55 protein-coding genes, 1 tRNA gene and 1 pseudogene (1 of these 57 running past the window's edge) are annotated in these 56,192 nt (G+C 68.9%); 35 read left to right on the top strand and 22 right to left on the bottom strand.

The window, feature by feature from the left end; genetic code table 11:
• The 5 genes from D1832_RS12775 to D1832_RS12755 all read left to right on the top strand — a co-directional run.
• A protein-coding gene (locus D1832_RS12775; RefSeq protein WP_118914535.1) for a transglycosylase domain-containing protein crosses the window boundary here: on the top strand, positions 1-111 show its 3' end. The gene continues 2,253 nt to the left of window position 1, outside the view; the window shows 111 of its 2,364 coding nt (coding positions 2,254-2,364); its start codon lies beyond the left edge, outside the window; the stop codon is at positions 109-111.
• Positions 112-195: 84 nt separating this feature from the next.
• Entirely contained in the window at positions 196-351 is a 156-nt protein-coding gene (locus D1832_RS12770; RefSeq protein WP_118914533.1) for a Sp36 family protein, read from the top strand.
• Positions 352-357: 6 nt separating this feature from the next.
• Complete coding sequence (locus D1832_RS12765; protein WP_118914531.1) at positions 358-822, top strand: RidA family protein; 465 nt, start codon at positions 358-360, stop codon at positions 820-822.
• Positions 822-1,682 carry an NUDIX hydrolase gene (locus tag D1832_RS12760; RefSeq protein ID WP_118914529.1) on the top strand — a complete coding sequence of 287 codons (861 nt, stop codon included), beginning with the start codon at positions 822-824 and terminating at the stop codon, positions 1,680-1,682. The genes D1832_RS12765 and D1832_RS12760 overlap by 1 nt, the downstream gene beginning before the upstream one ends.
• Positions 1,679-2,512 carry an MBL fold metallo-hydrolase gene (locus D1832_RS12755; RefSeq protein WP_118914527.1) on the top strand — a complete coding sequence of 278 codons (834 nt, stop codon included), beginning with the start codon at positions 1,679-1,681 and terminating at the stop codon, positions 2,510-2,512. Before D1832_RS12760 ends, D1832_RS12755 begins: the two co-directional genes overlap by 4 nt.
• Before the next feature lie 79 nt (positions 2,513-2,591).
• On the opposite strand, the gene D1832_RS12750 is transcribed toward D1832_RS12755, so the two are convergent.
• A complete protein-coding gene (locus D1832_RS12750; RefSeq protein WP_118914526.1) occupies positions 2,592-3,269 on the bottom strand; it encodes a Crp/Fnr family transcriptional regulator in 678 nt (225 codons plus the stop codon).
• A gap of 129 nt (positions 3,270-3,398) precedes the next feature.
• On the opposite strand from D1832_RS12750, the gene nth reads away from it, so the two are divergent.
• Together nth and D1832_RS12740 are read left to right on the top strand one after the other, a co-directional pair.
• On the top strand, positions 3,399-4,271 hold the full coding sequence (gene nth, locus D1832_RS12745; RefSeq protein ID WP_118914546.1) for an endonuclease III: 873 nt from the start codon (positions 3,399-3,401) through the stop codon (positions 4,269-4,271).
• Positions 4,268-4,924 carry an NUDIX hydrolase gene (locus D1832_RS12740; RefSeq protein WP_118914524.1) on the top strand — a complete coding sequence of 219 codons (657 nt, stop codon included), beginning with the start codon at positions 4,268-4,270 and terminating at the stop codon, positions 4,922-4,924. The genes nth and D1832_RS12740 overlap by 4 nt, the downstream gene beginning before the upstream one ends.
• 88 nt (positions 4,925-5,012) lie before the next feature.
• On the opposite strand, the gene D1832_RS12735 is transcribed toward D1832_RS12740, so the two are convergent.
• The 3 genes from D1832_RS12735 to acs all read right to left on the bottom strand — a co-directional run bounded on the left by D1832_RS12735 (position 5,013) and on the right by acs (position 9,045).
• The gene (locus tag D1832_RS12735) at positions 5,013-5,417 is read right to left on the bottom strand and encodes a phage holin family protein (protein ID WP_047312490.1); all 405 of its coding nucleotides are present in this window, start codon (positions 5,415-5,417) and stop codon (positions 5,013-5,015) included.
• A 135-nt stretch (positions 5,418-5,552) separates the two neighbouring features.
• On the bottom strand, positions 5,553-6,929 hold the full coding sequence (gene nhaA, locus D1832_RS12730; protein WP_118914522.1) for a Na+/H+ antiporter NhaA: 1,377 nt from the start codon (positions 6,927-6,929) through the stop codon (positions 5,553-5,555).
• Between the two features lie 169 nt (positions 6,930-7,098).
• Complete coding sequence (acs, locus tag D1832_RS12725) at positions 7,099-9,045, bottom strand: acetate--CoA ligase (protein WP_118914520.1); 1,947 nt, start codon at positions 9,043-9,045, stop codon at positions 7,099-7,101.
• A 154-nt stretch (positions 9,046-9,199) separates the two neighbouring features.
• Here acs and D1832_RS12720 point away from each other — a divergent pair, with 154 nt between their 5' ends.
• The 8 genes from D1832_RS12720 to D1832_RS12685 all read left to right on the top strand — a co-directional run bounded on the left by D1832_RS12720 (position 9,200) and on the right by D1832_RS12685 (position 14,779).
• Complete coding sequence (locus D1832_RS12720) at positions 9,200-10,042, top strand: Fic family protein (RefSeq protein WP_118914518.1); 843 nt, start codon at positions 9,200-9,202, stop codon at positions 10,040-10,042.
• A 381-nt stretch (positions 10,043-10,423) separates the two neighbouring features.
• Positions 10,424-11,230 carry a CpaE-like family protein gene (locus D1832_RS12715; RefSeq protein ID WP_118914511.1) on the top strand — a complete coding sequence of 269 codons (807 nt, stop codon included), beginning with the start codon at positions 10,424-10,426 and terminating at the stop codon, positions 11,228-11,230.
• Positions 11,221-12,345 carry a TadA family conjugal transfer-associated ATPase gene (locus D1832_RS12710; RefSeq protein WP_241511006.1) on the top strand — a complete coding sequence of 375 codons (1,125 nt, stop codon included), beginning with the start codon at positions 11,221-11,223 and terminating at the stop codon, positions 12,343-12,345. The genes D1832_RS12715 and D1832_RS12710 overlap by 10 nt, the downstream gene beginning before the upstream one ends.
• On the top strand, positions 12,342-13,043 hold the full coding sequence (locus D1832_RS12705) for a type II secretion system F family protein (protein WP_118914508.1): 702 nt from the start codon (positions 12,342-12,344) through the stop codon (positions 13,041-13,043). Before D1832_RS12710 ends, D1832_RS12705 begins: the two co-directional genes overlap by 4 nt.
• A 119-nt stretch (positions 13,044-13,162) precedes the next feature.
• Positions 13,163-13,582 carry a type II secretion system F family protein gene (locus tag D1832_RS12700; RefSeq protein ID WP_129664893.1) on the top strand — a complete coding sequence of 140 codons (420 nt, stop codon included), beginning with the start codon at positions 13,163-13,165 and terminating at the stop codon, positions 13,580-13,582.
• A gap of 96 nt (positions 13,583-13,678) precedes the next feature.
• Complete coding sequence (locus D1832_RS12695) at positions 13,679-13,891, top strand: DUF4244 domain-containing protein (protein WP_052947104.1); 213 nt, start codon at positions 13,679-13,681, stop codon at positions 13,889-13,891.
• Positions 13,892-13,952: 61 nt separating this feature from the next.
• Complete coding sequence (locus tag D1832_RS12690) at positions 13,953-14,309, top strand: TadE family type IV pilus minor pilin (protein WP_147362705.1); 357 nt, start codon at positions 13,953-13,955, stop codon at positions 14,307-14,309.
• Between the two features lie 71 nt (positions 14,310-14,380).
• Entirely contained in the window at positions 14,381-14,779 is a 399-nt protein-coding gene (locus D1832_RS12685; protein ID WP_147362704.1) for an Rv3654c family TadE-like protein, read from the top strand.
• 112 nt (positions 14,780-14,891) lie between these two features.
• On the opposite strand, the gene D1832_RS12680 is transcribed toward D1832_RS12685, so the two are convergent.
• A complete protein-coding gene (locus D1832_RS12680) occupies positions 14,892-17,309 on the bottom strand; it encodes a DEAD/DEAH box helicase (RefSeq protein ID WP_118914502.1) in 2,418 nt (805 codons plus the stop codon).
• Between the two features lie 138 nt (positions 17,310-17,447).
• Between D1832_RS12680 and D1832_RS12675 the strand changes: the two genes are divergently transcribed.
• Entirely contained in the window at positions 17,448-17,774 is a 327-nt protein-coding gene (locus tag D1832_RS12675; RefSeq protein ID WP_118914544.1) for an STAS domain-containing protein, read from the top strand.
• A 44-nt stretch (positions 17,775-17,818) separates the two neighbouring features.
• Positions 17,819-19,339, top strand: coding sequence for a DUF7059 domain-containing protein (locus D1832_RS12670; protein WP_118914500.1), 1,521 nt, complete (start codon positions 17,819-17,821; stop codon positions 19,337-19,339).
• Positions 19,340-19,423: 84 nt separating this feature from the next.
• Here D1832_RS12670 and D1832_RS12665 read toward each other — a convergent pair whose 3' ends face one another.
• Together D1832_RS12665 and D1832_RS12660 are read right to left on the bottom strand one after the other, a co-directional pair.
• Positions 19,424-20,068, bottom strand: coding sequence for a hypothetical protein (locus tag D1832_RS12665; protein WP_118914499.1), 645 nt, complete (start codon positions 20,066-20,068; stop codon positions 19,424-19,426).
• Positions 20,069-20,284: 216 nt separating this feature from the next.
• Entirely contained in the window at positions 20,285-21,100 is an 816-nt protein-coding gene (locus tag D1832_RS12660) for a dioxygenase family protein (RefSeq protein WP_118914497.1), read from the bottom strand.
• 175 nt (positions 21,101-21,275) lie between these two features.
• On the opposite strand from D1832_RS12660, the gene topA reads away from it, so the two are divergent.
• The gene (gene topA / locus D1832_RS12655) at positions 21,276-24,101 is read left to right on the top strand and encodes a type I DNA topoisomerase (RefSeq protein WP_118914495.1); all 2,826 of its coding nucleotides are present in this window, start codon (positions 21,276-21,278) and stop codon (positions 24,099-24,101) included.
• 72 nt (positions 24,102-24,173) lie between these two features.
• Here topA and D1832_RS12650 read toward each other — a convergent pair whose 3' ends face one another.
• A complete protein-coding gene (locus D1832_RS12650) occupies positions 24,174-24,734 on the bottom strand; it encodes a dienelactone hydrolase family protein (RefSeq protein ID WP_047312481.1) in 561 nt (186 codons plus the stop codon).
• Positions 24,735-25,037: 303 nt separating this feature from the next.
• Between D1832_RS12650 and D1832_RS12645 the strand changes: the two genes are divergently transcribed.
• The 7 genes and pseudogenes from D1832_RS12645 (at position 25,038) to D1832_RS12615 (ending at position 30,857) form a co-directional block, all read left to right on the top strand.
• Positions 25,038-25,361 (top strand): hypothetical protein, encoded by a 324-nt coding sequence (locus D1832_RS12645; protein WP_147362703.1) that lies wholly within the window; start codon positions 25,038-25,040, stop codon positions 25,359-25,361.
• Positions 25,362-25,549: 188 nt separating this feature from the next.
• Positions 25,550-26,155 carry a hypothetical protein gene (locus D1832_RS12640; protein ID WP_147362702.1) on the top strand — a complete coding sequence of 202 codons (606 nt, stop codon included), beginning with the start codon at positions 25,550-25,552 and terminating at the stop codon, positions 26,153-26,155.
• A gap of 53 nt (positions 26,156-26,208) precedes the next feature.
• Positions 26,209-27,000 carry a MerR family transcriptional regulator gene (locus D1832_RS12635; protein WP_118914490.1) on the top strand — a complete coding sequence of 264 codons (792 nt, stop codon included), beginning with the start codon at positions 26,209-26,211 and terminating at the stop codon, positions 26,998-27,000.
• A gap of 194 nt (positions 27,001-27,194) precedes the next feature.
• Positions 27,195-27,896 carry a dTMP kinase gene (gene tmk / locus D1832_RS12630; protein WP_118914488.1) on the top strand — a complete coding sequence of 234 codons (702 nt, stop codon included), beginning with the start codon at positions 27,195-27,197 and terminating at the stop codon, positions 27,894-27,896.
• A pseudogene (locus tag D1832_RS12625) lies at positions 27,893-29,076 on the top strand (DNA polymerase III subunit delta'). Before tmk ends, D1832_RS12625 begins: the two are co-directional and overlap by 4 nt.
• A 17-nt stretch (positions 29,077-29,093) precedes the next feature.
• A complete protein-coding gene (locus tag D1832_RS12620; RefSeq protein WP_118914487.1) occupies positions 29,094-30,647 on the top strand; it encodes an alpha/beta hydrolase in 1,554 nt (517 codons plus the stop codon).
• Between the two features lie 136 nt (positions 30,648-30,783).
• Positions 30,784-30,857: transfer RNA gene (locus tag D1832_RS12615), tRNA-Thr, on the top strand.
• A gap of 79 nt (positions 30,858-30,936) precedes the next feature.
• Here D1832_RS12615 and D1832_RS12610 read toward each other — a convergent pair.
• From D1832_RS12610 to D1832_RS12570, 9 genes are all read right to left on the bottom strand, one after another.
• Positions 30,937-31,590 (bottom strand): LysE family translocator, encoded by a 654-nt coding sequence (locus D1832_RS12610; RefSeq protein WP_118914485.1) that lies wholly within the window; start codon positions 31,588-31,590, stop codon positions 30,937-30,939.
• A 19-nt stretch (positions 31,591-31,609) separates the two neighbouring features.
• The gene (locus D1832_RS12605; protein ID WP_118914483.1) at positions 31,610-32,155 is read right to left on the bottom strand and encodes a helix-turn-helix domain-containing protein; all 546 of its coding nucleotides are present in this window, start codon (positions 32,153-32,155) and stop codon (positions 31,610-31,612) included.
• A 155-nt stretch (positions 32,156-32,310) separates the two neighbouring features.
• Positions 32,311-34,029, bottom strand: a complete 1,719-nt coding sequence (locus D1832_RS12600) for an AMP-binding protein (protein WP_118914481.1) — start codon at positions 34,027-34,029, stop codon at positions 32,311-32,313.
• An 80-nt stretch (positions 34,030-34,109) separates the two neighbouring features.
• Entirely contained in the window at positions 34,110-34,718 is a 609-nt protein-coding gene (locus D1832_RS12595) for a response regulator transcription factor (protein WP_118914479.1), read from the bottom strand.
• Complete coding sequence (locus D1832_RS12590) at positions 34,715-35,875, bottom strand: sensor histidine kinase (RefSeq protein ID WP_206609402.1); 1,161 nt, start codon at positions 35,873-35,875, stop codon at positions 34,715-34,717. The genes D1832_RS12595 and D1832_RS12590 overlap by 4 nt, the downstream gene beginning before the upstream one ends.
• Before the next feature lie 38 nt (positions 35,876-35,913).
• Positions 35,914-36,723, bottom strand: coding sequence for an ABC transporter permease (locus D1832_RS12585; protein WP_118914475.1), 810 nt, complete (start codon positions 36,721-36,723; stop codon positions 35,914-35,916).
• Positions 36,720-37,676 carry an ABC transporter ATP-binding protein gene (locus D1832_RS12580; protein WP_118914473.1) on the bottom strand — a complete coding sequence of 319 codons (957 nt, stop codon included), beginning with the start codon at positions 37,674-37,676 and terminating at the stop codon, positions 36,720-36,722. Before D1832_RS12580 ends, D1832_RS12585 begins: the two co-directional genes overlap by 4 nt.
• Before the next feature lie 146 nt (positions 37,677-37,822).
• The gene (locus D1832_RS12575; RefSeq protein WP_118914471.1) at positions 37,823-38,584 is read right to left on the bottom strand and encodes a YoaK family protein; all 762 of its coding nucleotides are present in this window, start codon (positions 38,582-38,584) and stop codon (positions 37,823-37,825) included.
• Between the two features lie 36 nt (positions 38,585-38,620).
• On the bottom strand, positions 38,621-39,628 hold the full coding sequence (locus D1832_RS12570) for a bile acid:sodium symporter family protein (RefSeq protein WP_241511005.1): 1,008 nt from the start codon (positions 39,626-39,628) through the stop codon (positions 38,621-38,623).
• Positions 39,629-39,756: 128 nt separating this feature from the next.
• Between D1832_RS12570 and D1832_RS12565 the strand changes: the two genes are divergently transcribed.
• Entirely contained in the window at positions 39,757-41,100 is a 1,344-nt protein-coding gene (locus tag D1832_RS12565) for an MFS transporter (RefSeq protein ID WP_118914469.1), read from the top strand.
• 37 nt (positions 41,101-41,137) lie between these two features.
• Here the strand turns inward: D1832_RS12565 and D1832_RS12560 are convergent, their stop codons facing one another.
• The 4 genes from D1832_RS12560 to D1832_RS12545 form a co-directional block, all read right to left on the bottom strand.
• Positions 41,138-41,506 carry an MFS transporter gene (locus D1832_RS12560; RefSeq protein ID WP_147362700.1) on the bottom strand — a complete coding sequence of 123 codons (369 nt, stop codon included), beginning with the start codon at positions 41,504-41,506 and terminating at the stop codon, positions 41,138-41,140.
• Positions 41,503-42,378, bottom strand: coding sequence for an MFS transporter (locus D1832_RS12555; protein ID WP_182434783.1), 876 nt, complete (start codon positions 42,376-42,378; stop codon positions 41,503-41,505). Before D1832_RS12555 ends, D1832_RS12560 begins: the two co-directional genes overlap by 4 nt.
• An 83-nt stretch (positions 42,379-42,461) precedes the next feature.
• A complete protein-coding gene (locus D1832_RS12550; RefSeq protein WP_118914464.1) occupies positions 42,462-43,649 on the bottom strand; it encodes a CapA family protein in 1,188 nt (395 codons plus the stop codon).
• 169 nt (positions 43,650-43,818) lie between these two features.
• Complete coding sequence (locus D1832_RS12545) at positions 43,819-44,409, bottom strand: inorganic diphosphatase (protein ID WP_118914462.1); 591 nt, start codon at positions 44,407-44,409, stop codon at positions 43,819-43,821.
• A gap of 83 nt (positions 44,410-44,492) precedes the next feature.
• On the opposite strand from D1832_RS12545, the gene dacB reads away from it, so the two are divergent.
• Positions 44,493-45,893, top strand: a complete 1,401-nt coding sequence (gene dacB, locus D1832_RS12540; protein WP_118914460.1) for a D-alanyl-D-alanine carboxypeptidase/D-alanyl-D-alanine endopeptidase — start codon at positions 44,493-44,495, stop codon at positions 45,891-45,893.
• 36 nt (positions 45,894-45,929) lie between these two features.
• Here the strand turns inward: dacB and D1832_RS12535 are convergent, their stop codons facing one another.
• Positions 45,930-47,006: a hypothetical protein gene (locus D1832_RS12535; RefSeq protein WP_118914459.1), complete on the bottom strand. Its 1,077-nt coding sequence runs from the start codon at positions 47,004-47,006 to the stop codon at positions 45,930-45,932.
• 172 nt (positions 47,007-47,178) lie between these two features.
• Here D1832_RS12535 and D1832_RS12530 point away from each other — a divergent pair, with 172 nt between their 5' ends.
• From D1832_RS12530 to D1832_RS12495, 8 genes are all read left to right on the top strand, one after another.
• The gene (locus tag D1832_RS12530; RefSeq protein WP_118914457.1) at positions 47,179-48,234 is read left to right on the top strand and encodes a zinc-dependent metalloprotease; all 1,056 of its coding nucleotides are present in this window, start codon (positions 47,179-47,181) and stop codon (positions 48,232-48,234) included.
• 10 nt (positions 48,235-48,244) lie between these two features.
• Entirely contained in the window at positions 48,245-49,312 is a 1,068-nt protein-coding gene (gene tilS, locus D1832_RS12525) for a tRNA lysidine(34) synthetase TilS (protein WP_118914456.1), read from the top strand.
• Positions 49,313-49,377: 65 nt separating this feature from the next.
• Entirely contained in the window at positions 49,378-49,929 is a 552-nt protein-coding gene (gene hpt / locus D1832_RS12520) for a hypoxanthine phosphoribosyltransferase (protein ID WP_118914540.1), read from the top strand.
• A gap of 129 nt (positions 49,930-50,058) precedes the next feature.
• Positions 50,059-52,101, top strand: coding sequence for an ATP-dependent zinc metalloprotease FtsH (gene ftsH / locus D1832_RS12515; RefSeq protein ID WP_118914454.1), 2,043 nt, complete (start codon positions 50,059-50,061; stop codon positions 52,099-52,101).
• The gene (gene folE / locus D1832_RS12510) at positions 52,094-52,687 is read left to right on the top strand and encodes a GTP cyclohydrolase I FolE (RefSeq protein ID WP_118914452.1); all 594 of its coding nucleotides are present in this window, start codon (positions 52,094-52,096) and stop codon (positions 52,685-52,687) included. The genes ftsH and folE overlap by 8 nt, the downstream gene beginning before the upstream one ends.
• A gap of 5 nt (positions 52,688-52,692) precedes the next feature.
• Complete coding sequence (gene folP / locus D1832_RS12505; protein WP_241511007.1) at positions 52,693-53,565, top strand: dihydropteroate synthase; 873 nt, start codon at positions 52,693-52,695, stop codon at positions 53,563-53,565.
• 250 nt (positions 53,566-53,815) lie between these two features.
• Positions 53,816-54,802 carry a peptidoglycan-binding protein gene (locus D1832_RS12500; RefSeq protein WP_118914451.1) on the top strand — a complete coding sequence of 329 codons (987 nt, stop codon included), beginning with the start codon at positions 53,816-53,818 and terminating at the stop codon, positions 54,800-54,802.
• An 847-nt stretch (positions 54,803-55,649) separates the two neighbouring features.
• The gene (locus D1832_RS12495; protein WP_147362699.1) at positions 55,650-56,117 is read left to right on the top strand and encodes a hypothetical protein; all 468 of its coding nucleotides are present in this window, start codon (positions 55,650-55,652) and stop codon (positions 56,115-56,117) included.
• The last annotated feature ends 75 nt before the right edge of the window (positions 56,118-56,192 follow it).

Here is a 56,192-nt window from a genome sequence, read left to right as displayed (position 1 = left end):
GTCAAGCAGGACTCGGGCGAGGTCTCCTCCGGCCAGGTCTGGAAGTCCGACCCCGCAGCTGGTCAGAAGATCGGCGAGGGCAAGAAGGTCACTCTGTACATCAAGCCCTGACCGGCACGAGCGAAGCCCGCTCCACACGAGATGTGGGGCGGGCTTCGTCGTCCCCGAACAGGGTCTGCGGGCTACGGTGGGAGCATGCAGAAATGGGAATACTTCACCGCGCCGATCATGATTCACGCGACGCAGCAGATCCTCAACAACTTCGGTGAGGACGGCTGGGAGCTCGTTCAGATCGTTCCCGGCCCCGACGGCAACGGCCTCGTCGGCTACTTCAAGCGTCCGAAGGCCTGATCGGCGATGGCTCAGGTCGAGCGGAACCTCGCGAAGCTCGGGCTGGAGGTGCCCGAGGTTGCCAAGCCGGTGGCTGCCTACGTCCCCGCGCTGCGTGAGGGCAACCTCGTCTACACCTCGGGTCAGCTGCCGATGGTGGCGGGCAACCTCGCCGCCACGGGCAAGGTCGGTGCCGACGTCACGCCCGAGCAGGCGGCCGAACTCGCGCGGACATGTGCCCTCAACGCCATCGCCGCCGTCAAGAGTGTCGTCGGTGACCTCGACACGGTGACGCGCGTCGTCAAGGTCGTCGGCTTCGTGGCCAGCGACCCCTCCTTCACCGGTCAGCCCGGTGTCATCAACGGCGCCTCCGAGCTGCTCGGTGCGGCCTTCGGTGACGCCGGTGTCCACGCCCGTTCGGCTGTTGGCGTCGCGGTGCTCCCGCTCGACGCTCCGGTCGAGGTCGAGATCACGGTCGCCGTCGCCGACTGATGAGCGACATCCCGAGGCAGCCTCGCGACTTCCCGATCGGTCCCTTCGCCAAGGCAGCCGAGCGCTGGTTCGACGACACGCAACCGCGCCCGGAGCCGACGGTTCCGGCGCAGGCCGCCACCGTCCTGTTGGTGCGCGGTGAGCCCGTCGAGGTCTTCATGATCGAACGCGCCGCGACGATGGATTTCGCGCCGTCCACCTGGGTCTTCCCGGGTGGACGCGTCGACCCCGCCGACCTCGGCGTCGACGACGCTCCGGCGCACCGCCTGCGCAGCCCCGCGGGTGGCGAGCAGGCGTGGGCCGATCGGCTCGGCGTCGGGCACGACGAGGCGCTCAGTGTGCTCGTGTGCGCGTTGCGCGAGCTGTTCGAGGAGGCCGGAGTGCTTCTCGCGTCCGAGGGGGACGGCGACGCGATCGTCGACGTCGCCACCGACGAGTGGAGGGCGCGCCGCACTCAGGTCGAGGCTCACGAGGTCTCGTTCACCGAGGCTGCTGCGGGCCTGACGCTGCGTGGAGACCTCGTCGAGGCCGTCGACCGGTGGATCACGCCCGCGTTCGAGAGCCGCCGCTTCGACACCTGGTTCCTCACGGCGCTGCTGCCGGACGGTGCCACTGCCGATGCCGTGTCGCGTGAGTCGCAGCGAGGTCAGTGGGTTCGGCCCGAAGCCATGCTGGCAGAAGCCGAGGCTGGGCGAGCCCGCCTCCTGCCCCCGACGCGCACGGCGCTCGAGCGCCTCTCCCGGGCATCGAGTGCCACCGAGGCGCTCGAGCAGGCACGCGGCTTCCACTTCCTCCCCACGCGCCCCGAACTGCTGAAGGGCCCCGACGGGCCCTACCTTCACGCGGAGGTGAACCTGTGACCGATCAACTCGACCGACTCCCCGGCGGCGTGCGACACCTGCGCTGCGACAACCCCGGCCCGATGACGCTCACCGGCACGAACACGTACGTCATCGCCCTGGAGGAAGCCTCGGGCGGGGACGGCTCGCTCGTCGCCGTCGTCGACCCGGGGCCCGAGGACGCCGGCCACCGTGACGCGATCATGGACGCCGTGCGGGGCGCCGAGGCCACGCGTGTCGTCGTGCTGCTCACCCATCACCACGACGACCACGAGGGCGGTGCGAGCGCGCTCGTCGAGGCGCTTCGTGGGCGCGGCCTCGCGGTCGCGTTGCGTGGCGGCTCGGGTGGCGACGCCTTCACCGACGGCGAGATGATCGGCGACCTCCAGGTGCTGCTCGCGCCGGGCCACACGCGCGATTCAGCCGCCTTCGTCCTCCAGCGCGACGGCGTCGACGTCCTCTTCAGCGGCGACACGATTCTCGGCGAGGGCAGCAGCTTCGTCGCCTACCCCGACGGCGATCTCACGGCCTATCTCGCGACGCTCGACGTCCTCATGGCGCTCGTCGCGCAGGCGGGGGAGCGAGTCGTCGTCCTGGCGCCGGGGCACGGACCTGTCGGAGCCAACGCCGCTCCCGTCGTCGAGCGTTACCGCGCCCACCGTCAGGAGCGCCTCGACGAGGTGCGGACCGTGCTGGCCGACGTCGACTCCGAGAATGGCGACTCGCCGGCGCAGGGTGACGAGCTCGTCGGCCCCGTCGTGGACGGCGCCTACAGCGACATCGGCCCGCAGCTGCGCCCGGCGGTGGAGGCCGTCGTCAAGGCGCAGCTGGCCCATCTCGGCCGCCTCTGAGAACAGCCCCACGACATAGCGAAGCGCCCGTCCCCCGCAGGGGACGGGCGCTTCGCTGTCAACCGAGGTGAGTGCGGCCTCAGCGGGCGCGGCGCTGAAGGCGCTCGACGTCGAGCAGCGTCACGGCGCGGGCCTCGAGCTTGAGCCAGCCGCGGCTGGCGAAGTCGGCGAGAGCCTTGTTCACGGTCTCGCGGGAGGCGCCGACGAGCTGAGCCAGCTCCTCCTGCGTGAGGTCGTGCGCGACGAGGACCCCGTCGTCGACCTGACGGCCGAAGCGGCTCGCGAGGTCGAGTAGAGCCTTGGCGACACGGCCGGGAACGTCGGTGAAGACGAGATCGCCGAGCGCTTCGTTCGTGCGACGCAGGCGGCGAGCGATGGAGCCGAGCATCTTGACGGCCACGTCGGGGCGCGACGAGACGAACTCGGTGAGTTCGGTGTGACCCAGCGCGACGAGGTCGGTGCCGGCGATGGCCGTGGCCGTGGTCGTGCGGGCGCCCGGGTCGAAGAGGCTGAGCTCGCCGAACATCTCACCGGGGCCGAGGATCGCGAGCAGGTTTTCGCGACCGTCGGGGGAGCGGCGGCCGAGCTTCACCTTGCCGGAGGTGATGATGTACAGGCGATCGCCCTCCTCCCCTTCTTCGAAGAGGATGTCGCCGCGCTCGATACGGGCGCGCGACATGCGCTGCAGAAGAGCCTGGGCGTCTGCGTCCGTCAGCGCGGCGAAAAGGGGAGCTTGACGCACTACTTCAATGTCCACGCCTCCATCTTGCCACGTTTCGGGTGACGCTCCACACAGTTCACTCCCAGGAAAGCGCGGAAAAAGGCGCTCGTTCGTCCAGCAGATGAGGTGCTCGGTGGTGTCGGTGGGGCGTTCTAGGGTGTGGGCATGACCTCCGAAGCCGAGACGCCGCCGAAGCGGGCCGCGCGCGTGCCCGAGACCGCCACGGGGCGGGTGCGTCAGGCACGCCGCATCTACCGCAGACTCGTGGAGCAGTACCCGTACGCGCGAGCCGAACTCGACTTCGAGTCGCCGCTCGAACTCCTCGTGGCCACCATCCTCTCGGCGCAGACCACAGACGTCGGGGTCAACAAGGTCACGCCGGTGCTCTTCCGTCGCTACCCGGACGCTGCGGCACTGGCGTCGGCGGAGCCAAGCGAGATGGAGGAGATCCTGCGTCCCACCGGGTTCTACCGGGCGAAGACGCGCTCGGTCATCAAGCTCGGTCAGGAACTCGTCGAACGTTTCGACGGCGAGGTGCCGGGCAAGCTCGCCGACCTCGTGACGCTGCCGGGCGTCGGACGCAAGACGGCCAACGTCGTGCTCGGCAACGCGTTCGGTGTTCCGGGCATCACGGTCGACACCCACTTCGGGCGCCTCGCGCGCCGCTTCGGCTGGACGACGTCGACCGACCCGGTCGCTGTCGAGGCCGAGGTGGGCGAGATGTTCCCGCGCAAGGACTGGACGATGCTCAGCCACGTCGTCGTCTTCCACGGCCGACGTATCTGCCACGCCCGCAAGCCCGCATGCGGCGTTTGCCCGGTGGCGCATTGGTGCCCGTCCTTCGGTGACGGCGAGACCGACCCGGACAAGGCGCGCGCCCTGCTCAAGTACGAACTCGCGGCCCCGAAGGGTGGTGAGGCGCCGGTGCCGCTGCTCGTCGACGGGGGAGTGCCCGACGCCTCCTTCTCGACCGGGCATCGAGGAACGCCGGTCGTGCCACGTCACTCCGGTGCAGGGGCGCAGGGCGAGGCCCGATGAGCGTGCCGGTGGGCGACGCCACGCCGCCTCCGCCCTGGCTGAACACGGTGCTCGAGGCCGGTCGCCGCGGCGACCTGTGCGCGGGATGGCCGCGTCCCGAGCAGGGCTCCAAGGCCTCTGCCATCCTCATGCTCTTCGGCCCGAACGACGACGGCGGGGAAGACGTGGTGCTCACCGAGCGAGCCACCAACCTGCGCAAGCACGCGGGGCAGGTGTCCTTTCCCGGTGGTGGGGTCGAACCGCAGGACGTCACGTTCACCGACACCGCGCTGCGTGAGGCCAACGAGGAGATCGGGCTCGTGCCCGAGGGCGTCCACGTCATGGGTGAACTGCAGCCGGTCGCGTTGCCCGTGACGAACTACGAGGTCTGCCCCGTGCTCGCCTGGTGGAACGTACCGTCCGACATCTCAGTGCTCGACCCCGTCGAGGTCGCTCGCGTCGCGCGCATCTCCGTCCGCGATCTCGTGGACCCGGCGAACCGCCACACGGTCACACACCCGCGCGGCTTCAAGGGGCCGGGGTTCGAGGTCGACGGTTTCTACATCTGGGGCTTCACGGCGTTCGTGCTCGACGCGGTCCTGACCACCGGGGGCGTCGCGCGCTCGTGGAACCGCGACGACGAGCGTCAGGTGCCCGATCGCTTCCTCAGCTGAACGCCCGGCCGGGAACATGAGGAAGGCGAACATGACGAAGGCGGCCCACCCTCGAGGGTGAGCCGCCTTCGTGCGGCAGGTCAGAACGTCACTTGGCGGGCTTGATGGCCGCGACGGTCTTCTGCGCGTTGTCGATCGTCTTGACCGGCTTGCCCTTGACCTTCTTGATCGACTTGATGCCGACGAGGGCGAGGATTCCGGCGACGAGCGCGAGGATGCCCGCGACGATGAGGAAGCCGGCCCAGTTCGGCCAGTCGAGAACCTCCGAGATGGCCCAGGCGAGGGCCGTCAGGAGGAAGCCGACGAAGAACAGGGCGACGACACCGGCGGCAGCGAGCATGCCGCCACCCTTGCCGGCCTTCTGCACGTCAGCCTTGATCTCGATCTTCGCCAGGTCGATCTCGCCCTTGACGATGTTCGAGAGGTCAGCGGAAGCGTCCGAAACGAGCTGACCGAGCGTGCGCTCGGAGCCCCGGGGGGTGTTGAGGGCCATGGTTATCTCCTGTTCAGCAGGCGGCGTCACCTCGTCGAGGTGACGGCCGTCCGTCGCATCACACGTTTTCTGTTCGATGGACACACTACCGATATCGGCCGATTCGCGCCTACCGGCTCCTCGGTTCGGTGCGGTTCAGGCCGGTTCGGGGCGCTGGTAGACGTCCGGCACACCGTCTTGGTCGGCGTCGCGCGTCTCCTCTTCCTCGATGCGGCGGTAGATGCGGTTGCGGCGTCCGAGCACGATGCTCGCGAGGAGCGCGGACAGGAGGCTGCCGAGCAGCACGCCGACCTTGACGTGGTCGTCCTTGACGCTTCCGGTGCCGAACGCGAGCTCGCCGATGAGGAGGCTGACGGTGAAGCCGATGCCACCGAGGAGGCTGAGGCCGAACACGTCGGCCCACGAGAGGTTCTCGTCGAGCTTGGCCTTCGTGAACTTGCTGATGAGGAACGTGCTGCCGAAGATGCCGACGACCTTGCCGAGCACGAGGCCGGCGATGACGCCGAGCGTGACGGCGTCCGCAAGCGTCTCGGTGATGCTCGTACCGACGACGGTGACGCCGGCGGAGAAGAACGCGAAGACCGGCACGGCGAACCCTGCCGAATAGGGGCGCAGACGGTGTTCGATGCGGTGGGCGAGGGCGTGCTTGCCCTTGACCGGAACGACGAGGCCGAGCAGCACGCCAGCGATCGTGGCGTGAACGCCGGACTTGTACATGAAGACCCACGCCACGATCGCGAGCGGCGCGAGGATCGCCCAGTGCTTGATGCCGCGCTGGGTGAGGAAGCCGAAGACTGCGACGACCGCGATCGAGGCGAGCAGCCAGCCGAGCGAGAAGCCCTTGCTGTAGAAGATCGCGATGATCGTGATGGCGATGAGGTCGTCGACGACGGCGAGCGTCAGGAGGAACGAACGCAGCGCCGTGGGCAGGTGCGAACCGATGACGGCGAGCACCGCGAGGGCGAACGCGATGTCCGTGGCGGCCGGGATGGCCCACCCCTTGAGCCCTTCGCCGCCGGCTGCGGCGTTGATCGCGACGTAGACGAGCGCAGGCGTTGCGACACCGCAGACGGCAGCGATGACGGGCACTGCGGCGGCTGCCGGGTTGCGCAGGTCGCCGGCGACGAACTCGTGCTTGAGTTCGAGCCCGACGACGAGGAAGAACACGGCGAGCAGGCCGTCGGCGGCCCAGTGCGCCACCGACATGTTGAGCCCGAGGGAGTCGGGGCCGATGTGCGCGTCCCGCAGGGCCTCATAACCGTCACGCCAGGGCGAGTTCGCCCAGACGATCGCGGCGACCGCAGCGGCGAGCAGGATGAGGCCGCCGATGGTCTCGGTGCGCAGCAGTTCCTTGACGCGCTGGGCCTCGGGCCACGTGCCGCGGGTGAAGAGGCGGCGGGTCAGCCGTCCTGCGACGGCGACGGGGGCGACGTGCGCGGCTTCCTTGAACTCTTCGAAGCTCGGCTGTTCGTCCTTCATCGGCGGAAGGCTGTTCTTGTGGCGCTTGGCCATGGTGAATCTCCTCGGGCAGGGGTGGTCGTCGTCATCCGCGCCTCACGCGAACGGCCGACCAGACTTCCCGGCACACCGCCCGCGATTTTACCGGCTGTCGTCGTTCTCGCGAAAAGATGCGCGGGCGGGGCGCCTGCCCCACCCGCGCATCGTCGGATCGCTCTGCTGCTTACTTCTTCAGACCTGCCTGGATCTTCTCCATGACGCTCGGGTCGGCGAGCGTTGTCGCGTCACCGGCCTCGCGGCCCTCGGCGACGTCCTTGAGCAGGCGACGCATGATCTTGCCCGAACGTGTCTTCGGCAGCTCGTCGACGACGAGGATCGTCTTCGGCTTCGCGATGGCGCCGATCTGCTTGCCGACGTGCGAGCGCATCGCCTGGACGAGCTCCTCGCGCTTGTCGTCGTCGGCGGCCTGGTCGCGAGCCTCCTCGCGCAGGATGACGAAGGCGCACACGGCCTGACCGGTCGTCTCGTCGGCGGCGCCGACGACTGCGGCCTCCGCGACGGCGTCGTGCGAGACGAGCGCCGACTCGATCTCCGACGTCGACAGGCGGTGGCCCGAGACGTTCATGACGTCGTCGACACGACCGAGCACCCAGATGTTGCCGTCCTCGTCACGCTTCGCGCCGTCACCGGCGAAGTACATGTCCTCGAAGCGCGACCAGTAGGTGTCCTTGTAGCGCTGCAGGTCGCCCCAGATGCCGCGCAGCATCGACGGCCACGGGTCGCGGATGACGAGGTAGCCGGTCTCGCCGTTGCCGACGGACTTGCCCTCCTCGTCGACGACGTCGGCCGTGATGCCGGGCACCGGCGCCTGGGCCGAACCGGGCACGAGCGACGTGACGCCGGGCAGGGCCGACATCATGATGGCGCCCGTCTCCGTCTGCCACCACGTGTCGACGATCGGCGCCGAACCCCCGCCGATGTTGTCGCGGAACCACATCCACGCTTCGGGGTTGATCGGCTCACCGACGCTGCCGAGCACACGGACCGACGACAGGTCGTACTCGGCGGGGATCTCCTTGCCCCACTTCATGCAGGTGCGGATGGCCGTGGGTGCCGTGTAGAAGATCGAGACCTTCTTGTTCTGCACGATCTCCCACCAGCGGCCCTGGTGCGGGCTGTCCGGCGTGCCTTCGTAGAGCACCTGCGTGACGCCGTTGGCCAGCGGGCCGTAGACGATGTAGCTGTGGCCGGTGACCCAGCCCACGTCGGCGGTGCACCAGTAGACGTCCTCGCCCGGGTGCACGTCGTGGACGACGGCGTTCGTGTACGCCGCCTGCGTGAGGTAGCCACCGGTCGTGTGGAAGATGCCCTTCGGCTTACCCGTGGTGCCGGAGGTGTAGAGGATGAAGAGCGGGTGTTCTGAATCGAAGGTGTCGAAGTCGACCGCGGGCTCGGCGGCCTCGAGGGCGTCGTCCCACCAGACGTCCTTGTCGGTCATCTCCGTCTCTTCGCCGGTGCGCTTGACGACGAGGACCTTCTGCACCGTCGTCTCGCCGCTGATGGCCTCGTCGACGGCGGGCTTGAGAGCGCTCGGCTTGCCGCGGCGGTAGCCACCGTCGGCCGTGATGACGACCTTGGCCTCCCCGTCGGCGATGCGCGTGCGCAGGGCGTCGGAGGAGAAGCCGCCGAAGACGACGGAGTGCACGGCGCCGAGACGGGCGCAGGCCAGCATCGAGATGATGGCCTCGGGGATCATCGGCAGGTAGAGGGCGACGCGGTCGCCCTTCTCGACACCCGCGGCCTTGAGCGCGCCGGCAGCCTTCTGCACGAGTTCGGTGAGTTCGGCGTACGTGATGTCGCGCTCGTCGCCGGGCTCACCGACGAAGTGCAATGCGACGCGGTCACCGTTGCCGGCCTCGACGTGACGGTCGGCGCAGTTGTAGGCCACGTTGAGCTCGCCGCCCACGAACCACTTGGCGACGGGGGCCTCGCTCCAGTCGAGCACCTTGTCGAAGTCCTTGGCCCAGGTGAGGCGCTCGCGCGCCTGCTTGGCCCAGAACGCCTCGCGGTCGGCGTCGGCCTCTTCGTAGAGCGACTTCTGCCCGACGGCCTGCTGGCTGAACTCCGGGCTCGGCGGGAAGGGGCCGTACTCTTCGGCGGTCTCGGACATGTCTTGTCTTCCTTCCGTCGGCTTCGACCACGCCGAAACGAGGCGTAGGTCACAACACTTGGCTGCTTTTCTACCCCATCGTCGCGTGGGGTTGGGAAGTCAGGGGTGGATACTCGCCGGTAGTTCCCGGCGGCGTCCAAGTACGCTGATGCCCATGCCCGGCACCCTCGAAGCTCTGCAATCGCTCGCGACGATCCCCGAGGTCGAGGCGGGCCTCACGCGAGCCCGCGAGGCGTGTACCCAGCTGCGCTGGCACAACGCGTTGCGCCGACGGACGGCGCAGGCCGCCGCCGAGTCGCGCGTGCGTGGCGCCCGGGCCGGTGCGGCGCTGGAGGGCGCCGAGGTCTCCGTCGATGTCGTGCGTGAACTCGTCATGGGGATGACCGAGTGGCCGCCCGAGCCCGACCCGCTCGAGCGAGTGCTTCGTGCGAGTGTTCAGGGGACGCTCGAGAGTGAGCACGTTCGTTCGATCATCCTGTCGTCGCCCGCGCAGGCGTTGGCGCGTCTGCATGTGGCCGCCGGTTCGCAACTGCTCTCCGCCGACGAGGTGGGGCGCCCGCGGTCGCCGGGGGAGACGTGCGAGGAACTCGTCGAGGCCGGCCCGGCGTGCGACCCGCTCGACCTGCCGGGGCGTCTGGCCGGGCTCTACGAGGTGGTGGCGTGCCACGAGAAGGTGCCGGCCCTCGTCGTCGGGGCCATTGCGCATGCGGAGATTGCCGTCATGCGTCCGTTCGCGCGCGGAAACGGTGTGGTGGCAAGAGCTTTCGAGCGTGCGCTCGTCCAGTCGTGTGGGCTCGACCCGACGGGTGTGGCCGTGCCCGAGGTGGGCTACCTGCGTGAAGCGAGCGCGGGATATGCGGGCGCCCTGGCCGCCTATGCCTCGGGAACGCGCGACGGCGTGGCCCTGTGGCTGCAGTTCAGCGCTGGGGCGCTTGAGCGGGGCGCCGCCGAAGGAGGCGCCATTGCGGACGCCGTTTTGACCGGCCGCCTGCGATAAGAACAAATAAAAAACGTCCGGCGAGTCGGTTTCTCATTTATCGAACCGTTGCTATTGTATTGGCCGGGTATGTGCGAGCCGGTTGCAACGTGTGGCCACTCATGGCACATTAGGGGCGTGCGCTCCCTCCGGGTCGAGCGCTGACGTGCATACCGCACCCCCAAGGGTATGCACGTAAAGACAGCCCCCACCGTCCCCCCGGTGGGGGCTGTCGTATGTCCTGCACCTACTCCCGTGCGGCCGCGGTGGCCCCCGGCACGGGGGCCGTCGTCCACATCTGCGACGCGGTGAGCGCCGTTTCGGTAGTTCAGGCGGCCCCGTCCACAAGGTCGTCCGACGCGTCGTGGACGGTGTCGAGGTTGTGGGCCGACGCTGGCGTGCATGGACGAGTTCGACGCCGACTTCTTCGGCCCACCAGCCCCCGCCGAGGTGGGCAGCGAGCGCGGCGAACTGCGCCGTATCGGGGTGGTCTGCCCCGATTCAGCCGCCGACGCCGCGTACTTCGCCTGTGCCGTGGCACGGCATCTCGCACGGTCTCGAGGCACGGATCGAACGGCGCAGGACCAAGGCCCGGTCGTCCTCGTCGACGGCCAACCGGGCACAGGTGGTCTCGACGTCGTCCTCGACCTCGACCGTGAGGCGGGCGCTCGCTGGGACGCGCTGCGAGGCGCCGGCCCCGACATCGACGCACAGAAGCTCCTCGCCGCACTGCCGGAACGTGACGGGGTCCGGGTGCTCTCGCACGGACGAGGTGCACCCCGTGTTCACGATCGCCTCGTGCGGAGCGCAGTACTCGGGGCGCTCGCGGGCGAAGCGGCGTGGTCGGTCGTCACGTTGGCGCCCCACGAGCCCGCCGAACCGACAGAGTGCGACGTCATCGTCCTCCTCGTGCGCGGAACCGTGTGCTCCATGGCAGCCGCCCAGCAGTACGTCGACAAGCTGGACGGTGAACTCATGCCGGTGCTCGTCACGCTCGAGGCCGACGCTCAGGCCCGTGTGGCACTCGGCGAGTCGCTCGATCTGGAGGTCGTGACGTCCGGGCCCACCCGGTGGCGTCTGGGGCACCGAGCAGCCGACGACGTGCTCGCCGGTCGCTGGCCGGGCGAGGACGAGCGAACGATGACTCGCCTCGTTCAGGATGTCGTCATCTATGTCCGCTCGCGAGGTCGGAGCATGGCATGGGCGTAGCAGAAGGCATGTGGAAGGAGATCTACGCCGGACGGGCACCGAGTGCTGCGGCGCTCGAGGCGATCGTCGATGCGGACGCTCCCGTGTACTCACGAGCGCAGACCTCCGTGCTGGGTGAGCGCCTCGGAGCTGACGTGCTCGGGGCCGGACCGCTCCAGGGTGTCATCGAGCTCGAGGGAGTCACCGACGTCCTCGTCAACGGTTGTGACGGGGTGTGGATCGACCGCGGAGAAGGTCTCGAGGAAGTCGGGGTCGACCTCGGGGACGCGGAGGCGGTGAGGCGTCTCGCGGTACGGCTCGCCGCGGTGGCCGGGCGGCGGCTCGACGACGCGAGCCCGTTCGTCGACGCCGTACTGCCCGGCGGTGCTCGGTTGCACGCGCTGCTGCCACCGCTCGTCGAAGGCGCTGCCCACCTCAGCCTGCGTGTGCCGGCGAGTGAACGACCGCTGCTCGAGGACCTCGTGCGGCTCGGGAGCGTTTCCCCCGAGGTCGAGAGCCTGCTCACGCGACTTGTGACGAGCCGAACGGCCTTCGTCGTGAGCGGAGGCACGGGAACCGGCAAGACGACACTGCTCGGCGCAATGTTGGCCCGTGTGCCGATCTCGGAGCGCATTCTGCTCGTCGAGGACGTCCGTGAACTGTCTGTTGCTCACCCTCACGTGGTGCGGCTCGAAGCACGTCGTCCGAACGTCGAAGGCGTGGGAGAGGTCAGCCTCACCACGCTCGTGCGCCAATCGTTGCGCATGCGCCCGGATCGCATCGTCGTCGGCGAGGTACGTGGCGCGGAGGTGCGCGAACTCATGTCTGCGCTCAACACCGGCCACCAGGGTGGATGCGGCACCGTGCACGCCAACGCGCCACGCGACGTCCCCGCCCGGTTCGAAGCGCTCGGCGCGCTGGCCGGGTTGAGCCCCGAGGCCGTGCGTACGCAGTTGCGCTCCGCGCTCCGTGTCGTGGTGCACCTCGAGCGATCCGGCGGGCTACGTCGGGTGGGGAGCATCGGGGTCCTCGACGGCGATCACCGCGGCCTCACGGTGCGCAGCGCCTGGAGAGGTGGGCGCCGTGGTGAGGCGTGGGACGAACTCGGCGCGCTCATGGACGGAGCGGCGTCATGACGTGGCCGTCCGACACCGCCCTGTGGTGGTGCGCGCTCGCGCTCGCAGTCGCCGTTGGGCTGTGGCCCGCCCCGAGATGGCTCGCGCTGACGCCCACCCCGCGAACCGGGTCGCGCTTCGGTCTGCTCGCTCGTAGTGATCCCCAGGCCGAATGTCTCGCCGTTCTCGATGCGCTCGGTGCCGTTCTGCGAGCCGGTGCTCCTACGTCGAATGCTGTCGAGCTCGTTGTCGCCCCCTACGCAGACGGGGGCACCCACTCGAGCCAGGGGTGGCAGCGGTTGCGTCACGCGGCCTGCTCCGGTGGAGATCTCGCGGACACCTGGCGCGAACTGGGCGTCATGTGGAGGCTGCCGGCGTGCGCCGACATTGCGGCGGCGTGGGAGATGTCCGATCGACACGGGTGTCCGCTGGCCGACGCCGTGACGAGTGCGGCAGCGGACCTACGGGCACGCCGTCGCCACGATCGAGCCCTGGAGGCAGCGACCGCGGGCGCTAAGGCCACGATGGGTGTCCTCCTCCTCCTGCCAGTTCTGGGCATGGCGCTCGCGTGGATGCTCGGCGTGGATGTCTTCGAGATCTACAGCGGCACATCGGGCCTGCTCACCCTGTGGCCCGGGTTGGCCCTCTTGTGGGCCGGCGCCACCTGGTCGCAGCGCATGGTTGCCTCGGCCCTCAAGCATCCGGCGGTGACGCCGTGATCGCCCTCGCACTGGTTGTTCTCGCCGTTGGCGTCTGGCCCGCTCGGCCCCTGACCGAACGTGCCTTCGGTGCATCCCGACGGGAGGCGAAGCAACGCGACACGGTCGAGGAGTCGCCGATGGTCGTCGCCCACGCGATGGACCTGCTCGCCCTGGCGCTCGCGGGTGGAGCCCCCACCGTCGCAGCCCTCGAAGCCGTGTCCGCGGCAACCGGGCCGGGCGTCCGCGAGCCGCTGGCCCGTGTGGCTGCCGCGATGCGCTGGGGCGTCGACGGAGACGGTGCCTGGGCCGGCGCCTCCTCAGCCTGGCGTCCGGCCGCAGGAGCCTTCGCGCTCGCTGCTCGGGCGGGAGCTCCGCCGTCCACGCTTCTGCGGCGGGCCGCTGATGACCTGCGCGTCGGCGAGAGCGAGCGCATCGCTGTCGCCGGAGCGAAGGCCGGAGTCCGCATCGTCCTGCCGCTCGGTTTGTGTTTCCTGCCCGCCTTCGTCCTGCTCACCGTCGTCCCCCTCGTCATGGGTCTCGTCGAACCCCTCGGCTGACACCTGGCATCAGCCACCCCCCGAACCCCGCCGGAACCCCGGCGGCGCGCCCTCCGGCGCACCACTCGAAAGAACTCAACCCCTGAGGAGATCGCCATGATCGCTGTGACCCGTCGTACCCGTAACGCCCTGCTGCGCCGCTGGCAAGCGGCCGCCGAACGCGCCGAGGCCGGCATGTCCACGGCCGAGTACGCGGTGGGCACCATCGCCGCGGTTGCTTTCGCGGCCGTGCTCATCGCCGTCGTGAAGTCCGCGACCGTGCGCTCGGCCCTCGAGGGCATCATCTCGTCGGCACTCTCGACCCGCTGACGTGACGATGACACGAGCGCGCCGCAGGCACGGAACGCACGAACGTGACGGCGAATCGGGCATGGCAACAGCCGAATTCGCCGTGGCCTTGCCTGCGGTTGCGCTCGTGCTCGCCTTCGTCGTCGGTCTTGCCCAGTTGCTGCTGCTGCACCATCGGGCGTGGCATGCCGCGTCCGTGGGCGCGAGGGTTGCCGCCCGGGCCGAGAGCGACGATGCCGTGCGCGCGGCCATCCGCCAGAGCGGTGTCTCCGGAGCCACGTCGATCACGCGGAGCTCGCAATGGGTGCGCGTGGCCGTCTCCGTTCCCGCTCCACGCGGGTTCGGGTGGGCGCTCGGCGACATCACCGCCGGCGCGGTGGCTGCCGCAGAACGCGGGGACGAGGGTGACGCTGCGAACAGCTCGGGAGGCTCGCCGTGACCGGGCGGTCCGCGCGGGGTCGCACGCGTCCACTGCGGGCTCGTGAACGCTGGTTGAGCCGACTCGGCCGGGTGCGAGACGGTCACGTCGGGGGAGGTCAGGGATCTCCGAAGGCCCGGAACGACAGCGGCTCGGTCACGGTGACGATGCTTGGCGTCATCGTCGTGCTCGTCCTGCTCGCCGGTGTGATCGTCACGTACGCGCGCACCGCGATCGACACCGAGCGCACCCGCCTCGCGGCCGATCAGGCAGCACTCGCCGCGGCCAGTGTGCTGCTCGGCTCGTCGGCGCAACCGGGGTCGTCGCCCTGCGCCCTGGCCGCCACGACGGCCGAGCGCAACGGTGCGCGCGTCACGTCGTGTGTCGTGCGCTCGACGTCGGTGCAGGTCGCGGTCACGCGCGCCGCGCCGCTCGGACGCGAAGCACGCGGTCTCGCCCGCGCCGGCGCCCCCGAGGGGCGTGGACCATGACGGGCGCAGCGAATCGACGCCAAGGTGTGAGTTTCGGCCCGGTGTGTGACCGCGCCGCTCACAGATCGGACCAGAGCTCACATCCTGCGTCGAGCACGGGGCCAGCCACGCGTCAGTTGGCCGGGTCGTCGTAGGCGTCGCGCAACAGCAGGTCGAGCAGAGCGATCGCACCGTGCTTGTCGAGGGGGCTGTTGCCGTTGCCGCACTTCGGCGATTGGATGCACGCCGGGCAGCCCGACTCGCACGCGCACGTCTCGATCGCTTCCTTCGTCGCCGTCAGCCACTCCGTAGCTCGCGCGTAGGCGCGCTCGGCGAAGCCCGACCCTCCGGGCAGGGCGTCGTAGACGACGACCGTCGGCATGTCCGTGTCCGGATGCAGCGCCGTCGAGACGCCGCCGATATCCCACCGATCACCCTGCGCCACGAGCGAGATGAGGCCGATCGAGCAGTGCTCGGCGGCGTGAAGGGCCCCCGGGGCCACATCGGGGGTGATGCCTGCATCGGCGAGCTCGTCCTCGGGCAGGGTCCACCACACGCCCTTCGTCACGAGGGTGCGCTCCGGCAGATCGAGCGGGTGCTCGCCTATCACCTCACCCGACGGCAGACGCCGCAGGAAGGACGTGACGCGCGTCGTCACCCGGACGTCGCCGTAGTGCAGTGTCGCAGCGCCCCACGCACGGCTGGCGCTCGAGCCGATGATGTCGAACGCGCTGACGGAGCGAGCGGCCGTCGACCAACCGGGGTTGCCGCGCACGACGTGCGCGCTGCCGTCCTCGAGGTCCAACTCCGTGGAGACGTACGAGACGCCCTGGTGCACGTAGACCGCGCCCTTGAAGACGCTCGAGTGCGCCCGTTCGCCGTCGACCGTTCCGAGCACTCGGCCGGTGCGCGATTCGACGATGCGCACGTCGTCGCCACCCTCGCCGCGCAGCGACACGTGGTCGCCGGGGCGGTCGTCGCGGGCCCAGTACCAACCGGTCGGGCGCCGCCGCAGGACGGCGCGCTCCACGAGCGAGTCGACGAGCGGCCACATACCCGGCCCGAAGAGGGCCTCGTCGTCCTCGGTGAGAGGCAACTCGGCGGCCGCGCACGCGAGTTGCGGAGCGAGGACGTACGGGTTCGTCGGGTCCATCACGGTGGCCTCCACCGGTCGGCCGAAAAACACGTCGGGGTGGTGGACGAGGTAGGTGTCGAGCGGGTCGTCGGCGGCCACGAACAGGGCCAGGGCGTCGCGCCCCGACCGTCCGGCCCGGCCCGCCTGCTGGTGCAACGACGCCACGGTGCCCGGCCAGCCGGCGAGGAGCACGGCGTCGAGCCCGCTGACGTCGATGCCGAGTTCGAGCGCGCTCGTCGCGGCGATGCCCCGCAACGTTCCCGTGCGCAGTCCGCGCTCGAGGGCGCGGCGCTCCTCGGGCAGGTATCCGCCGCGGTACGCAGCCACGACGGATTCGTCGAGCCCCTCGTTCCACAGCCGCTGACGGGCCATGTCGGCCACCACCTCGACGCCGACCCGCGAGCGCGCGAAGGCGAGCGTCTGTACCCCGGAACCGACGAGCGCGCCGAAGAGGTCACCGGTCTCTGCCACGGCGCTGCGGCGGCCGAGATCGTCCGTGACGTCGGCTGAGGAATCGGCGGGGTCATCCGAGCCGCGAGCTCCGTCGAGCGCTGCCGAAACCTCGTGCTCGGCCCTCGCGCCCGGCGGCGGCCCGGGCTCCCACAGGCCGAACGTCAGCGCCGGGCGCGGCGAGCCGTCGTCCGTGACGGCGGTGATGTCGAGCCCCGTGAGCGCGCGAGCGTGCCTGGCAGGGTCGGCTGCTGTCGCCGAGGCGAGCACGAACGTCGGCTCGGCCCCGTAGCGGGCCGCGATACGCCGCAGCCGTCGCAGCACGCCGGCCGTGTGCGCCCCGAATACACCTCGGTAGATGTGGCATTCGTCGATGACGACGAGCCGCAACGAGCGCCAGAACATCGACCACCGTTCGTGCGCGGGCAGCATCGAGTGATGGAGCAGGTCAGGGTTGGTGAGGATGACGTTCGCGTGGTCGCGGATCCAACGTCGTTCGTCGGGAGGCGTGTCACCGTCGAGGGTGGCCAGGCGCGCGCCCGGCACGGCCAAGGCTTCGAGGCGGGTGCGCTGATCGGCCGCCAGCGCCTTCGTCGGCGACAGGTAGAGACTCGTCGCGCCGCGCAGCGAGGCGAACATCGAGGCGGACACCGGGTCGAGCGCACCGGTGGCGGCGGACAGCATCGGCACCTGGTAGGCGAGGGACTTTCCCGACGCAGTGCCCGTCGCGACGACGACGTGCTCACCGGCCATCACCCGAGCGATGGCCTCACTCTGGTGCGACCAGAGTTCGTGGATTCCGGTGCCCTCGAAAGTCGACCGCACGAGAGCCGGAACAGAGTCCGGCCACGGCGCCGTCACGGCCTCGCGAGCGGGCCGTCGACGTACGTGACGCAACTTCCCGGTGCCCTGCCCGGCGAGGATGTCGAGCATTTGATCCGGGGAGCGCCGGGCGTCGTACGTCATCGCGAGCGTCCCTCCCCAGGGCCCAGAAGCGGTGCCGGGCGTTGACTTTCGGTGGCCAGATGACAAACTAACGCTCGACGCACCCCTGCCAGACCACGACCGAACAGGAGGGTCGCGCACGTGGACCTCAAGGTGAACATGCATCGCGAAGGTGACGTGGTCGTCGTTGCCTTCGACGGTGAGGTCGACGTGTACACGGCACCCACGGTGCGTGACGCGATCTCGAAGGTACTCGCGGCCGGACACCACAACATCGTGGCCGACCTGCGTGACGTGGGCTTCCTCGACTCCACCGGCCTCGGCGTCCTCGTGGGACGTCTGAAAGCCGTCCGCCTGCTCGAGGGACAGATGCGCGTCGTCATCACCAACCCCCACGTGCTGCGCAACTTCAAGATCACCGGCCTCGACAACATCTTCGCCATCGACCCGGACGTCGATTCGTCGGTCGCCGCCATCTCGGCCTGAGCCGCGCCGCGCTCGACCGGAGACGGCAACGCCATACTGGGGGCATGTCTTCCCGGATGCCCGTCCCCGACGCAGAAGCCACCGACCTCGTCGAAGCGCTGAGAGACGACCTCGTCGTCGCCGATTACACCGTCGAGCACGTCGCAGAGCTTCTCGGCCCGGGCGCGTCCGCCGCGTTGCACCGGGAGCAGCCTCTTCCCGTGCGTCGTGCCCTCGCAGGCAGCGACGACCCGGTGGCCACGATGGTCCGCTTCTTCACCCTCGGCGAGACTCACACCCTCGACGCTCTCGACGCGGCCTTCCCGTCGCTACGGGCCAAGGGACTCGAACGTCTCGGTCTCGCGGTTCCGGCAGACTCCGGGCTGCGCTCCGCCGTCGACCTGCGCCCCTACGGCGACGAGAACTCCTCGTGGTGGCTCGCCTCCGACCTGTCGGAGCTCGCGACGGGCAGCGTCCTCGCCACCGATCACGTGCTCGGCATCGGCGGTGCGTCCACGACGCTCGCACGTTGGACCCCGCGCCGAGAGGTGGCCGCTGCTCTCGACCTCGGCACTGGCTGCGGCGTCCAGGCCGTTCACCTCGCGGGGCACGTGCAGCACATCGTCGCCACCGACCTCGCGACGCGCGCCCTCGACTTCGTTCGTTTCAACGCCGCCCTCAACCGCCTGCCGCTCGAAGTGCTCGCCGGCTCGATGCTCGAGCCCGTCGCGGGCCGCCGCTTCGACCTCGTCGTGAGCAACCCGCCCTTCGTCATCACGCCACGCGCCGAGGGCATGCCCGGCTACGAGTACCGCGACGGTGGCGCTGTCGGTGACGCCGTCATCCGCGACCTCGTGCGTTCCGTGGGTGATCACCTCGAGCCCGGCGGTATCGCACAATTCCTCGGTAACTGGGAGATGCGCGAAGGCCACGGGTTCGAGCAGGTCTGGACCGAATGGCTCGAGGGCACCGGACTCGACGCGTGGGTCGTCCAGCGCGAGGTTCAGGATCCGTTCGAGTACGCCGAACTGTGGGCCCGTGACGGCGGCGCCGGCGTCAACTCACCTGAGTACGGTGCCATGTACGCGGCGTGGCTCGACGACTTCGCCGCGCGGGGTGTCGAGAGCATCGGATTCGGCATCGTGACGCTGCAGCGGCCCGAGTCCGAGCGCGATCCCTTCGTCGACCTCATGGACGAGCGCGGCCCGGTGGCATCGGCCATGGGCCCGACGATCGACGCCGGGCTGCGAGCCCGCTCCTGGCTCGCCCAGACGAGCGACGACGACCTCCTCGACGGCACGTGGCAGGCCGCACCCGACGTCACCGAGGAGCGCCACACGAAGCCGGGCGCGGACGACCCGAGCGTCATCATGATCCGTCAGGGCGGTGGGCTGGGCCTCTCGATCCAGGCCGACACCGTGCTCGCGGCGTTCCTGTCGGTCTGTGACGGCTCGATGAGCGCCCGCACCGCGCTCGTCGCCATCGCCTCACTCGTCGGTGTGCCGGACGACGAGGTCATCGCCGGGACGCTGCCGTTGCTGCGCCGGCTCATCGCCAACGGGATGCTCGAACGCGTGGAAGGCTGACCGGCCGCGCCGAGAGCCCGCAGGACGAGCGACGGCCCCGCCCCTCGATGTGAGGAGCGGGGCCGTCGGCCGTGCTTGAGGTGATCAGTCGACCGAGACCTTGACCGACTTCTCGGCGATCTGGGCGCCGTTCTTCTTGTAGGTCACCTTGTAGTCACCCGAGACGCGCATCGGGACGTAGACGGCGACCGTGGCGCTGTCCCCGTTGTTGAGGTTGCTCGACGGGAGCGACTTCGTCTGCGACTGCTGACCGTTCGAGACGGTGTAGCTGTACGTGGCGCCCTTCTCGTACTTCGTGGCCAACGTGACCCACAGCTGCTGACCCTTGTAATCGGCCGTGATGTCCTCGTGGTCGGAGCCGCAGAAGCGGGCCGTGCCGTTGTAGGCGATGTCCTTGATGGCGCAGGCGCGGACGGCGTTCGTCGAGGCGTAGTTGCCGAGCTCGCTCGACGAGAGACGCTTCGACGACGAGGAGCCTTCAGAGCTCGGGCTGTCAGAGGAGCTGGGGCTCTCGGACGACTCTTCCGACGACTCCTCGGAGCTCGGGCTCTCGGTGGAGCTGGGGCTCTCCGACGACTCTTCCGACGAGCTGGGCGACTCGCTCGACGACTGGGACTGAGTGGACGAGCCGGAGCTCGACTCGCCCTCGGAACCGACGTTCATCGTGCAGCCGGAAAGGCCGACTGCAGCAGCGAAGGTGAGCGGCAGTGCCTTGCGAATGAGTGACATGGGATTCCTCCTTGTGGGCGGTGTCAACTGCTCTTGTGACGGAGCCCAGAGGCGTTCGGTTCCATGTTTTTCCAGGCGTTCACCCTGCACCTCGGAAAAAGTTCTGAATCCCCTGGACATCTGAGAAGAACAGTACGTCCTCTCGGGTGCCCCTGGCGTGGTTTGCCACCCAATGTTCTTGCGGAAGTTCGAGGTTGGTCGCCCACCCGCCGCACCTCAGTCGAGCTGCCAGCTCCGCTTGCTCAGCCCGTGCCAGAAGCCGTCGATGCTCGTGCGTGATGTGGCGCTCGCGGCTCCGTCGGGGTTCGCCGCGCCGAGGGCGACGTAGAGCGGTGCCCAGTGCTCGGTGCGCGGGTGCGCCTCGTGAGCAGCCGGGGCCTTGTGGATGAAGTCGAACAACGCGTCGAGGTCGCCGCTCGCCATCGTCTCCGCAGCCCAGTGGTCGAACTCGACGGACGGCGAGGGGGCGGGCGAATCCGCCACGGGGTTGAACCACGACAGGTTGTGCGTCGTGAACCCCGAACCGACGACCAGGGTGCCCTCGTCACGCAACGGCGCGAGCTTGCGCCCGAGCTCGAAGAGCTCACGCGGGTCGAGCGTGGGCATCGACATCTGCAGGACGGGAACGTCGGCGTCGGGGAACATCTCGACGAGCGGCACGTAGGCGCCGTGGTCGAGGCCGCGCGAGGTGTCCTGGTAGATCGGGGTGTCGGGCGTGCCGAGGAGGCGCGCCACGGATTCGGCGAGCTCCGGCGCCGCAGGCGCGTCGTAGGTGACCTCGTAGTACTTCTGCGGAAAGCCCCAGAAGTCGTAGACGAGGGGTGCACCGGTCGTCGAGGAGACTGTGACGGGGGCGTTCTCCCAGTGCGCCGACACCATGAGGATCTGCTTCGGCTTGGTGAACGCGCCTGACCACGAAGCCAGTTCGCGAGTCCACGTCGCGTCGTCGGCGAGCGGGGGAGCACCGTGGCTCAGGTAGAGAACGGGCGGTCGTGAGTCGGACGAGGGCGGCGTGGCCACGGGCGATGTCATGACGGTGCAACACCGTTGAGCGTTCAACTGTTCCACCCTCAGGCAGGGAACGGCGTGTCGTCCGGGCGATCGGCCTGTTCGGGCACTCGGAGGCGTCGGGTACGGTCATAGCGATCGCACTGGGGCGGCGCCGACGAATCCGGCGCCCGCGCGATCGACAGCAAAGGAGCAACACGTGTCGTCAGGCCGCAAACTCGTCATCGTCGAGTCGCCGAACAAGGTCAAGAACATCGCCGCGTACCTGGGGGACGAGTACGTCGTCGACGCCAGCGTCGGTCACATTCGTGATCTGCCCACGCCGAGCGAACTCCCGGCCGACATGAAGAAGGGGCCGTACGGCAAGTTCGCCGTCGACGTCGACAACGGCTTCGACGCGTACTACGTCGTCGACGCGGACAAGAAGAAGAAGGTGGCCGAGCTCAAACGGGCCCTCAAGGACGCCGACGAGCTCTACCTCGCCACCGATGAGGACCGCGAGGGCGAGGCCATCGCGTGGCACCTGTACGAGACGCTGAAGCCGAAGGTGCCCGTCAAGCGCATGGTGTTCCACGAGATCACCAAGGAAGCCATCCAGCGTGCCGCCAACAACACGCGCGACCTCGACATGCAGATGGTCAACGCGCAGGAGACGCGCCGCATCCTCGACCGCCTCTACGGCTACGAGGTCTCGCCGGTGCTGTGGCGCAAGGTGCGCCGCGGGCTGTCGGCCGGTCGTGTGCAGTCGGTCGCGACGCGCATGGTCGTCGAGCGTGAGCGCGAGCGCATGGCGTTCCGCGCAGCGTCCTACTGGGACGTCGAGGGCGAGTTCGAGGCCAAGGCCGGCCAGTCGTTCGTCGCCAAGCTCAGCTCCGTCGACGGCGAGCGCGTGGCCTCCGGCCGCGACTTCGGTGACGACGGTGTGCTCAAGAGCAAGGGCGTGCGCCACCTCGACGGCGCTGCCGCCGAGAAGATCGCAGAGTCGACGCGTTCGTCGCACGCGAGCGTTTCCGCCGTCAGCGAGAAGCCGTACTCACGCAAGCCGAGCGCGCCGTTCATCACCTCGACGCTGCAGCAGGAGGCGAGCCGCAAGCTGCGCCTCGGCTCGAAGGACACGATGCGTGTCGCGCAGCGCCTCTACGAGAACGGCTACATCACCTATATGCGTACCGACTCGGTGACGCTGTCGGAGTCGGCCATCAGCGCTGCGCGCCAGCAGGCACGCGACCTGTACGGCGCCGAGTACGTGCCGGACGCGCCGCGTCGCTACGCGGGCAAGGCAAAGAACGCGCAGGAGGCCCACGAGGCGATCCGTCCCGCGGGTGACCGCTTCCGCACGCCGGCGCAGGTGGCCGGCCAGCTGCGCGGCACCGAGTTCGCGCTCTACGAACTCATCTGGAAGCGCACCGTCGCCTCGCAGATGGCTGACGCCAAGGGCTCGACGGCTTCGGTGAAGCTCACCGTGCCGGTCGAGAGCTCCGGCGTGGCCAAGCAGGCCGAGTACTCGGCCAGCGGCACCGTCATCACCTTCCGCGGCTTCCTCGCCGCGTACGAGGAGGGTCGCGACGCCGACCGTTACTCCAACGACGACTCGGAGCGTCGCCTGCCGAAGCTCTCCGAGGGCGTTTCCCTCGACGTGCTGCGCGCCGAAGCGCTCGGCCACGAGACGTCGCCGCCGGCTCGTTTCACCGAGGCCACGCTCGTCAAGGCGCTCGAGGAGCGCGGCATCGGCCGCCCCTCGACGTACGCCGCCACCGTCGGCACGATCCAGGACCGCGGTTACGTGCGAACGCGCGGCAGTGCGCTCATCCCGACGTGGCTCGCGTTCGCCGTCACGAACCTGCTCGAGACGCACTTCCCGAGCCTCGTCGACTACGACTTCACCGCCTCGATGGAGGAGGGCCTCGACCGCATCGCCGCCGGTGACGAGGAGCGCGCCCGCTGGCTGTCGCGCTTTTACTTCGGTGACGAAGGCGCATCGGCCGAGGGCCTGCGTCAGCTCGTCGATGACCTCGGCGAGATCGACGCCCGTGGCATCTCGACCATTCCGATCGGTGAGGGCTACGTCGTGCGCGTCGGCCGTTATGGGCCGTACGTCGAGCAGGACGTGCCCGAGGGCGTCGACCCGGCCACGGGCGAGGTCAAGGACGGTGCGGACGCGCAGGCCGCTGCGTCGGCGACGCCGCGCCGCGCGTCGATCACCGACGAGATCGCGCCGGACGAGATGACGCCGGCGAAGATCCGCGAACTGCTCGAAGCGGCCGACGATGACGGTCGCGTGCTCGGACAGGACCCGGAGACGGGCCGCGACATCGTCGCGAAGGCCGGTCGTTACGGCCCGTACGTCACGGAGGTGCTGGCCGACGAGGCCCCCGCCGCCGACGAGAAGCCGAAGAAGAAGGCTGCCAAGCCGAAGCCGCGCACGGCGTCGCTGTTCAAGGACATGGATCTCGCGACGATCGACCTCGAGACCGCGCTCAAGCTTCTCTCGCTGCCGCGCGTCGTCGGCGTCGTCGAGGAGAAGAAGACGGCCGAGGACGGCACGGAGAAGACCGAGAAGGTCGAGATCACCGCGCAGAACGGCCGGTACGGCCCGTACCTCAAGAAGGGCACCGACAGCCGTTCGCTCGAGACGGAGTCGCAGCTGTTCTCCATCACGCTCGAGGAGGCCGAGGCGATCTACGCCCAGCCGAAGCAGCGTGGGCGTGCGGCCGCGAAGCCGCCGCTCAAGGAGTTCGGCGCCGACCCTGCGTCGGGCAAGCCGGTCGTCGTCAAGGACGGTCGCTTCGGTGAGTACGTCACCGACGGCGAGACCAACGCGACGCTGCGCAAGGACGACGACGTCGAGACCCTGACGGCCGAGCGGGCTTTCGAACTGCTCGCCGAGAAGCGGGCGAAGGGGCCGACGACGCGCAAGAAGGCAGCGAAGAAGTCGACCAAGAAGACCGCCAAGAAGACGACGGCGAAGACGGCCACGAAGAAGACGGCCGCCAAGAGCACGTCGAAGACGGCCAAGAAGGCCTGAACCGAACGTCACGACGAAGAGGTCGCCTCCCCGCTCGGGGAGGCGACCTCTTCGTTCGCTCTGACGGAAGGTTCAGCCGTTGAGCAGCGCGGCGATGCGTTCGAGCGAGGTACGGGTGGCGTCAGCGTCGCCGTCCGGGGTGCCGGCGTCGGTGAACAAGTGACCGCGGCCGGGCACGACGATGTCTTCGAAGGACGCCCCCGAGGCCTCCACCGCGTCACGCAGCGCCGCAACGTCGGGTTCGTCGATCCAGTGGTCCTCGGCGTAGCGGTGCACCTGCACGGGCACACCGTTCCACTCACCCTGGGGCGGAGCCACGCTGTGCAGGAGGAGAGCGGCGCGGGCGTCGGGCCGTTTGGCAGCGAAAGCCTGTGCGAAGAACGCTCCGAGGGAGAAGCCGCCGAGAACGGCGTCCTCAGGCAGCCCGTCGAGGTAGCCCTTTGCCCGCTTCATCAGCGTGGGAACACCGACCTCGTCGCGGTAGGCAATGCCGTCGCGTTCGGAGTCGAAGACGTGGCCGTCGTAGTAATCGGGGGTCTCGACGGTGTGCCCGAGGTCGCGCAGGTCGGCAGCGAACTCGTGGACGGCCGAGCGCAAGCCGAGTGCGGAGTGCAGGAGCAGGACGTGTGCCATGCGTTCACCGTGGCACATTCGGGCACCGCACAGGCGGATGTGACAGAACGAGGCGCATGGACACCGGGGAACGAACCGAGACGGCGGGCGCCACGCGCAGGGCCGATCTTCTGCTCGCCGGAGCGGCTGCCGCCGCTGCGGTCGGGTGGGGCGTCGTGGCCGTGACGGTCGTGGGCTTCACCCTCGGCACGGACTTCGGCCTCGGCACTCAGGCTGACGGGCGCTTTTCCGGGGGGCGAACTCGCCCGCTCGGCGCTGTGGGTCGCCGTGCCTTGCGCACTGGTGGCGTGGGTTCTCGGATTCGTGTCGCTCCGCTCCACCCGCGGTGCGAGCGCGGGCGGACGCGTGTTGTCGATGGTGCTCTGGACGGCGGCGAGCCCGGTCATCTGCGCGCTCGTGTTCACCGGGTGGCTCGCGACCGGATCGTCAGACGGAGGAGGCCTCACGGCGATCGGTCTCGGGATCGGAATGAGTGCTGCTGGGGTGGCGATGTGGTGCGTCACCCTCGCACCGCTCGTCGTCGCGTTGGTGGTCCGGGGATTGCTGCGTCGTCACCCCGTCACGCAGGAGGAGCCCGGTACCGACCCGTCATCTCCCCAGACAACCGGGGCGACAGCAGGCCCCTGAGCGTCCGGTCGAATGGCTCCGATTGGCATCGTCTTCCGGCGAGGCGTTCGGATGGCTCGGCTGCGCTCGGGGCGGACGGTGGCGTCCCCTCCGACGTGCGTGTCTGAACGAGCCGCGGCGGCTGTTCGTCACCGAACCGTTGTGGAAACGCACTCGTTCGGCCTTCGTCGCCGGTGAACAATGTCGCCGTGGGAACGGGAACGAAGACCGAGCAGCAGACTGCTCGCACGGCGCCGCTGAGTGCCGACCTGACGAAGGCGGCCGCCATCGGTGTCGGCACCGTGGCGGCGAGCAGCGTCGTCGGGGTGCTGTGGCTCCTCGTCGTCCTCCTGGCGGGGCAAGCGGGGGCGTTCGGCGACGGCCCGTCGGGTGACGGCTGGAGCGCCGGCGCGGTCTTCATCGCTGCGGCCTGGATCTTCGGCGTGCATGCCCTCGCCGCAACGGGCCTGGCGCTGGTGGCGCTTCGGCGTTCGGCCGGGTTGTCGCTCGGCGACCGTGTCACGGCGTGCCAGCTGTGGTGCGCGCTGAGTCCCGTCGTCTGGACGCTCGTGTCGGTGGTTCGCCTCGGCCTCCGGGACGGCGCGTGGTCCGCGGCCCTCATGTTCGGTGTCATCGGAACGATCGGCGGCATCATGCTGTGGTTCTTCGTGCTCGCACCGATCTTTCTTCACGCCATCGCCAAGCCACTCCTGCGGCGCGATGCCGCGACCGGCGTGACGCCTCCCAGCTACCGGGGGTCGGTCTACGGCCTCGACGAGCAGGCTGAGGACGCCGAGATCGGCTGGGCGCAGTGACTTTCCGCGCCCGTGTTTGACCCTCACGCTGCGTGAGGCGGTGGGGTGGTGACATGACCGACGACCTGTTGACGGTGGGCCAAGTGGCCGAACGCTTCGGCATCACGGTGCGCACCCTGCACCACTACGACGCGATCGGCCTCGTCACGCCGAGCGAGCGCAGTTGGGCCGACTACCGGCTGTACTCGCCGGGCGACGTGCAACGTCTCGCCCGCGTCGTTTTGCTGCGGCGTCTCGAGATGCCACTGGCGGACATCGGCGCCGTGTTGGCGGACGACGATGCGCTCACCGAGCAGCTTCGCCGACGCAGGGAGGCGGTCATCGCCAGGCTCGACGAGCTGAACGGGCTCGTGCGGGCCATCGACACCGCACTGACGAGGGAGGAACCGATGAGTGACTACGCCATCACCGAAGGCGAGATGAAGGAGATCTTCGGCACCGGCTACGACGAGAGCTACGACGCGGAAGCCGAGGCCCGCTGGGGCGAGACCGACGCGTACAAGGAGTCGCAGCGCCGCGCGAAGTCGTACACGAAGGAACAGTGGGTTCGCATCAAGGCCGAGGGCGACGCCGTCGTGGAGCGGTTCGCGCAGGCCAAGCGTGACGGCGCGGAACCGGGCTCCGAGCAGGCGGACGCCGCGGTCCAGGCGCACCGCGACCACATCGAGACGTGGTTCAACGACGTCCCGCTGCCGATGCTGCGCGGCATGGGTGAGATGTTCAGCGCTGACCCGCGGTTCGCGAAGACCTACGACGACGTCGAGCCCGACCTCGCGCCGTACGTCACCTCGGTGATCACGGCCTACTGCGCCAAGCGGGGTGTGGACGAGACGTGCGGTTCGTGAATTTCCCGGGCGCGGGGTGAGGGCGGACCTCCGCCGGCGTCGGGTGCGGGCGGGGCGCGGCGGCACCTTGCGTCCCCGTAGCGGGGTGGCTGAGGTGCCGACGGGGCCGTCAGGCGCGTTGTGTCCTGACGTGTCGGGCCGCCGCGACCGAGCGGCGATCCGGCGTTGTCCGTGCGCCTCGGTAGGGTGTGCGCATGGCTGACGACGTGCGTGACGAGGAACTGCTCGCTTCCGTGCCCGGCGCGGCCTGCGAGGGTGTCAGTGGCAGCGCACGCGCAGGTCTTTTCGTCACGTTCGAAGGCGGCGACGGCGCCGGCAAGACGACGCAGATCGCGCTCGCCCAGGCCTGGCTCGAGGAGCAGGGCCACGCCGTCGTCACGACGCGCGAGCCGGGCGGCACCGAACTCGGAGTCGCGATCCGGCAGCTCATCCTCCACGGCGACCACGTCGCGCCCCGCGCCGAGGCGCTGCTCTACGCGGCCGACCGGGCCCACCACGTCGAGACACTCGTGCGCCCGGCGCTGGAACGCGGCGACGTCGTCCTGCAGGATCGCTACATCGACTCGTCCATCGCCTACCAGGGCGCGGGCCGCGCGCTCGACGCCGCCGACATCGAGTCCATCTCACGCTGGGCGACCACGGGCCTCACACCCGACCTCACGGTGCTGCTCGACGTCGACCCGGCTGACGGCCGCGCCCGCCGTGGTGGCCGCGGCGGCGAAGACCGGCTCGAACGCGAGGCTGACGACTTTCACGCGCGCGTGCGCGAACACTTCCTCGCACTCGCCGCTCGCGACGGGGAGCGTTACCTCGTCCTCGACGCTTCGCTGCCGCGTGAGGACATCGCAGCTGCGGTTCGCACCCGACTCGAACAGACCTTGGCGGCGCGTCGATGAGCGTGCAGGCGCCCGAGGTGCGCTCCGTTCCCGGCATTGGCGAAGGCGTGTGGCGTGACCTCGTCGGTCAAGACGACGCCGTCCGCACGCTCTCGAAAGCGATCGCGACCCGCGCCGCATGACGCACGCGTGGCTCCTCACCGGCCCGCCCGGCTCGGGGCGCTCCAACGCGGCCCGCGCGTTCGCCGCCGCGCTCGAGTGCCCACATGGCGGGTGTGGTGAGTGCCGCGAATGCCGCACCACGTTCGACGGTTCTCACGCCGACGTCCAGATCGTCTCGACGAAGGGGCTGACGATCCAGGTCCGCGAGGCCCGCGATCTGGCGCTCGCGGCACAGTCGTCGCCGTCGGTGGGGCGCTGGCGCGTCATCGTCATCGAGGACGCCGACCGCCTCACCGAACGCGCCGCCGACGCCCTGCTCAAGGCCCTCGAGGAGCCTGTGCCGCGCACCGTCTGGCTGCTGTGTGCGCCGAGCGTCGAGGACGTCATCGTCACGATCCGCAGCCGGTCTCGTCACGTGCGCCTGCGCATACCTCCGGTCGAAGCCGTGGCCGAACTTCTCGTGCGCCGCGACGGAGTCGACGTGGCCATGGCCACGTACGCGGCCCGCGCCGCGCAGTCGCACATCGGCATCGCTCGCCGACTCGCGCGTGACGAAGGCGCTCGGATCCGCCGACGGGAGACCCTCCTGCTCGCCCTGTCCATCCGCGGGCTCGGTGACGCACTCAAGGCCGCCGCCGACCTCGCGTCGATCGCCGAGGACGAATCCGGCGCGTCGTCGGGGGAGCGCAACGCCCAGGAGAAAGCGAAGCTGCTCGAGCAGTTGGGCGCCGACACGTCGGCGAGAACTCAACCCCCGCACGTGCGTTCGGCGATCAATCAGCTCGAGAAGGAGCAGAAGACGCGGGCCACGCGATTCGCGCGTGACGTCGTCGACCGTGCCCTCATCGACCTCGCCTCGATGTACCGCGACGCCATGGTCGTGCGCTGGGGCAAGCCGGTCGACCTCGTCAACGCCGACATCGTCGGTGAGGTCGAACAGCTCGCGCGGGCGCTGACACCCGAGCAACTGCTGCTCGCCCTCGACGCCATCGCCACCGCACGCGAACGCATCGCCGCCAATGTGCCACCCCTTCTCGCGCTCGAAGCCATGTGCATCGCGCTCGAACTTCCCCTGTGATGCCCCAAGGAGACCCCATGACCCGACGCGCCACCCCCCGCTCACTGCGCACGGCCCTCGCGGCGGCTGCTGCACTGACGCTGGTGGCCGGCTGCAGCTCGTCGTCGTCGCACTCCGAGGCAACCGGGGCGGGCAGTGCCACCACGTCGGCGTCGAAGGCTGGGCCCGCTCCGTCGGGTCTGCAGTCGTTCTACTCCCAGAAGCTCGAGTGGGAGAAGTGCGACGAGGGTGAGTGCGCGAAACTGCGCGTGCCCATCGACTACGCCAAGCCGAACGGTGCCACGATCGAGATCGCGGTCAACCGCCAGAAAGCCACCGGCACGAAGAAGGGGTCGCTCGTCGTCAACCCGGGTGGACCCGGCGCCTCGGGTGTCGACTATGCCGCGGCCGCCGACAGCATCGTCAGTGCGGGCGTGCGCGAGAGCTTCGACGTCGTGGGCTTCGACCCGCGGGGCGTTCAGCGTTCGGCGGCCATCACGTGCGTCGGCGACGCCGAGCTCGACGATCTTCTCGGTGCCGATCCGTCACCCGACAACGCGGCAGAGCAGAAGGAACTGCTCGCCGCCGACAAGTCCTTCGCCGACGCCTGCAAGAAGAACGCCGGCCCGCTGCTCGGCCACGTCTCCACCGAGGAGGCGGCCAAGGACATGGACGTTCTGCGCGCGGCCCTCGGCGAGGACAAGCTCGACTACCTCGGAAAGTCGTACGGAACGTTCCTCGGAGCCTCCTACGCCGAGCAGTTCCCGAAGAAGGTCGGGCGCATGGTGCTCGACGGCGTGCTGCCGCCCGACCTCACGATGGCCGAGCTCAACGCCGGACAGGCCAAGGGATTCGAAACGGCACTGGACGCCTACCTCGCCTCCTGCACGAAGGAATCCGACTGCCCGCTCGGTTCGGAACCGGCGGCCGGCAAGAAGAAACTCCAGGAGTTCCTCGTGGGCCTCGACGACAAGACCGTTCGCGCCGAGGGTGACTCGCGCATCGATCGACTCACCGAGGGGTGGGCCGTCAACGGCATCGCCGCGGGCCTCTACGACGAGGCCAGCTGGCCGGGCCTGACGGATGCGTTGCGCGGGGCGATGAACGGTGACGGGACGCTCCTGCTCGCCTCGGGCAAGCAGTACGCCGAGCGCAACGACGACGGCACCTACAACGGCAACATCATGCAGGTCATCAACGCTGTCACCTGCCTCGACCGCCCGGCCCCGACGGGCGGCGTCGCGACGTACGAAAAGGAAACGAAGGCGCTCGCCAAGGACGCCCCGACCTGGGGCTCGCAGCTCGCCTGGGCCGGCGCCATCTGCGCGGACTGGCCGGTCAAGGCCACGGGTGAGGCCAAGCCGGTCAAGGCGGCGGGCTCCGGACCGATCGTCGTCGTCGGCACGACCCGCGACCCGGCCACACCGTACGAGTGGAGCGAACGCCTCGAGAAGCAGCTCGAGAACGGGCGTCTCGTGAGCTACGACGGTGACGGTCACACGGCCTACGGCCGCGGCTCCGAGTGCGTCGACTCGGCCATCGACTCCTACTTGCTCGAAGGTAAGAACCTTCCGGAGAAGACCACCTGCTGAGGGTTGTCCTCACGCTTTTTTCGCGACACCCGTTCGACGGGTGGGCGAGCGCGTGGAGGGCCCCCGCAATTCGCGTTCGCCTGCGTCCTCGTGTAATGTCTAGCCTCGCTGCCGGAGATTCTCCGAGCCCAGCGGTGCCGCTTTAGCTCAGTCGGCCAGAGCGTCTCACTCGTAATGAGAAGGTCGTCGGTTCGATTCCGACAAGCGGCTCAGCGCACGAAAGCCTCCAGGTCTCACCTGGGGGCTTTCGTCATGTCGGGGCAACCGCCTCCGTCCGCTGCGGCGAAGCTCACGCCTTCGCGGCGAGCGAGACGCCGATGACGGTGAACACGCCACCCACCGCGCCGTCGATGCGGCGGGCTGCGCGGCGATAGCCGTTCGCGACGCGTTCGCCGGACGCAATCCACGCGAGGCTCGCGAACCACGCGAACGCGACGCCGACGATGGTGGCGAAGACCTCGAGCTGGGCGAGCAACGGCGAACCGTGCGGCACGATCGAGGCGAGCAGGGCGCCGAAGAAGACGAGGGCCTTCGGGTTGGCGACGTTCGTCACGAGGCCGATGCGGTACGCCTTCCACACGCTGCGGGTCGCGAGGGGTGCTGACGCAGCGGCCGCATTGGCTGCGGGAGTCTCGCCGTCGTCATTGTTGCTGCTGCGGCGCAGGCTCCACAGGATGCGCAGGCCGTACCCGATGAGGAACGCCGCGCCCAGGTAACGCACGACCTTGTAGGCGGCCTCGTACTGGGCGAAGACCACGGCGAGGCCGGTGAGGGCGAGCACGACCCACAGGGCGATGCCGGTCGTCACGCCGGCGGCGACGAACAAACCTTTACGGCGACCCGAGGTTGCCGAGGTGCGCATGACGGCGAGGAAGTCGGGCCCGGGGGAGGCGACGGCGACGATCCAGGCCGACAGCAGGGTGAGCCAGGTGGCGAGGGACAAGGGTGCTCCTTCTGGGTGATCAGCCGAGCGTGGGCGTGGCGAAGACGAAGTGCATGTCGGCACCCTCGGGGCCGGCGATGTAGCGGTGGGGGGCGTCCCCGGGGAACGCGACGAGGTCGCCGGGCTCCAGATCAACGGGGGCGTCCGTGGGGCCGGCCTGCAGCGAGCCGCTCACGAGGATGATGTGTTCGACCGTGCCGGGGGTGTGCGGCACGCCGTCGAATACGTCGCCGGGCGGCATGTGCAGACGCCAGATCTCGAGGCTGCGGCCTCCGCCGACGCGAGCGAGGAACTGGCGGCTGAACTCCTCGTGCGGCACCGGCTCGGCCCGCACCACGGTGACCTGGCCGGTGGGCTGAACCGTCAGCAGGTCGGTGAGCGGGACGCCGAGGGCTCGCGCCAGGGCGTCGAGCGTGTCGAGCGTGGGGTTGCCGCGCCCCGCCTCGAGGTTCGACAGGGTGCCCTTGCCGAGGTCAGCGCGTCGCGCGAGCTCGGTGAGGGAGAACCCTCGCTGCTCGCGGCGCAGCTTGATCTGCGCTCCGACGCGTTCGCTGAGGTAGGCCATGCGTTCACTGTAGCGAACGTTACGTTCGACGGATAGTGCGATTTGTGTGTGAGGGATCTCGTCGCGGGGCGCGTTGGCACCTCAGTCGGCGCCCGACATGAAGCGGCCCTCCCACGAGCCGTCTTCGTGGCCCGGGGAGGGTCGCCGCAGCGCCGTCAGCCGCGCAGGCTGGGGAAGTCCTCGTCGCGGAACTCGCCCTCGGGCCGCTCGTCGGCGTCGGCCAGCTCGTTCTCGCGGCCGCGCAGTTCGACGCGTCGGATCTTGCCCGAGATCGTCTTCGGGAGTTCGGCGAACTCGAGGCGACGCACGCGTTGCCACGGCGCTAGGCGCTCGCGGGCGAACGCGAAGATGCTCTCCGCCGTCGCCTCGTCACCCTCCTGCCCGTCGACGAGGACGAGGTAAGCCTTCGGTACGGCGAGGCGGACGGCGTCGGGGGCCGGCACGATGGCTGCCTCGGCGACGGCCGGGTGTTCGATGAGCACCGACTCCAACTCGAACGGGCTGATCTTGTAGTCGCTCGCCTTGAACACGTCGTCGGTGCGCCCGACGTAGCTGATGTAGCCCTCGTCGTCGATCGTCGCCACATCACCCGTGTGGTAGAAACCGCCCTCCATCGCCTCGGCGTTGCGCTTCTCGTCGCCGAGGTAGCCGGTCATGAGCGAGAGCGGCCGGTCGGACAGGTCGAGGCAGATCTCACCCTCGCCGGCGCCTTCGACGCGCTCACCCGTCATTGGGTCGACGATGACGACCGGGATGCCCGGCAGCGCCCGGCCGATGGACGCCGGCTTCACCGTGGAGCCGGGGGTGTTGCCGACGGACGCCGTCATCTCGGTCTGGCCGTAGCCGTCGCGGATCGTGAGACCCCACGCCTTCTCCACGCGGGAGATGACCTCCGGGTTGAGCGGCTCGCCCGCGCCGATGAGTTCGCGCAGCGATCCCTTGCCGCCCGAGAGGTCGGCGTTGATGAGCATGCGCCACACCGTCGGCGGGGCGCAGAACGTCGTCACCTCGCGGCTGCGCAGCTGCTCCAGCAGGGCGCCGGGGGAGAAGCGCGTGTAGTTGTGGACGAAGATCGTCGCCTCCGCGATCCACGGCGCGAAGAAGCACGACCACGCGTGCTTGGCCCACCCCGGACTGGAGATGTTGAGGTGCACGTCGCCCGGTTCGAGACCGAGCCAGTACATCGTCGACAGGTGACCCAGCGGGTACGACGACTGCGTGTGCTCGACGAGCTTCGGCCGGCTCGTCGTGCCGGACGTGAAGTAGTAGAGCAGCGGGTCGCTCGGCGCGGTGCCCGGGTGCTCGAGCGGGGTGGCGCCCTCGACGTTCGCGTAGGTGGCGCGCATGTCCTGCCAGCCGTCGCTCTCGCCGACGGAGATGCGCGTGTACGTGCCGGGCACGGAGGAGAACTTGTCGGTGTCCGCAGCGTTCGCGATGACGTGCTTGACGCCGCCGCGCTCGATGCGGTCGACGAGATCGTTCGGCCCGACGGCGGTCGTCGTCGGCATGATGATGGCGCCGAGCTTCATCGTGGCGAGCATGATGTCCCACAACTCCACCTGGTTGCCCAGCATGACGATGACGGGATCGCCGCGCGTGACGCCCTGCTCGGCGAGCCACGCACCCACCGCGTCGGAGCGGCGCGCCATCTCGTCGAACGTCACCTCCTGTGAGGAGTCGTCCTCCTCGACGATGACGAGCGCCTTCGCGTCCTTGCCGCGCGCAACGACGTCGAACCAGTCGTGGGCCCAGTTGAACCGGTCGCCCAGGTCGGGCCACGTGAAGGAGGCGACGGCCTCATCGTGCTTGCCGCGCAGGGCGAGCAGCTCGTCGCGAGCCTGGCGGTAACGGGTGGTGGCTACGTTCTCGCTCATGTGCGGCACCTTGCCAAAGCGGGTGGGGGTTACGGGCGAGTAAGAGTCAGTGCGCGTGAGGTGGGTCACAGCGCCAGTGCTCAGAGCCAGCCGTTCTCGTCGGCGATGCGCAGGGCGTCGGCCCGCGTGCGCCCACCGGTCTTGCCGATGATCGACGACAGGTGGTTGCGCACCGTTCCCTCGGAGAGGTGGACGCTTCGCGCGATGTCGGCCACCGTGCCGCCGTCCGAGGCCGCCTTGAGGACCTCCGCCTCACGAGCGGTCAGCGGCGACTCGCCGAAGGCCAGGCTGTCCGCCGCGAGCTGCGGATCGACGACGCGCAACCCTTCGTTGACGCGGCGCACAGCGTCGGCGAGCTGCGTAGCCGGGGTGTCCTTGACGACGAAGCCCTGCACGCCGGCCTGCATGGCGCGGCGCAGGAACCCCGGCCGTCCGAACGTCGTCACGACGAGAACCCGCACCTCGGGCATGGCCCGGCGCAGCGCGGCGCTCGCGGCGATGCCGTCCATGCCAGGCATCTCGACGTCCATGAGGACGACCTCGGGTCGGTTCTCCCGGCAGGCGTCCACGACCTCGTCACCTCGTCCGACCTGCCCGACGACCTCGAGGTCGTTCTCGAGGTCGAGCAGGGCGGCGAGTGCGCCGCGCACCATGGCCTGGTCGTCGGCGATGAGCAGGCGAATCGTCATCGGGTCTCTCCGTTGTTGCGGGGTGGGGCGCCGACGGTGAGTCGGAACCCGTCGGACGTGTCGACGGCGACGCTCGCGCCGACGGCCTCGGCGCGTTCGCGCAGCCCGGCGAGGCCGTTGCCCGAGCCGGCAGCAGTGCCGGGTGTCGCGTCGGAACCGCGTCCGTCGTCGGCGACGACGAGGCGGGTCGGTTCGATCGTCACCGTGCATCGGCTCGCGCCGGAGTGGCGGATGACGTTCGTCGTCGCCTCGCGCACGGCCCAGGCGAACAGTTCACGCAGGTCGGGGGAGACGGCGTCGACGCTCATGGGCATGTCGGCGCGAATGCTGGCGTCGGTGAGTGCCGTTCGGGCGCGGGCGATCTCACCCGAGAGAGACATCTCCCGGTAGCCCGAGACGGTGGTGCGCACGTCGGCCAGAGCGCTGCGCGAGAGCTGCTCGAGTTCGGCGATCTGTTCCTTCGCCTTGGCGGGGTCGAGGTCGACGAGCTTGCCGGCGAGTTCGGCCTTCATCGTGATGACGGTGAGGGAGTGGCCCAGGATGTCGTGCAGATCGCGGGCCATCCGGTTGCGTTCCTCCTGCACCCGCAGGAGCGCGGCGTCCTCGCGGGCAACCTCGGCCTCACGCCCGCGCGCGGCGGAGAACGCCCCGAGGCCGGCTGCCGCGCCCGAGGCGAGGGCGGCGAAGAGCAGTCCCGTCTCGAGCGGCTTGCCGGTCAGAGACGGCGACAGCGCGTACGTCGCCGCGCACAGGGAGAGAGCCAGCGTGGCACCCACTTTGATGGCGCTCCCGAGCGCGAGCACCACGACGCAGTAGGGCAGGAGGGCGAACGCGCTCTGACCGAGCAGCGGCGCGGCGGCGAGCATTCCGCCCGTCATGACCATCGCGACGAGGCCGGTGATGCTCTGTTCCGTCGTCGTGAGGGGGCGCCCGCTCCACATGCGCCGCATGATGCGGGTCGTCTGGATGCCGTAGAGCAGGCCCCCGGCGATGAGAATGCACGCTCCTGCGGTGCGTCCGCCCCCTGCGGTGATGTTCGAGGTGACCGGCTGGACGAGGAAGATGAGCCAGAAGACGACCCACAGCCAGGTCGTCGCGCTGAGGCGTTCGGACCGCGGGCGCGACGGTTTCTGCGTCGTCGCTTCGGGCGTCGTCACGCCGTCCTCCTCGATCGTCACCTCGGACCGTCGGTGGCTCACACGCGCTGGGTGTCACGTCGGAAGCACCACGCGGCACCGAACACGAACACGCAGGCCCACACGACGAGGCTGATCGCCCACGAGGCGTGGAACGCGGAGAAGCCCCCCGCGTGGTCGAGGCTCAGCGGCCACTGTGCGGCCTTGCCGAAACCGTACATCGGGGTGAACGACGCGATGCGGTCGAACGTCGTGCCCTCGTCGATCTGGAAGAAGATGCCGCCGAGCATCGACATGAGCGCGAGCAGCCCGCCGAGGTACTGCATGGCGCTGTCGCTGGGCAGGAGGTAGCCGATGAGCAGACCGAACGCGGCGAACACGAGCGAGCCCGCGACGACGACGGCCCCGGACAGAGCCCAGGACATCGGGTCGGCCTTCGCCATACCGGAGATCGCGCCGGTCGCAAACGTCACGCCCGTCGCGATGGTCGACATGACGAGCGCCGCGAGCATCTTGGCGACGATGTAGCTCACGGGCCGCAGTGGCGTGAGGCGCAACTGACGACTCCACCCGAGGTCACGCTCGACGGCGACCGCCGCACCCGCGCTCGTCGCGGCCATGATCGCGCCGTAGAGCGCCATGTTGACCATGACGCTGGCGCTCACGTTGGCCGTCATGTCGGCGCCGAGCTTCTGGCTCTTCTCCGGGATCGAACTGGAGATGAACAGGAACATCGCGATGGGGAAGACGAGGGTGAAGGCGATGCTCTGCTTGTTGCGCAGAACGCGCAGGAACTCGAAGCGCATCAGCCCAAGGTCGAGAAGGCGCGCCCGTGCGGGGCGCCGATCTGTGATGTCGAGGGTTGTCATGACGTGGCTCCCTGGGTTCGGTTCGACTCGGTGGATCGAGCGTCGGTTTGCGAGGACGTGAAGGAGACGAAGGCGTCCTCGAGGCCGCGTGCGGTGATTTGGAGGTCGTGGGCGTCCGTGTTCGCGAGGAGGTGACGGGCTGTGGCGTCGGAATCGCCCGTGACGAGGTGGAAGCGCTCCCCGGTGCCTTCGAGCGTCGTGACGCCCGGCAGGGCGCGCAGCGCGGCGAGGGCGTCGTCGCTCGCCTGCGGCAACGTGAAGCTGACGCGGCGTCCGCCGGCCCGGGCGCGGATCTCGGCGGCACCCCCGTCGGCGACCACTTCGCCGTCACGCACCATGACGACACGGTCGGCCCAGTCGTCGGCCTCCTCGAGGTAGTGCGTCGCGAACAGGATGGTGCGGCCCCGTTCGGCGTCGGCGCGGATGGCCTCCCAGAACGAACGACGCGCGTTGACGTCCATGCCGGTCGTCGGCTCGTCGAGGATGAGCAGTGCAGGATCGGGCACGAGCGCCATCGCGAAACGAACCCGCTGCTGCTCGCCGCCGGAGCACTTGCCGACCCTGCGGTCGGTGATGTTCTCGATGCCCGCGGTGGAGAGGACCTCGTCGACGGGGCGCGGCTGCGCGAACAGGTTGGCGGTGTAGGCGACGGTCTCGCGGACGCTGAGGTCCTTGAGCAGCCCACCCGTCTGCATGACGGCGGAGACGAGGCCGCGCGCCACGGCGTCGCGGGGCTCCAGGCCGAACACCTCGGCCGTGCCGGACGTCGGTTCGGCGAGGCCGAGGATCGTATCGATGGTGGTGGTCTTACCCGCCCCGTTCGGGCCGAGGAAGGCCACGACCTCACCGGGACGGACGTCGAGATCGAGCCCGCGGACGGCCTCCACGGGGCCGTTATTGCCGCGGAACGTCTTCGTGACCTCGCGCAACGTGATGGCTGAAGGTGTGCTCATGCCTCCAGGCTGTCGCGAGCAGGGCGAACCGCCTTCGCCCGAACGTCACGAGGTGCCCGTGACAACTGTCATGACGCGCCGTGGCCCGCGACGTGTGAGTGACGGCCCGGTCTGTGACCGGCGCAGCTCACGCAGCGGGCCGGAGCTCACAGATTGTGCGTTGTTGTCGCCACCGACCGCCCGCGCAGGTCAGCCATGATCGGCGGCGCCGCCGCGGCCAGCAGGACGAGCGCGGGCACGAGCAAGGAACGGAACCCCGCGACGCCGTAGAGCGCCACCCCGAGGACGCCCCCGACGAAGAACGCCGTGACGACGCTGAGGTGGAGGCGCAGCTTGGCGGTGTCGGCGCGCACCGGGTCGGGGTCTCCCGGCGTGTTGCGGTAGAGCAGTTTGCCCAGGGCGATGCCGATGTCGGTCACCATGCCCGTCACGTGCGTCGTGCGGATCGTCGCGTTCGACATCTTCGTGATGACGGCGTTCTGCAGCCCCATCGTGTACGCCAGCACGGCGATGAACACCTGGGGCCGCAAGGAGCCGTGGAGGAATTGCGCAAGCGTCGCGAAGACGAGCACGAGCACCGCCTCGAAGGCGAGGATCACGGCGAACCGGCTGCGCAGGCGCCGTCGTCGGGCCCAGTTGAAGGCGATCGCCGTCGACGCCGCGCCGAGAACGAAGAGCGTGAACGCCTCGAAGCCGAGTGCCACCAGCCGCCATTCGCCCCGCGCGACCGAGTGCGAGATCGCGGCGGTGATACCCGTCATGTGCGAGGTGTAGACGTTCGTCGCGATGAAACCGACGCCGTTGAGCATGCCCGCCATGAGCGCGAGGAGCAGCGCGAGGTCGCGGTTCGCCCGATCCGTGCGTTCGGGGCCCGCGGCCCTCGCAAGGACGCGCAACAGACCGGGCATGCTCGCCAGACCAAGGGCCGAAGGGGATGTGCGCGTTCAGTCGCGCACCGGACGGCGTGCGAACCAGGCGGCCAGCACGGCGCCGGAGACGTTGTGCCACACCGAGAACACGGCGGACGGCAGAGCGGCCAGCGGCGAGAAGTGCACCTTGGCGAGTGTCGCGGCGAGCCCCGAGTTCTGCATCCCCACTTCGAAGGCGAGTGCGCGCCGGGCCTTCGCGTCGAGGCCGGCGAGACGTGCCGCGAGGTAGCCGAGGCCGAGGCCGAAGCCGTTGTGCAGCAGCACGGCGAGGAACACGATGCCGCCGACGGACGCGAGCTTGCCGGCGCTGCCCGCGACGACGATGGCGACGATCCACGCGATGACGATCGCGCTGATCCACGGCAGGGCCGGCGCGATGGCGCGCACACCGGCGTCCTTGATGACGAGGCGCACGACGACACCGAGCACGATCGGCACGAGCACCGTCTTGACGATGTCCACCATCATCGAGCCCGCGTCGACGTGCAGGTAGGAACCGGCGAGCAGGGCCGTCAGCGCGGGCGTGACGACGGGCGCCACGAGCGTCGAGACCGTGGCCACCGAAACGCCGAGTGCAACGTCACCCTTCGACAGGAACGTCATGACGTTCGAGGCCGTACCGCTCGGCGCGCAGCCGACGAGGATGAGGCCGACGGCCAGTTCGGGGGAGAGCGACAACGCGTGCGCGATGACCCACCCAGCGCCCGGCATGATGACGTAATGCGCGGCGAGGCCGATGAGCACGGCCCAGGGGCGGCGCAGCACGGCCGCGAAATCCTGCGGCGCGAGGGTGAGACCCATCGTGAACATCACGCCGCCGAGCAGGTAGGGCACCCACTGCGCGTGCGGCGTGAAGATGTCGGGCTGGTTGTAGCCCCACAGCCCCGCGAGGACGACGACGATCGGCAGAGCCGTCACCGCGATGAGCGCCGCACGACGCTGCTTCGGCGTTTCGACGGCCTCGGCTCCTGACGTGGAGGCCGTCGAGGACGGTGCTTCGCTGCGGTCGGACACCATCGTCATCCCATCGGTTGTCGGGGCCCGCCCCGAAGCGGCGTGCGCTGATGGCGTCGGGAGCACCTCCCGAACGTGCCGGGCGCGGTGAGACGCCGACGCGAGAATATCGGAAGCCGAATTAAAGTGAAGGCGTCATGACGAGCACGCCCGCCTCCGCACCCCGCCTTCTCGCGCCGCTCGGCGGACGCCGCGCATGGGCGATCTGGACGGCGGCCGTCGCCGTCTACGTGCTCGCCGTCTTCCACCGCACGTCGCTCGGGGTCGCCGGCATCATGGCGGCCGAGCGCTTCGGCATCAGCTCCTCGCAGCTCGCCACGTTCGCGATGGTCCAGCTGCTCGTCTACGCCGCGATGCAGGTGCCGGTCGGCGCGGCGCTCGACCAGTACGGCTCACGCATCCTCCTCGCAGCCGGCGTCCTGACGATGACCGCCGGCCAGGCCGCGTTCGCCTTCGCCCACACCTTCGCCGCGGGCCTCGGCGCTCGCGTTCTCGTCGGCATGGGCGACGCCATGATCTTCGTCTGCGTGCTGCGCATCGCAGCCTTGTGGTTCCCGCCGATGCGGGCGCCGCTCGTCACGCAGATCACTGGTTTCGCGGGCCAGATCGGTGCGTTGCTCGCGGCCGGTCCGCTCGCAGCAGCATTGCACTCCGTGGGATGGGAGACGACGTACCTGGTCGCCGCCGGCCTCGGCATCGTGCTCGGGCTCGTCATGTGGTTCGTCGTCGTCGACAGCCCGAACCTCGACGAGGAGCGCGACGCCGTGCGCCTGCGCGCCGTCACACGGGCACTCGGTGAGGTGTGGCGCGAACCCGGCACGAAGCTCGGGCTGTGGAGCCACTTCACCTCACAGTTCGCCATGAACGTCTTCGTGCTCCTGTGGGGCTTCCCGTTCCTCACCAAGGGCCAGGGCCTCTCGGAGGCCACGGCGAGCACGCTGCTGTCGCTCATGGTCGTGACGATCATCGTCGCCAGCCCGATGCTCGGCATGTTCACCGCGCGCCGCCCGCACCGCCGCTCGGTGGCCGTCATGGTGCTCATCGGCGCCGCCATCACGCTGTGGACGGTGGTGCTCGTCTGGCCCGGACGAGCACCGCTGTGGCTGCTCGTCCTGTTGTGCATCGTCGTCGCGCTCGGCGGCCCCGGGTCGATGGTCGGCTTCGACATGGCTCGCTCGTTCAACGCGCCGACGCGTCTCGGCAGTGCGAACGGCATCGTCAACGTCGGCGGGTACGTGGCGTCGGTGACGTGCATCGTCGGTATCGGCATCGTGCTCGACCACGTCGCCCCGGGCGGCCCGGCTACCTACGACGCGGGCTCCTTCCGCGCAGCGATGAGCGTGCAGTATCTCGTCTGGGCCTTCGGCCTCGCGATGATGTGGCGCTCGCGGCGTCGCACGCATGCCGTCGTCCTCGCCGATGACGCCTACGCCCACCTGCGTGCGGGCGTCCCGAGCAGGCGGCGACGCACGGGCGCCTGACCCGCCATCGGCGCGGGCCCACGTCGGCCGCAGAGACTCAGGCGAGCTCGTCGTCGACGTATCCCGAACGGGCGAGCACCAGTCCGGCGGCGGTCATGATGACGCCGGTCCCCATGAGGAGCAGCAGGACGAGGGTCCATCCGCCGACGAGTTCGTGCACGATTCCCACAGCCACGGGCCCGACGCCGGCGATGACGTACCCGATGGGCTGGACGAAGCCGCTCACCTGGGCGGTGATGCGCGGATTGCGGGTGCGTGCGGTGATCATGGCGATGGCACCGGGGAAGCTCCACCCGGAGATGCCGAGCATGAGCGCCCACAGCCACGGGGTGCTGGCCGGTGCGAGGAGCAGCCCGAAGTAGCCGCCCAACAGGAGCGCGCCGAGAACGAGCACCATCACCGTCATGAGTCCACGTCGGTTGACGACGCTGGGCATGATGAGCCCGCCGAAAATGCCGAGCGAGGCGATGAGCGCGAGCCAGGATCCCGCTTCGACGTTCGACAGGCCGGCGTCACGCCACACCTGCGGAAGCCCCCGAACTGGACGTAGGCATTCATCGACTGCATCCCGAAGTACACGCACATCAAGACGGCGGTGCGCGAGGCTCGCAGGCGGACCGGGGGCGCCGCCGGCGGCACGGTGTGATGGGCGAACGCTCGTCGCTCGCGCGCGGTCAGGGCCAGCCAGGGGATGACGGCGATGCCCGCGACGAGGCCCCACAGCGCCAGGGATCCTCGCCACCCGCCGGGCGCGCTCTGGGCGACGGGCGCGGCGAAAAGCGAGCCGAGCGAGCCGCCGATCGCCAGGCCGGTGCTGTAGATCGTCATGCCGCGGGTGCCGCCGTCGCTCGAATGCCGCTTGATCCAGGCCGGCACGAGGATGTTGCCGAGGGCCATGCCGGCGAGCGCGAGCGTCGACAACAGGAGGAAACCGACGCCGTTGCCCGTGAGGGAACGCAGAAGGAGGCCGGTCGTGATGGCGACGAGGCCCGCAGCGACACCCGCCGTCACGCCGATGCGCTTGGCCAGCGTGACTGCGAGCGCGCCGACGAGGCCGAAACACAGGCAGGGCAGAGCCGTCATGAGCCCCGCGACGGTGGCGCTGAGCCCGACGTCGTCACGCACCTCCTCGAGGACCGGTCCGACGGAGGCGGCCCCGGGGCGCAGGTTGATCGAGACGAGAGCGACGCCGAGCGTCCCGAGCACGCCGACACCGGTGATCGCCAGCCGGGAGTGCCTCGCGGTGACCTCGGGTCCGCGGTGGTCGGCGCTGCTCACCCGCTCAATGTAAGGCGAGCGGGTGCTCGCCGTCGGTGCATTCCATAGCGTGGGTAAGGATCTGGCCCCGGTGACCTGCCGGCTCAGCTCGCGGGCTTCGCGTCACAGCTCGGCAGGGCCGACATCGTCGACGTGACGCGCTTGTACGCCTCGGCGTTCTGCGTCGGCGTGGCGAGCTGGATCTCGTAGTCGCCGAGGTGGACGTGCGTGGGCTGGTAGGGGAGCTTCTGCGCGAGCTTGCCGTCCGAGCCGCGGCTGAAGGCGACGTCGACGATCATGCCGTCCTGGGTCGCGGGCTTGAGGTCCGGGTTCTGGTCGTGGCTCTGGTTGCTGATGAAGTTGCCCATGCCGTAGACGACGTACTTGCCGTTGATCTTCTCGCAGGGTTGGGCGACGTGAACATGCGTGCCGAGGATGAGGTCGACATCGGGGGAGTCGAGGAGCTTCTTCGCCAGCTCCCGCTGCTCAGGGCTCGCCTCGGAGCTGTACTCCGGCCCCCAGTGCATGCTCAGCACGACGGCGTCCGCGCCTGCCGCCTTTGCCTTGCGGGCGTCTGCGCGGATGCCTTCGGCCTTGACGATCGGGAACTGCCAGTACTTGAACCAGGGCATGTCCGGCGGCACGTTCGTGTTGGACGCTGCCTCGTTGCCCGTCGTGTACGAGTACGCGAGATGAGCCACCTTGAGGCCCTTGACGTCGTGGATCACCGGCTTCTGGGTGTCCGTCGTATGGGGCGAGGGCCCCTGGTTCTTCAGCCCCGCGTCGTCGAGAACCTTCTTCGTCGACGCGACGCCGGCGAGGCCGCGGTCGACGACGTGGTTGCCGACGCGGTCGCACCCGTCGAACCCGGCGCGCTTGAGCGAACCCGCGACCTCGTGCGGCACGTTGAACGACAGTGTGGCCGGGACGGACAGGTTGGTGTTGTCGGTCGAGAGCGGCGTCTCCATGTGACAGAGCGCGAGGTCGAGCTCGCTGATCGGCTTCTTCACGGCGGCGAACATCGGGTCGAAGTCGTACCCTGAGCCGCCCGCGTTGGCCTTGGCTCGATCACGCACCGGCGCGTGGACGAGGATGTCGCCCGAGCCGCCGACGTGGACGACCCCGCCGTGCGTCAGGCCCGCGCTCGACGATGACGCCGAGGTGTTCGTCTCCGATGATGTGTTCGTGCCGTCACCGGAGCGAGCGGTATCCGCGCCGTCGCCCGAAGTGCAGGCGACCGTCAGTGCGAGGACGGCCGTGGACATGATGATGCTGCGTGTCGTTCTCCCCATACCTGAAGGCTACGGATCTTCGGTGACGGGGGAAGGGTTGAGGCGCAAGAGATGTCGGGCGGCCAATCCGGATCGGCCCCGTCGGGCCATGCGCGCCCCAACGAGCGACGCGGGGTGCCCCTCATCGATGAGGGGCACCCCGCGTCGTCGGTGCAGCGAAGACGGCGGGTCAGGCCTCCGGTTTGTCCGCCTGGCTGTCGCCGGGTGCCTTGTCGATCGAGCGCTCGGTCTCGTGGGCGCCGTGACCCGGCATCGCCCAGCGGGCCGTCGTCATGCCCTCGGCCTTGGCGCGCTCGAGAGCGTCCTCGACCGTCTTGGCAGCCTCGTCGGAACCGACCCAGTGCGAGCCCTCCTCGACGGACTTGCCCGGCTCGAGCGCCTTGTAGGTCTCGAAGAAGTGCTGCATCTCGCTGAGCGTGAAGTCCGAGATGTCCTTGATGTCCGTGACGTGGTCCTGGCGGGGGTCACCCGCGGGGACGCACAGGATCTTGTCGTCGCCACCGGCCTCGTCGACCATCTTGAAGACGCCGATCGAGCGGGCACGCACGACACAACCGGGGAACGTGGGCTCGTCGATGAGCAGCAGCGCATCCAGCGGGTCGCCGTCCTCACCGAGGGTGTCCTCGATGTAGCCGTAGTCGGCCGGGTAGTGCATCGCCGTGAAGAGGATGCGGTCCAGACGGATGCGACCGGTCTCGTGGTCGATCTCGTACTTGTTGCGCGTGCCGCGCGGAATCTCGATGGTGACGTCGAACTCCATGGTTCGTGGCCCTCCGATAGCTGGTGTAATAGTCCCTGCTCAGTGTTCCGTACTGGGACGGCGAATGGGAAACGAGGGTGTCGATGTCGGCGAAGAAGTGGGCGAGCGCTGGGCTCGTCGTCGCACTTCTCGGCGGGTACGCCACGCTGGACGCCTTCGATGTGGCGCCTGGCGTCCTCACTCTCGAGCGTGGCAACGAACCGCGCACCGTCACCCACGAGGGCACGACGTACGAGCCTGTGCGCGGCGTCTCGTCGGCGCCTGCGCTGCCCACCGCCGCGAACGGCCCGGCGCCGTCGGCCGATGCAGTCAAGAGGAGCGTCGAGACGTCCCTCAAGAGCACGTGGTTGGGGCCGACGACGGCCGTCACGGTGCGGGACGCCGACACGGGTGAGGTTCTCTACGAGCACGATTCGAACAAGGCGACGACGCCCGCGTCCGTGACGAAGCTGGCGTCGGCGTTCGCCGTCGCTCACAGCGACCTTCCCCTCGAGAAGGGGCTGAAGACCCGCACCACACTGAGCGGGACGACCCTGACGCTCGTCGGCGGCGGGGACATGGTTCTCGCGCCGGGTGCGGGCGACGGCTCCAAGATCGCAGGGCACGCGGGGCTCGGCGATCTCGCTGCGTCGACGGCGGCGCAGCTGAAGAAGCGCGGCCTGACGTCGGTCACCCTCGACACGAACACCTCCTACGCCGACGGCCCCGATACGGCGAAGGGGTGGGAGGAAGGCTTCCTCTCCTACGGGTTCACCGCCCGCATCTCCACGCTCGCGCTCGCGGACGATCGCGCCGACAACCGCACGCCGGCAGTGGCCGACCCGACGAAGAACGCCGCCGACGCGTTCACGCGTGAACTCGCGAAGCGCGGCATCAAGGCCACCTACGGCACGAACGTGAAGACCGCGACGAGCGGCACGGAGCTCGCGTCCGTGGAATCGGTTCCTGTGCTCGACCTGCTCGGGCTCGCACTGCAGGACTCGGACAACGCGATGACCGAATCCCTCGCGCGCCAGGCCGCGGCAGTCGAAGGAGTCCACGGCGACAGCACGGTTGTCGGAACCTGGGTGACGACGAAGTTGAAGGACGCGGGTGTCGACGTCTCCGGCATGAAGCTCGCCGACGCGAGCGGTCTCTCCAAGGGGACGACGCTGCCGGTGCGCATCATCGGCGACATCCTGTCGCGAGCCACGAGCGGCAAGGATGCGAAGTACGCGGAGGTCGTCTCGCGGCTGCCGGTTTCGGCGTGGAACGGAACGCTGCACGACCGCTACACGCGTACCGAGTCCGAGGCCGGCGCGGGCCTCGTGCACGCGAAGACGGGCTCGTTGACGGGCGTCTCGTCGCTGGCCGGTGAACTGCGTACGGTCGGTGGTCACCGTCTCGTCTTCGCCGTGACGACGAACGGTGACTTCCCCCAGGGGCCGGTGGGCGCGAAAACTGCCGTCGACCACCTCGTGGCCCAGTTGACGACATTGAAGTGATCGACGGCCGTTCGTGCGTGGCCCTCGAGGCGAGGGTCAGCCGTGGCGGCGGCGAGTGGCGAAGGCTCCGGCTCCGATGAGACCGGCTCCGGCGAGGGCGCCGACACCCCAGACAGTCGAGTTGTCACCGTCGTTGTAGTCGGTGTTCACCTTCGGGCCCTCCGAGGCCTTCGGTGCGGAACCCTGCGCGGGGGCAGCGCCCGACTTCGTCGGCGTCGAACCCGTGGTCGCCTGCGGCGTCGTGGTCGAGCCGCCGTTCGTGGCTCCGGGGATCGTCACGTTGACTGATCTGCTGATCTGCTGACCGGCGCCGCCGGTGCAGACGGTGGCGTTCAGCGTCACCTTGTAGGTGCCCGGGCCGGCGAAGCGGAAGGTGGCGGGGTCACCGGTCAACGCCGACGTGTTCACCGGCACCGAACCCGATGTCGTGCAGGCGGCAACGCCGCTGTCACCCGCCGCATTGCCGGTGATCTGGGTCGCACCCTTGGGCGCCACCAGGTTGAAGGTCATGGGCAGGGCCACTCGTTCGCGCTTTCCCCCGATGAGCATCTCGTGCTGGGTGCCGGTGAGGTAGGGCGTGAGCGTCGCGGTGTTGCCCTTGACGGTGTAGCGGATGTGCGGGGTCACGCCGACCTTGGCCGGCGTGGTCGTCGTCGTACCGTCGGCTCCGACGGTGACCTTGTACTTCTTCGTCAACCCGTCGTTGCCCGTGGTGCCGCAGTAGTAGCCGGTGACCGTGATCGTGTACGTTCCCGGCTTCGCGTAGGTGTGCTTGAGGCTCGTGACCTTGTCCTTGAACGTGGTCGTCTCACCGGGCGAAGCGCAGGTCGAGCCGCCCATGCCGTCGCCTCCGGTGACCGGCGTACCGTCGCCGTAATCGATGTCGAAGCCCGCGGACTCACCGTCCGAGGAGGCCTTGCCGTCGGCCATCTTCATGAACTGGGAGCCCTCGCCGAGGTAGGTGAGGGTGACGGTGTTTCCGCTGACCTTCGTGGTGACTTCCACGTTGATGCCGGGAACGTTCGTACCTGCGTGAGCCGGAGCGGCGAGGGCCATGATTCCCATGGCGGACGCGGCAGCGACGGTGGGGGCCATGCGCGATGTGCGGAACATGATGACTCCTTGGGTGGGAGCGGCGCCTTGTGCGTCGGCTACAGGAGTGAGACGTGCATCACCTCCGTCGAGGTTTCGCCGATTGACGATCTTCTTTCCCACAATCGATCGACACAGACCGGAAACCTGTGTGATTCCGGGGGTGTCGGAGGTTGGCGCTAGCCTGAGATTCATGGCAGACCGCACCTACATCGACTGGCGATTCGCGCGATCGTCGGGCCGCCGACTGAGTACGGCAGGGCCCCGGCTCGAGGCGAACGAGATGGCCGAGGTCGTTGCCGAGCTGCGTGACGCTGCCGTGCGTGCGCACGATCCGGTCGCCGAAACGGCGCAGCTCGGCACAGATGGTGACCTGGGGCCGGTGCGCATCGTCGACAGGGCCACGTGGATCGACGTCAATGTCGTCTCGCTCGAGGGCATGCTGGCGCCGGTCGTCGACAAGATCACGGCCAAGCGCCTCGCCGGACCGGTTTCCCGCGCGGTGACGGCGAAGGTCAGTGGCGGCGAACTCGGCGGCCTCATGGCGTTCATGTCGAGCAAGGTGCTCGGCCAGTACGACCTTGCACCGGGTGGCACGCCGTCACTCATGCTCGTGGCCCCGAACGTCGTCGCGGTGGAACGCGAACTCGATGTCGACCCCCACGACTTCCGTCTCTGGGTGTGTCTGCACGAAGAGACCCACCGGGTTCAGTTCACGGCCGTGCCGTGGCTGCGCGAGCACGTCGTGAGCGGAGCCCGCGATCTCCTCGTCGAGATGGCGCCCACGCCCGAGGAGATGGCCGAGCGCGTCGGCGAGATGGCCAAACGGCTGCCCGAGGTTTTCCGCGAGGGCTCGATGGGCCTCACGGATCTGTTCGCCACGCCGGAGCAGCGTGAACGTATGGCCCAGCTGACGGCCGTCATGTCGTTGCTCGAGGGGCACGCCGACGTCGTCATGGACGACGTGGGTCCGCAGGTCGTCCCGAGCGTCGAGACCATCCGCGCCCGGTTCGGTGAGCGTCGTGACGGCCTCGGCAATGTCGATCGCCTGCTGCGCCGCCTCATGGGACTCGAAGCGAAGATGCGTCAGTACAAGGACGGTGCGGCGTTCGTGCGATCGGTGCAGAGCAAGGTCGGGGTCGAGGGTTTCAACGCTGTCTGGGCGGAACCGGTCAACCTGCCGACGCCCGCGGAGATCCAGCGCCCGCAGCTGTGGGTCGAGCGCGTCCACGGCTCCCTGTTCAAGTAGGTCAGCTTCCATGCCCGGCCCCCATCCTGCTGTCGCGCTGACGCGCCTCGCCGTTCGTCACGGGCTGCGGCGTGCTTTCGCGCGTCACAACCCGCGCCACGGAGTGCCGCGCGTCGTCGTGGGCGTGAGCGGGGGAGCCGACTCCCTTGCGCTGGCAGCGGCGCTCGCGTTCGAGGCGCCCAAGCAGGACGTCGAGGTCGACGTCGTCATCGTCGATCACGGGCTGCAGAAGGCTTCGGCCGAGGTCGCCGCTCGAGCGGCGAACGCGTGCACCGAGCAGCTCGGGTACGCGCCGGAGCGGGTGCGTGTCGTGCGGGTCGAGGTCGACGCATTGTCCGCTGACGGGCCCGAAGCCGCCGCCCGCATCGCTCGTCACGAGGCGCTCCTGAGCGTGGCCGACGAGGTCGGTGCCGCGCGCGTCGTCCTTGCTCACACGGCCGACGACCAAGCCGAACAGGTGCTTCTTGCGCTGTTGCGGGGCAGCGGAACCACCGCCCTCGCCGGCATGCGCCCCGACCGTGACGGTCTGCTGCGCCCCTTCCTCCTCGGCTCCGACGTCGTGCCCGGCGGCCCTGTCACCCGGGAACACACGGAAGCGGCCTGCGTGGCACTCGATCTCGAGCCGTGGCACGACCCCCACAACGACGACCTGCGCTACGCCCGCGTCCGGGCCCGGCGAGCACTCGGCCTGCTCGAACGCGACCTCGACGCCCCGACGCTGCGCCGCAGTCTCTTCCGGAGCGCGGCCGCGGCCGGTCGTGACGCCGACCTGCTCACCCGCCTCACCGACGAGGCCCTCACCCGTCTCACGGGAACCCCGGACGAGACGCAGTGGCCCGCGCACTGGCCGGTCGAAGCGCTCGGCACACTCGACCCCGCGCTGCGCATACGTGCCCTGCGTCGGTTGCTCGTGCTGCACGGTGCACGCTCGAGTGAGCTCGCTCAACATCACCTCGCCGACGTCGAGCGACTGCTCGTCGCCTGGCACGGTCAGGGCCCGATCGACGTGCCCGGCAACGTCGTCGTCAGCCGAATCGGGGGCGAGGTCGTCATCGGCCCGCGCAATGTCGGACAATGACTGGAGCACGCCACGTGGGCGTGCCCGCATCGAGCATGAGTCGCCACGAGCACAAGGAGCCTTCGATGGACTCTTCCCACATGGGAAACGACCTCGAGAACGTGCTGTTCACCGAGGAGCAGATTCACCAGCGTCTGGACGAACTCGCCCAGGACATCGGGCGTGACTACGAGGGCAAGGACGTTCTGCTCGTCGGCGTGCTCAAGGGCGCGATCCTCGTCATGGCCGACCTCATGCGCGCCCTTCCGGGCAGCGTTCCCATGGACTGGATGGCTGTCAGCTCCTACGGTTCCGGCACGAAGAGTTCCGGGGTCGTGCGCATCCTCAAAGACCTCGACACCGACATCACGAACAAGCACGTGCTCATCGTCGAGGACATCATCGACTCGGGCCTGACGCTGAGCTGGATCCGCAGCAACCTCGAGTCGCGCAGCCCCGCGTCCGTCGAGATCTGCACGCTGTTGCGCAAGCCGGAGGCCGCGAAGGTCGAGATCGACTGCAAGTACGTCGGTTTCGAGATCCCGAACGCCTTCGTCGTCGGCTACGGCCTCGACTTCGACGAGAAGTACCGCAACCTGCGCGACATCGGCACGCTCGCCCCGCACGTCTACTCCTGACCTGCGCATCCGATCGACCCGTCCGCCGGCATCGGTGTGCGCATGTTCGGAACAACCGGCGCACACCACACGTTGACGACGTGTTGACACGCATTCTCGACGAGAGGATCGGGGCCCGCCCCGCATCACATGAACGGTAAGAAGCTCCTCCGGGCCCCCGGCCTGTGGATGATCGTGGCGCTCGGTGCTGCCCTGCTCTTCTACATGGCGAGCAACATCGGCGGGTACTCGCGCATCGACACGTCCCAGGCTGTGTCGCTCATCAACAGCGACAAGGTCGAAAGCGCCAAGGTGACGCCCGACAGCGTCAGCCTCACGCTGAAGCAGAAGCAGGACATCGGCAGCCTCAAGGGCGTCGAGCGGGTCGAGGCCGACTACGTCGACGCTCGTGGCGAGCAGATCGTCAACGCGCTCAACGCTCATCAGCCGCCCAAGGGCTTCACCGACGACCCGCAGCGCCAGGGCATCTTCGTCAGCCTGCTGATGAACCTGCTGCCCATCCTGCTGCTCGTCGGTCTGTTCTGGTTCTTCATGAGCCAGGCGCAGGGCGGCGGCTCCAAGGTGATGCAGTTCGGCAAGTCGAAGGCCAAGCTGCACAGCAAGGACATGCCGACGACGAAGTTCGCCGACGTCGCCGGTGCCGACGAGGCCGTCGAGGAACTCAAGGAGATCAAGGACTTCCTCGCCGACCCGGAGAAGTACGAGCGCATCGGCGCCAAGATTCCGCGCGGTGTGCTGCTCTACGGTCCTCCCGGAACGGGTAAGACGCTCCTCGCGCGCGCCGTTGCCGGTGAGGCCAACGTGCCGTTCTACACGATCTCCGGCTCCGACTTCGTCGAGATGTTCGTCGGTGTCGGTGCGAGCCGCGTGCGTGACCTGTTCACGCAGGCCAAGGAGAACTCGCCCGCGATCATCTTCGTCGACGAGATCGACGCCGTCGGTCGTCACCGTGGCGCCGGCCTCGGCGGTGGCCACGACGAGCGCGAGCAGACGCTCAACCAGCTCCTCGTCGAGATGGACGGCTTCGACGACCGCACGCGCGTCATCCTCATCGCCGCGACGAACCGCCCCGACATTCTCGACCCGGCGCTGCTGCGCCCGGGCCGCTTCGACCGTCAGATCGCCGTCGAGGCCCCCGACATGGGCGGGCGCCACCACATCCTGCAGGTGCACGCACAGGGCAAGCCGATGGCCAAGGACGTCGACCTCATGTCGGTCGCGCGCCGTACGCCGGGCTTCTCCGGTGCGGAGCTCGAGAACGTGCTCAACGAGGCCGCGCTGCTCACGGCGCGCACGAACGGCACGATCATCACGAACGAGGCACTCGACGAGGCCATCGACCGCGTCATCGCCGGCCCGCAGAAGAAGTCGCGCCCGATGAGCGCCAAGGAGCGCAAGGTCACCGCGTACCACGAGGGTGGACATGCGCTCGTCGCCGCGGCGATGAACAACACCGACCCGGTCAGCAAGATCACGATCATGCCGCGTGGCCGCGCCCTCGGTTACACGATGGTGCTGCCCACCGACGACAAGTACTCGACGACGCGCAACGAGCTGCTCGACCAGCTCGCCTACGCACTCGGCGGTCGCGTTGCCGAGGAGATGGTCTTCCACGACCCGTCCACCGGTGCGAGCAACGACATCGAGAAGGCCACGAGCATTGCCCGCAAGATGGTCACGCAGTTCGGCATGAGCGAGAACGTCGGCGCGGTGCACCTCGGCAACTCCGGCGGTGAGGTCTTCCTCGGTCGCGACATGGGCGGCAACAACCGCGAGTACTCCGAGGACACCGCTTCGGTCATCGACCGCGAGGTCCGCAAGCTCATCGAGGCGGCGCACGACGAGGCGTGGCGCGCTCTGGGCAACAACCGCGACATCCTCGACGCGCTCGTGCTCGAACTGCTCGAGAAGGAGACCCTCGAGGCCGCGCGTCTCGCCGAGATCTTCGCGAACGTCCGCAAGGAGCCGAAGCGCGACGTGTGGCTCTCGAGCGCCGACCGTCACGTGAGCACCCGTGGCCCGGTCATGACACCTGCCGAGGAGCGTGCGCTCGCGGCGGGCAAGAACATCGACGACAACGAGCCCAAGGACGAGGTCACCCTCTACCCGCCGCAGCCGCCGGCCGGCCCCGGAACGCAGGGGCCCACGGACACGGATCCGGGTCTTGGCTGACACGAACGCCGTGCCGAGCGGCGAGGTCGACCTTCCGCGGATCGAGGCTGCGGTTCGGGAGATCCTCGCCGCTGTCGGTGAGGACCCGGATCGTGAGGGTCTGCTCGACACTCCGGCCCGCGTCGCCCGCGCCTACGCGGAGACCTTCGCCGGCCTGCGCCGGACGCCGGCCGACGTGCTCGACAAGACGTTCGACGTCGAGCACGAGGAGCTCATCCTCGTGCGGGACATCGAGGTCTACTCCACGTGCGAGCACCACCTCGTGCCGTTCCACGGCGTCGCGCACGTCGGCTACATCCCGTCGCCCTCGGGGCGCGTGACGGGCCTGTCGAAGCTCGCACGCCTCGTCGACGTGTACGCCAAGCGTCCGCAGGTGCAGGAGCGCCTCACGACGCAGATCGCGGACGCCCTCGTCGAGCACCTCGACGCGCAGGGCGTCATCGTCGTCATCGAGGCCGAGCACCTGTGCATGTCGATGCGCGGTATCCGTAAGCCGGGTGCGCGCACCATCACGTCCGCGGTGCGCGGGCAGCTGCGCAACACGGCCACGCGCGCTGAGGCAATGAGCCTCCTCATGGCCAAGTGACGACGATGTACTCGTTGCCACGACCGGGGGCGTCCGGGCGCCCGCTCGTCATGGGTGTCGTCAACGTGACGCCCGATTCGTTCAGCGACGGCGGGCGCTGGTTCGACACCGCGGCCGCCGTGGCGCACGGGCAGGAACTGCTCGAGCAGGGCGCGGACATCCTTGATGTCGGCGGTGAGTCGACGCGCCCCGGCGCGAAGCGCCCCGACGAGGACGAGGAACTGCGCCGGGTCGTTCCCGTCGTGCGTGAACTGGCCGCCGCGGGCGCGTGCGTCAGCGTCGACACGATGCGCGCGAGTGTGGCGGAGGCCGCCGTGGAGGCGGGTGCCGCCGTCATCAACGACGTGAGCGGGGCCCTGGCCGACGCCGCGATGCCGAGTGTGGCCGCGCAGGCCGGGGCGGCGTTCGTCGCGATGCACTGGCGGGGGCACTCGGTCGACATGCAGCAGCGCACCGTCTACGCCGACATCGTCGCCGACGTCGTCGCGGAGCTGACGACGAGCGTCGAGACGCTGCTCGACGCAGGGGTGGCCCGCGAGAAGCTCGTCGTCGATCCCGGTTTCGGGTTCGCGAAGACGGGCGAGCAGAACTGGGAGCTGCTCTCGCGCATGGGGGAGTTCGACGTACTCGGCCTGCCGGTGCTGTGGGGCACGTCGCGCAAGACGTTCCTCGGACGTGTCGGTCGTCCGCCTGCACTCGTTGCCCAGGACGGCGTCATCGAACCGGCTGGGCGGGATGCCGCGACGGCCGCCACGAGCGTCCTCGCCACCCAGCACGGCGCGTGGGGCGTGCGCGTGCACGACGTTCCCTCGACGCTCGCGGCCCTCGACGTTGTTCTCGCGGCGAGTCCGGTCGCGAGGGACTTGCCGACACGCTGAGGCCGCCTGGTCGTCTGTCAGTACGCGCCCTCGGTGGCGATGACGCGACCCGGGTGCACGGAATCTGCCGTTGGATGGTCACGGTAGCGTCACAATCTCCGTGTGACACTGGACGATGCCCCGGCTCAGAGGGAATGTTCGACCGAGACGTGCGCGAGGATGAGGTGCTGGTGCCCATGCGATCCCCGTCGCGAATCGTCTGACATCACCCGCACATTTCGGTCCCTGAGCGGATCGGTAAGGATTTCTCATGTTCATAGGTCGTCGCGTGCGCCGCGCGTCTGCACTGGCCGCCGTGTCCTCCGCCGTGGCCGTGTGCGGCCCCGGCATCGCGCTCGCCCCTTCGGCTGCAGCTGCGACACGCTACTGCGCTGAGGTGACACCGCTGTCGCAACGGCCGACGTTGTATCAGGGCGATGACGGATGGTGTGTGAAGGAGCTGCAGTCGCGTCTTGCACGTAACGGCTACGCGTCGAACAAGACGGGCTATTTCGGCCCCGTCACCGCGGGCTACGTGAAGAATTTTCAGACGAAGAAAGGGATTTCTGCGACCGGCGTGGTGAATTCGGCGACGTGGTTGAAGTTGATGGGTGGAGACGCTCAGGAGACGCCCGCGTATACGTCGAGCACGCAGTACTTCGAGAACCGCGGGCCGAATCACACGAACCGCATCGTGTTGTCGTTCGATGATTGCCCGAAGTCGTACACGGCGTTCAAGAGCATGGTGGACGGGGCGGCTGCACAGAAGGTGACGCTCGTGTTGGCCGCGACGGGGGACTGCCAGAAGGGTTCGACGTTCTCTTCGTCGTACGCGCGCAGCAAGGGTCAGATCGTGATCGGGCACTCGATGACGCATCCGAACTTGCGGACGTTGTCGGATGCCGAGGTGCTCGCCCAGATTGATCCGGCATCCGCAGGTGCCGGTTACATGCGGCCTCCGTTCGGGTCGTGGGATGGGCGCGTGACGTCTCTCATGGGAAGCAAGGGTGTTCGGTTGTGGGCGTGGACGCGGGACACGGGCGACTGGGCGGGTGCGTCCCAGTCGAGCATCGTGAACTACGTGTCGACGACGTCTCAACCAGGCGACACGATCCTGGCGCACATGGGGTGGAATGCGTTCAACCCGACGGCCTTGTCGCAGATGAAGGCTGGTCTCGGTAAGCGTGGCTTGTCGTTCTGTCAGGCATATGTGGGCAACACGGCTCCGGTTGCGTTGCCGAGCAATCTGCCGTGTTGAGCGGTAGCAGCGCAGACTGATTGAAGACCGCCCCGGGTTGTTGACGGGGCGGTTTTCGGTGCCGCTTGTAGTACAGGCAGCGATGTGTCGCCTTTGTGGCTACGCATTGACGGGGCATTCAGTCGCCCCGTCGCCGACCCCGGTGCGCCGACATGGCGGTCAAGCAACCCCAAGGTCGATGACACGTGTGCCCACGACGACGGCGCAGCGGCGCTCTGGGTGCGCGAGTCAATGCGACGAGTCTCGGACGTCGCGACGGTGGTCGGCTATGTCGCGCGAGCCTCCAGTGCACTCCCTGCGCAGAAGGGAACGAGTCTCTCGTTCGCGCCATCAGGGGTGGTCTCCGGACGAAAGTTCTGCTCCGACTCACATCCACAGGGCGCGCTGGAGCGCGGCACAGTCGCCGTTCGGAACCGTATGAGAGTGCGAAGAGAGCGCCGCGACCATCTATAGCGATGTTCGGCGCGCCATTGGGCGGTCGTAGATAACTGGTCGACACCGGCGATCGCCCTGACTTCGCGGCCAAAGCGTGACCGCGGTCGATGCATGCCCTAACACATTGAGGAATCATGCCTCGGATGATTCTCCGGGCTTCGTGCCTACTCATCGCACTTCGGCGGCGGAACGTTCGACGAGACAGAGGGTCCACTATTGTGGACTTTTGAGCGACGAAATTTCCTCTATTCGTCACGATTTTGTCACAACCCGTGGGTAACGCTTTGAGTGGGCGGAATGGCGGGGGACTCTCGTCTCAGCTCGGTTCGAGGGTTGGCTTCGGGGTAATCAACGCCCCGCGGCAGAGCCGGGTAAATCATGCTGACGAGTTCTATGAGTGAGACGGAATTTCATGTCACTTTCCATGAGGGGGCGTTCGTTCGCTTCCATCGTCGCTGCGGCGACACTTACGGCGGGAATCGGACTGACGGCTGCGGCGCCGTCGGAGGCGGCGACGACGGCGACGCCGAAGGCCACGGGCGTCCGCCCTGGCGCGACTCGAGTGCCGTTCTCAATCAACGACGAGTTGTCTGCCTCGGTCGATGTAGGCACGGGTAACCTCATGGTCTCGAGCGTTGATCGCTCGGCCCCGGGGATCAATGGCATGGTGAACTTCGGGTTGTCGTATCAGTCTTTGGCCCTTGCGTCCGGTTCCCAAGCGACGTCGGGCGCCGGCGGCTCGGGCTGGTTCATGCTCATGGGGCAGGATCACAAGCTTGTCACCAATGGCGACGGTTCTTTGCTGTACTTGAGTGGTAACGGCGCCCAGGGCAAGTTCACGCCGGTCTCAGGATCTGGGCGTGTCAGATGGTCTGTGTAAGCCGTACCGAGAGGAACGGTAAGAATCATGACCATGACCGACGAGAAGAACCCAGGCGAGCCCTCGGGCCAGGAC

The organism is Dermacoccus abyssi (genome assembly GCF_003515945.1).
Lineage (GTDB): Bacteria > Actinomycetota > Actinomycetes > Actinomycetales > Dermatophilaceae > Dermacoccus > Dermacoccus abyssi.
This window is presented reverse-complemented; position numbering and strand designations above follow the sequence as displayed.

Bases quoted from the DNA above. Each gene is read 5' to 3' on its own strand.
- D1832_RS12770 (WP_118914533.1), top strand. From the start codon at position 196: ATGCAGAAATGGGAATACTTCACCGCGCCGATCATGATTCACGCGACG.
- D1832_RS12765 (WP_118914531.1), top strand. From the start codon at position 358: ATGGCTCAGGTCGAGCGGAACCTCGCGAAGCTCGGGCTGGAGGTGCCC.
- D1832_RS12760 (WP_118914529.1), top strand. From the start codon at position 822: ATGAGCGACATCCCGAGGCAGCCTCGCGACTTCCCGATCGGTCCCTTC.
- nth (WP_118914546.1), top strand. From the start codon at position 3,399: ATGACCTCCGAAGCCGAGACGCCGCCGAAGCGGGCCGCGCGCGTGCCC.
- D1832_RS12740 (WP_118914524.1), top strand. From the start codon at position 4,268: ATGAGCGTGCCGGTGGGCGACGCCACGCCGCCTCCGCCCTGGCTGAAC.
- D1832_RS12735 (WP_047312490.1), bottom strand. From the start codon at position 5,417: ATGGCCCTCAACACCCCCCGGGGCTCCGAGCGCACGCTCGGTCAGCTC.
- nhaA (WP_118914522.1), bottom strand. From the start codon at position 6,929: ATGGCCAAGCGCCACAAGAACAGCCTTCCGCCGATGAAGGACGAACAG.
- acs (WP_118914520.1), bottom strand. From the start codon at position 9,045: ATGTCCGAGACCGCCGAAGAGTACGGCCCCTTCCCGCCGAGCCCGGAG.
- D1832_RS12720 (WP_118914518.1), top strand. From the start codon at position 9,200: ATGCCCGGCACCCTCGAAGCTCTGCAATCGCTCGCGACGATCCCCGAG.
- D1832_RS12715 (WP_118914511.1), top strand. From the start codon at position 10,424: ATGGACGAGTTCGACGCCGACTTCTTCGGCCCACCAGCCCCCGCCGAG.
- D1832_RS12710 (WP_241511006.1), top strand. From the start codon at position 11,221: ATGGGCGTAGCAGAAGGCATGTGGAAGGAGATCTACGCCGGACGGGCA.
- D1832_RS12705 (WP_118914508.1), top strand. From the start codon at position 12,342: ATGACGTGGCCGTCCGACACCGCCCTGTGGTGGTGCGCGCTCGCGCTC.
- D1832_RS12700 (WP_129664893.1), top strand. From the start codon at position 13,163: ATGGTCGTCGCCCACGCGATGGACCTGCTCGCCCTGGCGCTCGCGGGT.
- D1832_RS12695 (WP_052947104.1), top strand. From the start codon at position 13,679: ATGATCGCTGTGACCCGTCGTACCCGTAACGCCCTGCTGCGCCGCTGG.
- D1832_RS12690 (WP_147362705.1), top strand. From the start codon at position 13,953: ATGGCAACAGCCGAATTCGCCGTGGCCTTGCCTGCGGTTGCGCTCGTG.
- D1832_RS12680 (WP_118914502.1), bottom strand. From the start codon at position 17,309: ATGACGTACGACGCCCGGCGCTCCCCGGATCAAATGCTCGACATCCTC.
- D1832_RS12675 (WP_118914544.1), top strand. From the start codon at position 17,448: ATGCATCGCGAAGGTGACGTGGTCGTCGTTGCCTTCGACGGTGAGGTC.
- D1832_RS12670 (WP_118914500.1), top strand. From the start codon at position 17,819: ATGTCTTCCCGGATGCCCGTCCCCGACGCAGAAGCCACCGACCTCGTC.
- D1832_RS12665 (WP_118914499.1), bottom strand. From the start codon at position 20,068: ATGTCACTCATTCGCAAGGCACTGCCGCTCACCTTCGCTGCTGCAGTC.
- D1832_RS12660 (WP_118914497.1), bottom strand. From the start codon at position 21,100: ATGACATCGCCCGTGGCCACGCCGCCCTCGTCCGACTCACGACCGCCC.
- D1832_RS12650 (WP_047312481.1), bottom strand. From the start codon at position 24,734: ATGGCACACGTCCTGCTCCTGCACTCCGCACTCGGCTTGCGCTCGGCC.
- D1832_RS12635 (WP_118914490.1), top strand. From the start codon at position 26,209: ATGACCGACGACCTGTTGACGGTGGGCCAAGTGGCCGAACGCTTCGGC.
- tmk (WP_118914488.1), top strand. From the start codon at position 27,195: ATGGCTGACGACGTGCGTGACGAGGAACTGCTCGCTTCCGTGCCCGGC.
- D1832_RS12620 (WP_118914487.1), top strand. From the start codon at position 29,094: ATGACCCGACGCGCCACCCCCCGCTCACTGCGCACGGCCCTCGCGGCG.
- D1832_RS12605 (WP_118914483.1), bottom strand. From the start codon at position 32,155: ATGGCCTACCTCAGCGAACGCGTCGGAGCGCAGATCAAGCTGCGCCGC.
- D1832_RS12600 (WP_118914481.1), bottom strand. From the start codon at position 34,029: ATGAGCGAGAACGTAGCCACCACCCGTTACCGCCAGGCTCGCGACGAG.
- D1832_RS12595 (WP_118914479.1), bottom strand. From the start codon at position 34,718: ATGACGATTCGCCTGCTCATCGCCGACGACCAGGCCATGGTGCGCGGC.
- D1832_RS12585 (WP_118914475.1), bottom strand. From the start codon at position 36,723: ATGACAACCCTCGACATCACAGATCGGCGCCCCGCACGGGCGCGCCTT.
- D1832_RS12580 (WP_118914473.1), bottom strand. From the start codon at position 37,676: ATGAGCACACCTTCAGCCATCACGTTGCGCGAGGTCACGAAGACGTTC.
- D1832_RS12575 (WP_118914471.1), bottom strand. From the start codon at position 38,584: ATGCCCGGTCTGTTGCGCGTCCTTGCGAGGGCCGCGGGCCCCGAACGC.
- D1832_RS12570 (WP_241511005.1), bottom strand. From the start codon at position 39,628: ATGACGATGGTGTCCGACCGCAGCGAAGCACCGTCCTCGACGGCCTCC.
- D1832_RS12565 (WP_118914469.1), top strand. From the start codon at position 39,757: ATGACGAGCACGCCCGCCTCCGCACCCCGCCTTCTCGCGCCGCTCGGC.
- D1832_RS12560 (WP_147362700.1), bottom strand. From the start codon at position 41,506: ATGACGGTGATGGTGCTCGTTCTCGGCGCGCTCCTGTTGGGCGGCTAC.
- D1832_RS12550 (WP_118914464.1), bottom strand. From the start codon at position 43,649: ATGGGGAGAACGACACGCAGCATCATCATGTCCACGGCCGTCCTCGCA.
- D1832_RS12545 (WP_118914462.1), bottom strand. From the start codon at position 44,409: ATGGAGTTCGACGTCACCATCGAGATTCCGCGCGGCACGCGCAACAAG.
- dacB (WP_118914460.1), top strand. From the start codon at position 44,493: ATGTCGGCGAAGAAGTGGGCGAGCGCTGGGCTCGTCGTCGCACTTCTC.
- D1832_RS12535 (WP_118914459.1), bottom strand. From the start codon at position 47,006: ATGTTCCGCACATCGCGCATGGCCCCCACCGTCGCTGCCGCGTCCGCC.
- D1832_RS12530 (WP_118914457.1), top strand. From the start codon at position 47,179: ATGGCAGACCGCACCTACATCGACTGGCGATTCGCGCGATCGTCGGGC.
- tilS (WP_118914456.1), top strand. From the start codon at position 48,245: ATGCCCGGCCCCCATCCTGCTGTCGCGCTGACGCGCCTCGCCGTTCGT.
- hpt (WP_118914540.1), top strand. From the start codon at position 49,378: ATGGACTCTTCCCACATGGGAAACGACCTCGAGAACGTGCTGTTCACC.
- ftsH (WP_118914454.1), top strand. From the start codon at position 50,059: ATGAACGGTAAGAAGCTCCTCCGGGCCCCCGGCCTGTGGATGATCGTG.
- folP (WP_241511007.1), top strand. From the start codon at position 52,693: ATGTACTCGTTGCCACGACCGGGGGCGTCCGGGCGCCCGCTCGTCATG.
- D1832_RS12500 (WP_118914451.1), top strand. From the start codon at position 53,816: ATGTTCATAGGTCGTCGCGTGCGCCGCGCGTCTGCACTGGCCGCCGTG.
- D1832_RS12495 (WP_147362699.1), top strand. From the start codon at position 55,650: ATGTCACTTTCCATGAGGGGGCGTTCGTTCGCTTCCATCGTCGCTGCG.